Here is a 57,671-nt window from a genome sequence, read left to right as displayed (position 1 = left end):
TTGCTTTCCAAACGAACGGGCCGATTACTAATACAATAATTACCGCTAACGCGATTAACATACCGTTTTCTGATGATAATTGTGAGTCTTCATTTTTTAACCAACTTTTCATTTTTGTTAACATTGTATTTTTCCCCTTTATATATAAATTTTAAGAATCTACTAAAATAAGAACTTACCTAATTAAATCTTTTATTACTTATTCCAAGAATTCACGTCTGCATTACTTGATGCTTTTGTGAATCGTGCCAAGATCGTATCATAACCACCTTGAATCGCTTTCCATACAAACGGGCCAATTACTAATACGATAATTACCGCCAAAGCAATCAACATACCGTTTTCTGATGATAACTGTGAATCTTCGTTTTTTAACCAATTCTTCACTTTTCCTAACATGATTGAATCTCCCTTATCCATTTATTTGAGCTATACGTAATAAACATCCTTGATTTAAAACTTCTATTATTTGTTCCAAGAATTCACATCTGCATTGCTTGATGCTTTTGTGAATCGTGCCAGGATCGTATCATAACCACCTTGAATTGCTTTCCATACAAACGGGCCAATTACTAATACGATAATTACCGCCAAAGCGATTAACATACCGTTTTCTGACGATAATTGTGAATCCTCATTTTTCAACCAATTCTTCATTTTTGTTAACATGTGTATTGCTCCTCTGCTTATTCAATTTGGGATATTAACTTCTTATATACTTGCAAATCCTTGCATTAAGGATTGAATAACAATAACCATTGGATAAATTACAATACATCCAATTACAGCAACGTTAAATTTATTCATTTCCATTGGCTTATTTTGAATGAGACGGTTATAGTTCTCATGTTTTAGCTCACGCATCATTTTAATCTGTGCATCCATAATACGAAGACTCTGTACCTTGTCCGTTTTCTGTGCTTGTTGCAATGCAATAGTAAAGGTATTTACTTCTGGACTATTTAAGGCTGCTGCAAAGTTTCTAAATGGTTGATCCGAACCCGCATACATTTCTAATTCCGCTGTAAGTGTAGATACATACGGTCGAAGATGTCTCCCAGCATATATCTGTGCCTTTTTTACTGCTTCTAATGTTGTATGTGTTTTTAACAACTGCAGCATAGGAATTAAATACTCCGGTAATTCGAACCTCCTTGCTTCTATCGCCTGCTTGATTCTTCTCTTTAATAGATAATCAGGATAGAAATAAAGCAGCGGTGAAATCAATACGCCCACTTTAAATAAGTAGTAATCATGAAACACCGTACATATCAAGAAAACAGAGGTGAAAATTATGGGATAGGCAACCTTCATTTTCAAATATTCTTCTGGTTTCGTATCCAAACCAGCTTCTTCTAATTTTTTTTGGATCTGCTCTTTCTTTTCTTCTGTCAGATACTTATGTGATAACGACTGGAAGGGAGCAAGCATCATTTGATTTAAATTCTTTTTTTCAATTCGTTTTGCATTTTCTACATAGTTTGTAAGTAGGCTACCGCTGTCTTTTTTACTTTGTAGAAAGGTAGAGAATACCCAGTACATGACAACGAATACCACTAAAGCTAAAATCGTAGCCACTTTATTCCCCTCTTTCTGTTGGATTATAATTTGCAATCTTTTCTACACGGGTTGCTAAGAAAAATACAATGAACATATTTACCGCTAATGCAATTTTCCCCATCATAGAACCTGCTAAAAATCCATATGCTTCTTTTGACATCAACATAATCACAATCGGCATGGCAATCACGATTAAGCAGTTCTGTACAAACGCACGTTGCGCTTGCGACAAACTAGAACGTAATCTTGCTAGATATAGCTTTTGTTTTTCGAAATCTTCTGCAATATCTAATAAGACTTGTACTGAATTCGCCCCGCCTTCTCGGCTACACACTTCCAACATTTCATGGAAGAAAACCAATTCTCTAAAATTAAAAGTTTCATTGAATCCTTTAAATGCACGGTGCATTGTAGTTCCACCTTCTAATAAAAGAGAAACTTTTTCTATTTCTTCTTGAATACTCTCATGCATCATTGGCTTTACTTGTACTAACACGCGTTTAGCGTTATTACTAATTTGAAGTGCATTCGCTACTGCCTTCATATAAATAGAAAGACGGTCAATGACAACCAAGTAGTAACGTTTTTTTCTTCGATAGAGAAGAAATCTCGGAACTAAAAATCCACATAAAGCAGAAATCAGTGTAAAAGGATCTCTTCCAAAGGAGAAGTAGAATATTGCTGCTATACTCATTCCCGAAAGAATCGTATATACCCAGTACATGCTTTTCGTCAATTTCCACTCGTACTTTTGGGCTTCTTGGATAACAGATTGTGGCAGATACATTCGTATGCCTTTAATATTCCTTAATTCCAAGCGTCTTTCTTCTTTCTCATTTTCTTGTACAAATTGGGAAAGTGCAGAACCTTTAGATTTTGCAAAAAGTAAAACAAGTAATACTACACTAATAAAGATTAATAATATACATCCATAGGCGAACAAACTATGCATACTGCACCTCCTGTTGTGAAAGGAATGGTGCATAAAGAGCTGGGTTTACAGAAGAAGAACGGAATTTCCTCTCCATTTCGGCTGACATTCTTGCTGTAATTTTATGCTGGCCATGAATCTTTCCTACTCTTTCATTCATTTCATCATGTTCCTCGTATGTCGGAATAAACTGAGAAAGTTGATTAAATTGTATATCACCTTGATAATCCAATAATTCAATCATCTCTGTAATATAACGATTCCCATCATCTTTCTTTTCGAAAAAGACAATCACATCAAATGTCTGTGAAATTAATTCATATAAATACTGAGCACCAATGTTCGCACCACTTTGTAGACACATAAGCATTAAACGTCTTACTGCTTCTTTTGCACTTCTTGCATGGACAGAGGTAGAACCCGAGTGTCCCGTTTGGAAGAAGTTAATCATTTTCAGGGCTTCTCCCCCCCTCGACTCCCCTACAAGTAATCTCTTTAGTCCTTGGCGTAAAGCATTCGTTAACAATCTATCAAAATCAATTGCATTTTCTTCAACTTCGGATGCTCTACATTGCATCGGAACAAAATGATGCTCTGGAAATATGCGATGTAAATAGAGTTCGGGATTATCTTCCACTACAAGAGTACGTTCATTCTTTGGTATATGAGAAGCGAGGTACTTCATAAACTCCGTTTTCCCTGTTCCTGTTGCTCCAGCAATTAAAATATTCATTTTGGCTTTCACAGCTGCCGCCAAAAAGTCCAACATCTCTTTCGATGCTTGATTTGTGGATAACATACGTTCTTCTGAGGCACGAAGATGATCTGCATTCTTACGAATAGTAATTGTTGTACCAAGTCCAGCAATCTCATCTAAGGCGATATTGATACGAATATAAGGGAACACGCAGTCGACAGATGGCTTTGCTGTATTAAGTGATTCTGACGTACTGTTTACCATCTTATAAGCTAAGGCTTTTACATCTTCTTCAGCTTCATATCGATACTTGTATTTGCATTCTCCCTCACCAATTTTTTCGTATATAATCTCTTTTATGCCATTGATATAAATATCTGTTACATCTTTATCATCAATCAGAGGTTGAATAATTCCAAATCCCACAATATCGTCACACACCATGTTCAGTAACTGTTCAGAAGGTACCTCTGAAATGACGACTTGATTACTTAATAAGAAACTTTTGATGATTTGCTCTACAGCTGCTTTTTTTTCCTTATTCATAAAAGATTCACTTAAGATATCACGATGTTCTTTAACTAAAAACGCACGAATTTCATCTGTTATATCTTTAATTTGTTGAGCTGTAGTTGTTCCTAACTTTCGAGCTGATTTAGAACGAATCATATAACCAAAATGATATAAATCAACTCGATTTCGCTTTAAGGCGACTTGTTTTCCCTGTAAATAGCCCCACATACTACTGCCTCCCTTTTAATTTCGTAAACCAAAGAGACCCTTTTTCATAGAGGATGTATGCTGGGTTGGAATATCAAGACCAGCTGCTTCCATAATGTGATGGACCTTTGTATTAATTTGCGGGGAACCAAACTGCATCCCCCATTCATAACTCGTACGATCCCTGTCATACGGAATTGTCACCGCAATTTTTTGGGAAGAAAGCTTTTCAATATCTTCTACATAATCCTCATCTCCCATATTTAAAACATGAATCATACGAGGCAATGTTAGCTTTGCTTCTTCTAGTAGTTGTAATTCTCTTTTAATTGCTATTGCACCACGAGGGTTGCCGTTTAACACATGAACAACAAGGTCTGATTGGTATAGGATTGGATAACTCAGAACCTCAGATAATTCAGTTGGTACTGATAGAATGATAAAATCGTATTCTGTATCTACAAGTGATTCTATAAATGTCGTTACAAACAGTTCTTTGTTTTGAATCTCTGGGAATTGAGCTAAGTTATAACCTGATGGAAACACCAGAAAATCCATCTTATCGTGCAATTTTTGCATCAACCTTGGATTCACTTTTCTCTCTAATAAATCTTGCTTGGTACAAATATACTGCGAGAGATTGTATTCATTTTCTTTTCTTACAAGTTCTAAGATGTTTTTACTATCGTGGCTAAGACCAGTTCCAACTGCAAAGCTAGGTCTTACTTGGTCTGCTTCAACATAAAGCACCTTTTTCCCTAAATGAGCTAATTCATTTGCCATCGCAATACTTAATGTGCTTTTCCCTACATTTTCGTTTGTTGCATAAAAGGCTATGATTCTTGCTTGCCGCTCCATCTTAATAACCCCTTTCTTACTTAGATTCATTCAGATACTGTGCTACATACTCTTTTACATTTTTAGAAATTGGATTAGTCGAATGCTTCTCTACATAGTCTAAAATGTTCTTTTGATCAGATATTTGTGAGAATCCTTCAGCTGGTTCTAATTCTTTCCCTGTTTGCTCCACCTTTTGTCCAACTGCAACAGGAATGACATCTCCAAGTGTTTTTGCACGATTTAAGTATTGAAGTTGTTCATGGGAAACAGCCAGTGTGTATAATCGCGTTACTTTAGGCTTTTGTTTTCCTTCTTGTTCCTCTTTTGATTCTTTCTTTTCTAGCACAAATGCATCTTCTGTATTGCTATCTTTTGCAGCCGTCACACGTACACGTTGGAACAGACCACCAAAGACAACCTTCTCATTGTCTCCTTCTTTCACAACTTGTTTGAAATACAAGTCCACATACGTATTTGGGATAATACTATTCCCTGAACTTGTTTCCAAATCAACGAGTAACGGGAAAGCAACTTCTCCATCTTTCAAATTTAAAATAGCAGAGTCCGGTAACTCCTCTTTCTTTACTACTTTGTTTTTAAAGAGATAGCTATTTTCTGTAATGGGCTGCCCATCATTTGTCCACTTACCTACAACCTCTTTTTTATTTACACGTAATGCATTTGGGGGAATCGCATCACCAGGTAAAGTTCGTTCCACTAGCATGTCTTCTTTAATTTCTGTATGCGCAGGTATATCCTTTGCGGCTACAACAATCTTTGTTGGTTTTACAGCATTTTCTACTGCGAAATGATTGTATCCATAGATACCCGCTACTGTTGCAGCGGCTAGACCTACCGCAACAATCTGCTTCTTTTGAAACTTAGATGGCTTCAATGTTTGTATTCCTCCTTATGTAGCCTTTAAACGCAAAAAAAGGACACACCTATGGCATAATGCGCCTTAGGTGTGTCCTTTTAGCTAATCTAAAGTCTATATGAAAATGTTGGATTTAGTTTCTTTAATATTACAATTTCAATATTATGATATATAGAGTTATATGTCAATCATTTCTAAAAAAAATATTATTTTTACCATTTCAAACCTCTGATTTCAAAACTCAAAAACCCTTAAAAACATTGTCATATCAAGGTTTTTAAGCTATTAACCCACCCGTAAATATGGTATAATTAATATAACGTAACTGAATATTTCAGGGTGGTTGGTTGCTATCCTTTCTCTTTCATTTTATGGAGAAAGGAGGTGATCGCATGGAAATACTTTTCATAATAGCAATTGAAATTGTAAAAGTAATTGCTAGAGAAGTCGCTGTATTTTTTGCAAAACGAGTAGGTAAATACCTATCAACGTCTTGGAAGAAATCACAAAAAAAGCGACGAAAAACGAAAAGAACCACCCACAATGCCTGCAAGCGTGTGAAGGGCGGTTCTAAGAAAAAATAAACTTTTTTAGCAACTAGCCACCTTGCGGTAACAGTTACATAAGGCGAGATGTTGGAGCATCTCGTCTTCTTTAGTTTATGCAAAAACTATTGTTATAATACTTCTACACTTATTATAACATCAACTATTGTACATGTCATGTATTCTATTCTCCATTATTCATTCCATTTTAATATACATTGTAAATCGAATTTTATATAGTTATAATACTAATAACCATATATAAAGAAAGTAGGATATTAATTTGCGGAAAAATGTTTTTATTGTTCTAATATCAATGATTTTAATGTTAATTTCTGGGTGTTCAAATAATAATGAAACAACTCAAAAGAAGGAAACTCAAAGTGGACCGGAAAGTAAAGAAAGCAATCAAAATAATGAGTCTTATAAAATGATAAAATACAATAAATCCATAACTATGGAAGATATCGAATTTCAAATTTCAGATGTTGAAAAGTCACTGGAATATAAATACAATCCCTCTCCTGATTTTAATATGACACTTAGACCTGCTAAAGATTATCTTGTTATTATTAGTTTTACAGCTACAAATAAAGGGAATATAGAGAAAGAAGCTCCATTTACTGATTTTAGATTGAATGATAAAAACTTATCAGGATTTCCGGTGAGAGAGGCATTTGAAACTGGAGATGTTAAATTAAAGCCTGGAGAATCTAAAACGCGTGCTTATATTTATAATTTTGATAAAACAGAAGATGCCGATAGATTCTACTATAAAGGAATTTTGGGTTCAACAGGTACTGAAAAGAAAGAGTTTGCATGGGATTTAAAACCCATCTTCAAAAAGAAAGGGATAGGTAATTTCTCCTGATCCCATTCCCTTAAAAAGAGACAGCATTAAATAACTGCTGTCTCTTTTTTGTTTTTATTATTTATTAGACTTTTAGAATGAAACAAGCTTTGTTCCCGTCTCAAAATATCTTGCAGGAGCATAACTTGTCCCATTTCGATCTTGAAATTCATTTCCAATATATAACGATACAATCATTGCGATTACTCCAAGAAAAATCACTCGTCTCACACGCTGCTTTTTCTTTTTATCCACTCAAATTTCCCCTTTCTATGAAAAAAGGCACACCCCATTAAGGGATGTGCCTTTGGTTTATCCATTCAGCTACTAGTTTAAGAAGGATTATATACTTTTATCGATTCCACTAATTATATAATACTTTTAAACTAATTTTTATTCTTCATGTAGTACCAGTTTGATAAGTCTGTAATTATGTGTTCTTTTCCAACCCAGTTCCATCCAGGTGTTTGTACAGGGAATGGAAGGTCTGCAAGCACCCTTCTCTTCTTAAAGTCATCATACGCGACACCTTGAATTTCCACGTCATTTGTCAGGCACAAGCTCATTTCATTCACACCTGCTGGATTTGTCTCAACATTGAATGAATACTTTCCATCTTTCGTCTTTAATGGTGCATACCATTTTTGTCCACCATCAATAATTTTCTCTTGTCCATCCCAATATAAAGACTTAGTTGGTCTTTTACTATCAAAGACATGTCCCGTTATTTCAGACAAATACATATTTTTAGGTAAGAATTTTGATGTTAAACCAGTATTAGAAACAATGTCTAATTCTTGTGTAGATTTTAATCCTTCATCAGCAAAAGGATATTGTGCCGTTGCTTTTGTAAATACACCTGGATAATTAGCATTCCAATCATTTTTGTATTTTCCGTTTACTTCATAAGAAAAACCATACCCAGCATGAAGCTTAGATGGTGCTAAATTATCAATATTTCCACTTAATGTTTCATAGAACATCTCTCCAACTGTATCATCTTTAGATACACGTTCACTTACTGTTTCTACCACACCTTTTACACTAGTTACTCCGCACATCCCTTTTTCATGAGATGGTGCATAGATAGCTGTTTTAATAGGATTATTTTTGTATGTGGTTTCTTCTATATCTAGACGATTACCAGCAGGGTTAATTTCTGCCTGAATTGTTCCTTTCCCCTTATGTTGCCAGCCAAGGTTCAAAGTTTTCTTTTCTCCCTCAGTTAACCTTACCTTTTGTGATGCTACTTGTTGTCCGTTATGCTTGAGCACGACTACTGTTTCAGGATTTGCATATTTTGCTTCTAGCGCATCTAACTTTTTAATTTTGTTTTTCTCTTTTTCTAACTTCTGCCTTGCTGTATCTAACCTACTTGCTGCACTATCCAGTCTATTTTCTTCCCAAGAGCAGTCTCTATCGTAATAGTGATGGTTCCCTTCTGCATCTACCTCATGAATTGGATTACGACGGCAATAACTAAGACTAGACTGCGCACTATCTCTATCGGATTCAGAACTATTTACCGCTTGCTCGGACATATTAATATTGTTATTTACCTTTTCTCTATATTGGTCACGTTCTGGTTTAAAATTATCACGTGATACATCTATTCTTGTTTTTATATTCTTTCCTTCTCTTGCTGTTTCTCCTTCAATTCGGTCAGCAGAGAAATCAATTTTATATTTAAAATCATCTTCATCACCTGGATCTGGATTAGGTGTTACTTCTGTACCACAGTTACCATTTATGGTGAAATCAACAGTTTTCTCATTTGATTCCCTTTGAACAGCATCAAGAACTTTAATTTTCGCAGTATACCGGCCACACATTTGTGGCTGCCACTTTAGTTCTTCTGACTTAAATTGCCCTGCATCACCTTCATTTGGTTTTTGATTATCTTTTTGCGGTGTTGAACGCAGATAATTTTCTTGATGATACACGGTTTCGTCATCTTTTGTAATATCTAACAGCCATTTAACTCGATTCCGTTCACCAGCAGCTGATTGATATGGATTTACTGTTGTCCCATTCGGATCTCTATCGTTATACCCTTTTCCCTTGCTGACATATTCAAAACCGTTAAAAGTGAATTTCACAGGTACATCTTTTTTTCCACTCGTAGCTTTAAAATTATCTATCTTAGGATTACTTGTACGTACATACCACAAGCTATACCTATTCACACTATCTACACCACCAGCTCCTGCATAACCACCAGAAAGGTAGGCTATATCCCTAATCCAATAAAATTTTCCTAATGTAACATTAGGACCATTAAATTTTTTAATATCATGTTTCTTCAAATTCCCCAAAACAAAATTGGGTTCTCCCCAATACTTATCTTTAATAACAGTTTTCGTAACTTGTTGAACTTCTGTTACCATTCTATCACCAACAACAACTTCACTGTTAATGTACCCATCATTTGAAATTCGAACATAAGGATCCGATGTATCTTCATTTTGGACTAGATTTTCCCATGGATTTCCCCAATTGAAAGAGCCATTATAAACAGCAGGAAAATGTAAGTCAGCTTTATAATTGAACTCTTTTGATCTATAGCCACTACCCGGTCTAAGCAAATTACCGCTTAGTTGCAATTCATCAGATTTTAAAATCGAATTTTTACTGCCATCAAAAAATGGTATGTCATTATTTGCCGCACTTGCAACTGATGGTAATGCCAACATTAATGATGCGCAAGTCAATAATAATCCTTTTCTCATTCTCATAAAATCCTCCTTAAACGCAAAAAAAGACAAACCTGTACCTTGGTAAGGTACGTAAGGTTTGTCCTTTACGTATTTATCATTATATTAAACTTATATAATTATACAATATTTAACTCAACCTGTAAATACTAAATGATTATTTAGGCTCTACTTCTACATACATCATGTGATCTGCTGTAGAATGGCCTACACGAATTTTATATTTACCTTTTTCATAGTTATTAATTGATTGAGCATCTACAGTTTCCTGAATTTCTTTATTTAAAACTAAATCAGAATTTAACATAGTAACCCATTTTTTAGTTAACTCAATAGTTGCTTCATTATTATCTAAGAAAATAATTTTAAAATCGTTTTCATTATTTGCATCAATATAAACTTGCGCACCAATTGTACCTGCTGGCAAGTACATATTTTTATCAAGTATTCTAATAGTTCCATTTAAATCTGCATATTTAAGGTTAGTACCAAATTTACTATTCACACTCTTAATAATGTTTTGCGCTTCTGTAGAAATGGATTTTTGAGAAATTGGATTATCCATAGCAATCGGATTATAAATAACATCCTCTGTAGTTAAAACTTTGTCTAAACTCGTTGGTAAATTAGTTTCTGGTTTTTCCTCTGGTTTTGTTTCAGGTTTTGGGTCTGGCTTCACTTCTGGTTTTTCTTCTGGCTTTGTTTCAGGTTTTGAGTCTGGCTTTACTTCTGGTTTTTCCTCTGGTTTTGTTTCAGGTTTTGGATCTGGCTTCACTTCTGGTTTTTCCTCTGGTTTTGTTTCAGGTTTTGGATCTGGCTTCACTTCTGGTTTTTCCTCTGGTTTTGTTTCAGGTTTTGGATCTGGCTTCACTTCTGGCTTAGTCTCTTTTTCTACTGCATTAATAGAGTTATATAAGAACTGGCTATATTGTTCACGAGTTACATGTGCATACGGTGAATACATTTTACCTCCTGTACCAATAGTAACGCCATTTTCTTCTAATGCACTAATTGCCTTTAATGCCCATGAGTTTTTATCAATGTCAGTAAAGGAAGTTGTCTTAGTAGATTTGAACTTGAAAGCATTTGTAAGTACTTGCGCCATTTGTTCACGAGTTAAGACATCATCTGGACCATATTTCGCATCACCATAACCACTTACCAGACCTGCTTTAGCAAGTGCTCTAATTTCTTTTTCAAACATATGTCCTTTAATATCAGTAAATGGATTTTTGAAGCTAGCATCTGCATCTACTGGTTTTACGTACATATAAATCATACGAGCAACTTGCCCACGAGTTACATTGTCACCAAAACCAAAGATATTATTTCCGTACCCTTGTACTATTTTACGATTTGTTAAATCATAAATTGCTTTTGTAGACCAGTGATTTGCTGGAACATCATTGAATTTTAATGAGTCTGTGTTATCAGCCTTTGCAGTAAATGCTCCTGCTCCTAGTAATGATGTACCCATAATTGTTAATGCTGTTGCTGTTTTTAAAAATTTGTTTGCCATTGTTTGTTCCTCCAAATATATTAGTTTTTTTCATAGATTCCTTTATTGTACCGAATTTAAATATAAAATCCAGATATTTTAACATATAAATTATTGAACTACCCCCATTTTCACTTCGTTTAGAAGTGAGGGATTCCTAAGTAAAGGGTTCTATCGAACTCTAATTGATTAGGCTATCTCCGCAGTCCTTGCGGTTAGAAGCCTTATCGCTTCATTTTTTAAATTGATACTTGCGTTAATATCCCTATCATGGTGTGTACGACAAGAAGGACAGTCCCATTTACGTAGATTCAGATTTTTAACGTCTTTGTTTTGATATCCACAACGAGAACATAATTGGCTGGAAGCAAATGTTTTCGATACGACAATGACTTGTTTCCCATACCATTTTGCTTTGTATTCTAACATGGATCGAAATTGCGACCATGATACTTCACTAATTGCTTTTGCTAACTTATGATTCTTTAACATATTCAATACTTGCAAATCCTCTATACCAATAACATCGTGGTTTTTGATGATTTCAGTTGAGACTTTGTCCAAGTAATCTTTTCTAGCATTCGTCATGTGTTCATGAATTCTAGCCACTTTTACTCGCTGTTTATTCCAGCGAGAAGACCCTTTTATTCTTCTAGAAAGAACGCGCTGCGCTTTCGCCAACTTCTCTTCTAATGACCGAAAAAACTTCGGATTTTTATAGGTTGTTCCATCTGACAAAATGGCAAAATCTTTTAGTCCCACATCCATTCCGATGTAAGATTGTGTTTTCGGAATTTCTTGCACTTCTGTTTCAACTAATAATGACACAAAGTATTTGCCAGAAGGGTTCCACCTAACAGTCGCATTTACAATACGTCCCTCTACTTCACGACTTTTGACAAATCGAACAAGACCTAGTTTTGGCAATTTTATTTTGTTTCCTACAATGGCAATGTTTTCATTTGTTTGTTTTGTGGTATAAGATTGTACGTTATTCTTCTTAGATTTGAAGCGTGGGGCACTATTTTGTTTCTTAAAAAAACGTGTATACGCATCCGCAAGGTTACGAACAGAAGATTGAATCGCAATACTATCTACTTCTTTTAGCCAAATAAACTCTTTTTTCATGGCAGGAAGTTTGGCAGAGCATGTACCATATGTTAAACCTTTTCCAGTTTCTTTATATGCGTGATCCCATAGAGATAAGAAATGATTGAATACAAAGCGAGAACAACCTATTGTTTTATTAATTAGAATTGCTTGTGCTTGATTTGGATAGATACGAAACTTAAAGGCCTTATTAATTATCATTTGATTCACCTCCATTTTGGTATATGACTATCATAAACCAAACGTATATTTGATGGATAAAGAAGTAACTCTTTATGTATATCGAACAATTAAGATGGCTTCCTGCCATTCCTTGTTCGAAGCCAATTCATCCCCCACCTACTCACTGGGCTGTGACCCTTCACGCTCCTTGAATAAGGAGTCTTCTTGGCTAAAACGATAAATTAGCATTTTTATAACTGTTGTTCTATATGGAAAATATTACCATATAGAAATAGGCTTGTAAAGTATTTTTATATATTTATTTATAAATATATATTTCTAGTAAAAAAACTACACTTTTCAGTATAGTTTTTAACCCTTTTTATACATATTGATATTTTCAACGGAAATAGATTTGTCCCATTCCATCTTTGTTAGCCCATATTGGTGCTTTCACACTATCAATCCCTATCATTTTAAAAATAAAGAAGTGATGTTCAGCTTTAATCTTAAAATTTAATGGCTGATTATGATCTACGCGCCCTTTAGTATATTCATATTTCCATCCATCCATATTCTGCTCTTTCATTTTCTTCTCTATATCAGGAATTAGATTTACGTTTTTTCCTTCATATGTGTACTGAAAACCACCTGTTTGTTCTGCTAACTCTACTGTACTAGAAGCAAAATCATGCGCCTTTACTAACTGCATTCCATACAGTACACCTTCTGGTATAAGAGTTATCAATAATAAAGAAAGCGTTAGAAAAAGCGCTGTTGTTACTGTATTTTGCATTTCTTACACACCTACTTTTTCTTATTTATCTCACGTTTCCTCCAGCTTTCTTGTTGTCAGAATCTGCTTCATAAATAAATATGTGTTTTGCGTTACTCTTAATGCTGCCTTTCTTTTCATCAAATTGTTTCGTATAACTAGCAGCTTCCGCCTCTCCTTCAACCGCAATCATTGCAGGTTGCTCATGTACAGCATGTACAGAAAACTCTCGTTTTGATGCCGGATCCTTAAATGTTGCATTTTGTTTATAAGACTTTTCAAATTCTTTCTTTGCGATATCGGGTTCAATAGCAATTTCTTCTTGTGCTCGTAAAACACCTACTTTTACGGCTTTATCCATCGCTGTACTTCCAGCACGTTCTGATGCAGACTTATTATCTGTGTGTGTTGTATCTCCAATAATCATATCTGTCATTAAAAATAAACAACCAACAAATAATAATAGTGAGGCGGCCCCTATTATTATTTTTTGCATCTTTCTTCACCCCTCCTTAATTTTCAGACTTCCGAAATCGAAATCCACTTAAAATAGAACTTTTCTTTTGATTCAACAATTGGTTTGGCAGCAATAACTCTGCTATTTCCTTCATTATTCCTTCAAGCTCTTTATAATAGTTCCGACTAGATAATAACGTATTACTATTTAATTGAGATTCAAATACATCTTCTATCACATATGGTGCTAAAGCAGTTAATAACTTATCTCCAAAGCATTCTTCTACTACTTCATGCTTTAAAAGTGCAGGAGAAAATTTATTCCCAATGATCCTCGTTTTCTCTAAAGCTAAGTATGAAACAAGCTTTCTCTCCTTTTGTGTAAGAGGATGTGCTATCTTTAGCAATTGATGCAGATCTGGTTCTGCTACAAAGAAGATATAATCTGCCATTTCGCATATTTCATGGTATAAATCTTTATCCCAATCGTACCCCGCATCAATAATAGATATAGGCGCTTCTTGGTTAGCCAATAATACCTTAATAAAATGGTCAAAGTCCTGCTCTGTTTCGTTTTTCAGCTCTTGGTCCACTATAGGATTCTTTACGATATAATTTACTCTTCCTTGCTTCCATTTTGGAATTGATAATATATCAGATTCCTTCTGTAACATCTCTTTATACCGTTGCAACATAAACTCACTACGATAGTTTTCTGGTGCTTCCGTATATCCCTTTAATAACGGATACGTGTAGCCATCATCATATAGATTCTCTATATAATTCACATCAATCTGTAGTTCATTTAAATAAGCAGATAAAAGATGAGAAACAAAAGTTGCACCACTTCTTCTGTTCATGCTGGCCACAACAATTGTTCTTCTCGGAATAGCAATACCTATTTGTTTTTCATATACCGGCTCAAAAGCCAATTTATATTGTTTTTTTATAATAGGTGCTTGGGGAGTCTCATCTGGAACAGACTTACGCTTTTGTTTGTTTTTAAATAGTTTATTGGAACTAGAGGAAGTTCCACTGTTGCCGCTTTTCTCTAATTTACTTGATACTTCCTCTTCTTCCTCATCAACAGGAACTTCGGGCAACTTTGTTTGTTGTGGTGCCTGACTTGCTCCTACAATTTCCGCTACATTTTTAATATCCGATTCCTGTAGCAGCTGCGGGATAACTTTATTATCAATATCAATTTTACGAGAGTTAAATATGTCATAGATACCTAGATAAATCAGTTTCGCCAAAAACTCATCATCATTTTCACGCTCTGTAAATACCACAATACGAATATCTCGATTAAAGCGAATATCTCTTAGTTTCTGTAAGATAATCAATTCACGTTTCTCTTCATGCCCCGCATCAATATTTAATCGTTTGTCATTAATACATAGAATATCGGGCTGTTCTGTATCTAGAATTTCATCTAGATACTTGATATGCATCACATCACTATCAGCTACTTCAAATCCCGCACCAATAAAATCCTCACGTAAATATGCCGTATATACAGTATCACTAATAGCTAAAACGATTTTTTTCACCATAGTTAACCTCCTACAAACTCTAACGTTGGATTAAAATCATGTTTTCAATTGGAATTTGTGCCTCAAGATGAATCTTCCCAATAATCTCATTCAGAATATACTCCATTTCAACTTGTTCCATTGGACGTGGAGCTCCAAAATCAGAATTTAGTTTTACTCGTATTTCTAATCGATCTTGTATCTCATGTAAAGGTGTACCAAGATAAAGAATGCTGTAGTATAAAACACCATCTTCAATATTTTTTTGAATCATATCTTTTGTTTGATGAATAAACGTAACCTCAGCAAGCTCAACAAAAGGATCGTTAATTGTTACTTTGCTATTCCAATTTAAATTCCAAATCTCGCAATGCTCTTCCGCATGTACAACAACCCCATTAACAGAAGGCGTAATGGCAAAAAGACGATCCACAGGAACTTTGGTTAACGAGGTACTATTACCTTTCTTTAATTCAAGCCCTTTTTCCAATCGCTCATGTTCAAAAGCATATTCAGCACCAGTGAATGCGACTTCGCAAAATACTTGTTCTAACAATGGACGAATCCCCTCATATGTTCGTATAGCAAATACACTAAATTCCTGTGTTTCATCTGTACGAATGATTTCGTACAATTCATATTCAGATGCATTTGCTAAGGCAAAAGGAATATCTTTTATAAAATTCGGATCAGTATATAGATTCTCAGGAATTTGCGTTTCAGGATGATTTATAAACTCAAGGCATAATTGATATCCTTTTAAAAATGCATTTTTAACAGCTGCAGGGAATAGAGTTTCAAAACGTTTTACATTATTTTTAAACGTTTTTTCTTCAATTTCGTTATTAAATTCTCTTTCCTGTAAGATATTTGCCTTATTCCCTAGTAATAAAAAGTAGTGATTAATAATGCGACTAATATCCTCTTCAAATGCTGCATTGTCCTCACAATACTTTGTAAATCGTTCTTTACTCATGTTCACAATTTCGTTCATAGCTTCAAATTCTCCCTTTTTATTGTTATTTATACAAAAAAAGACACACCGATGGCAGGTTATGTGCCTTCGGTGTGTCCGTTTAGCTAGAAATTAAATCTATTAATTTGTATATTTCTCTTAGTTAATTGTTGTTCACGTATAAGAATACCTCTATGAATTTTAAAAGTCAATAGATTAATTACCTCCTTGTAAACTTATATTTATTCCTACTTTCTATTTTTCTATGTATTTAATCTAAATAAATACAAGTAATTAAATATAAATAATCACAAGTATTTTATATAAAACCAACAAGAAATATATATAACTAAACTCAATTATTAATTATAAAGAGATTCAGCAAATACCTCTAAAGCCTTGTATTACATACGTTCCTGGATATAAAGCTAAATTCACTATCGTAATATCCCCAATACATACAAGCTCTACATCATAGAAATCACAAATTAAGAAGTTAAATACCATATTACTAAGAATTCACAAGGTTAGAATCATATTACTAAGATAACCACAAGTATTGAATCGAATTATAAACATACTGAATCGTAACCAAACATAACGTAAATCGATTATATGCTTCCGTAAAAATGCTAATAGGTATATTTTCCTAAATAAAAAAGCATGTCTTCAAATTAAAGAACATGCCAAATAACCCTTGCTTTTAAGTGATTTTTTAACAAGGGCTGCCGTATATTTTTTTTAAAAAAAATTAAATAAATTCCGGATAAACACCATTTTTCTTATAATAATTTATCATTGCATCGTGCCTTTCCCCTGTAGACAAGTTTCTTTCCTTAAAACCTATCCAGGACTCTCTAAACTGTACACGCATAAATGCTGGTATAGAGAATATTTCTTGCTCTTTCATACAACTTTCAACTTGATCTAATGCATAAGTCATTGCGTAAATTAGTAATTCACTTTGTTTTTGTTTTGTTGGTAAATAGATCGCGATATCAACAATCTCTTGTCTAAATGCGGTCATTATATTTTCTTTATCTTTTTTTCGTAAGGCCTGTCCCATGTGTTTTAAACGAGACACCGCTTCTTTTCTGCACTTTGCTACTGGTCTATGTAATTCTTTTTTATCATTCTCAATTACGCAGTTCGAAGAAAATACCACGTTGAACTTCTCAATGATGATTTGTTTTACCTGTTTTCTTACACTTGTAATTCTTGTTTCATTAGATTTCTTCTCTTTAGAATCGATTGCAGTAAATTGCACAATGGGGTTAATAATTTCTATGTAGTGTCTTACTTTCTTTGCATTACGATTTAATCTCTTTTTCAAGGAAGACATCTTTCTTGTAATCTGAAACTCCTCAATTTTATGTTTATAATGTTCCATACCCACTTTTCTTGAAAAAGTATTGATTAAATCTAAAAGGAATATAATCCCTCTATTATCACGAGCCTTTACTAGACTACTCATTATCGTTGTTTGAATTAGGTGAAATGGTATACGGAAATACGATAGCGATATACCTGTCATGTTTGCAGTTTCTGCAGTAGTGTGATTATACAACGCATAATCTACAATTTCATATACAGTACGATTTCCAACAGGTGTTTCTTTTACGAGTATACGCTCCAAACAAACTTGAAACCCTGTATAAATTGTTGTGTAGGGAATCCCACTTTTCTTAGCAAGATCCATTATTTGAAATTCACGTGGTAGCATTCCTATATCATTGCATTCAAAGTGAAGCAAGATGTAAGTAGCTATAGCTGAAGATGGTAACTCTTTTCTTTCATTTTCTAGTTTTACGATATTTAATAGTCCATCAAAAAATTTAACCCCATGAACTTTAAAGTTCTGTTGGGAAAAAGCCATTTGCGTATGCATAATGTTGCTAACTCCTTTCGAAAGAGCAGAAAAAGGCACTGTCATACCACGGATACAAAAATACTACTCTCTTAAAAAAGTAATACTTGTATAACAACGGTAAACAATGCCTAAAAATACGCAAGAAATCCCCTTTTTAAGTTGCACAAATACATAAGATACAGTAAAATTATCTTATAATTTCATGCAAAATAAAAAGGTTTATTGGCTTTGTTTACCGCGGTCGTTGTTAAATTTCTTTTCGGGATTTTGTGCGGTGTACCACAATGAAGTAGTTGGCGCTATTTCATTGGGCTGATGAACCTTTTTTTTGCTTTATTATATTTTATTTTTTTATTATATAAACATTTTATTATTAATAAATTTGTATCTAAAAAAATACAAAAATATTAAAGTAACTACATCATATATAGTTTTTTCCATGGTTGCAAGGTGATTTTTTCAAAAGTATGACCTTTGCTAAATGACTATGTATAAATAACCACCACTCAAACGCCCCGTTGAGCGTCGCTCAACCAAAAGCCAATTTACTATAGGTGAGAATAATTTAAATATCTACTGATCAACCAACTGATTGCCGCTTAATTAACAAAAACCTCACCAATAAAGAGCGCATATAGAGTTTTTTCATTAACCAAACCTTTAATCACCCACTCAATCGCCAGTCACTTATATTGAAATGTCACTATTATTTTATATTGGTTGACTAGTGATTAATCGGGTGATTTTATTGTATTAAACCAAGTTGTAATCAGTCAATTAATCACCGGTCAACCATAACGTTATTTAGAGATGGATGACCAGTGGATGGTTGGATGATTGAGTGTGGAAGTGAGTTTTTAATAAGAATAAACTGTGGATTTCTAATAAAGTTGGATGCCTAGCAAAATGTTGTTTATGATTAATATACAAATAGTTTCATACTACTAATTAAGTAGAATGAAACTATTGATATTATATAGGAGGATATAAATGAAGAAAATTGATTTGATACCAAAACCTTTTTTCGAAACTTTAGGGGAACATGGCACAACTTATTTCGTAAATGGATACAGAGATGCGCAACCTAAGTTACATTTAGGTGAGTTTAATTCATTAAAAGAAGCTAGACGATTTATTTACAAATATGCTTATAAAAATCCTCAATGGCAAAATGCAGACGGAGACATTAACGAATATAACAATAAACCATCTAGATCTGAAAGTGATAATAAATGGTATAAGGACGTAGTTGAAAAAGAGTATAAAAAGTATGCTGATTTTAAAGATTGGAAGAAATAAAATTAGAAAACTCTTTGTATAGCAAAATAAACCTAAGTTCTATGATTATTATAAGTTTAAAACAATAGTTGTGAATGAATCATATTAATAATCAATGAACTAAGCTTTTGTAATGATATTAAGAATAAAAAAATAAAAAGACTATCAAATGATAGCCTTTTATTTTTTTCCAAAAAGCTTAGAGAAAAAGCCGCCTTTTTGTTCAGTATTCTCTTGTCGCTGAGCATTAGCACTTTTTTGTTCTTGAATTAATCGTATAGTACTCATTAACTTTTCGTCACGTTCCTCTAATCGCTTATTGATTCTATCGAAATTATCCTGACTTTGTTTAGCCACCGCAGCGAAGAATTCCATATTTTGTTTTGTTAATTCTTCAGTCACTTTAGCTGTAACTTCCTCAGTAATTTTTTCCGTCAAAGCTTCTATAAAGTCTGGATTGACCTGTTGTGCTTTAACTAATGAAGTTTCTTTTGGTTCACCATCACCGTCAACATCTTCAGCATAAACATTGCGAATAACCGTCGGATCCATATCTAAAAGCCCAACAATTTCGTGCTTTTTCTTTGACTCAGAATAATAATGTTTAATCTTTTTTACTGTATCAATACTATCCTCATGAACATATTTAAGTTGGCGTTCTTTTTTTATGTTCAAGTACTCATCGAAATCATTCAACCATCTACGAAGAGTACTTTCAGGAATATCAAGCATGGTTGCTACTTCAGATACGCGATAATAACCATCGCTTAACTGTTCATCAATCATTTGCTCACCACCTAACTATATGATGCCTGTCCTATAATACATTATATAAAAATTCTATAGAAACTAAAAGAACCCCTTTGTAGATTACATAAAATATCATGAACTTTTATACCTGATCACTCAATCATTCATTGCTCATTTATTTAGATGCATACCAATATTGCCTATGTTATCGAGCGGTGATTAGTCGGGTGAGTGTGATTAACACTTGATTACGGACAAAACCAGCTCGAAATTCTGTGAATCGAACTAAAAATTTTACATGGATTTTCATTTATTAAGATGTATCTTTTATAATCATTACGTATTCATTACAGCGTTTATTACCGTAATAAATGCGTAACAATTAAAATATTAATTACGGTAGTTATTGCGGAAGTATTTGAGGTATTGATTTAATAAGGTTCTTGATTATCATCCGTAGATGTATTATAGTTAGTACATACGATACTTCGGAAATATATACCGAAGTATCTACGGCTTTTATAACGGTATTAAATTCCGTATAATTATCTTGTCTTTTTGTACATATAGATAAAATTTATTATTTATTAAAGGTGGTGTGAAATTATTGTCTAATATATCAATGAGTAGTAGTGAAATTATTGATGTACTTTGTGAGAATTTAAATGATGGGATTTGGGCTTTACGTGTGCTATACGCCGAGGGCGCAATGAACAAAGAAAAGTTATGGGATTATATCAACCAATATCATAAAGACTATCAAATTGAGAATGAAAAAGATTATGAGGGTAAAAAAATACTTCCATCGCGATATGCATTAGATATTATGACTGCAAGACTTGAAGGAGCAGGGTTAATATCTTTCAAAGCAATAGGACGTGTTCGAATTTATGACGTAACAGATCTAGGAAACGTTTTAATTAAAGAACTGGAAAAACGAGTTGAGAAAAACAACTAAAATATATATTTGAGGAGGATATACATATGGCAGGCAATTTTTCAGAAATCGAAAGCCAAGGAAATATTAGTTTGAAATTTGGATTCTTAGGACTAGGTATGGGTGGATGTGCAATCGCAGCAGAGTGCGCAAATAAAGAAACACAAATTAAAAATAACAAATACCCATATCGTGCGATTCTTGTTAATACAAATAGTCAAGATTTTAATAAAATTGAGATTAAAAACACGGGGAACGTCCGTAAAATACAGTTAGAAGGATATGAACAGGGTGCAGCTCGTAATCCACAGGTTGGTGAGGAAGCATTTGTAAAGCATGAAGCAAAGATTTTTGAAGCGGTAAAACAAGAATTTGAAGATCGTGATTTTATTTGGATTACGTGTGGTCTTGGTGGAGGAACAGGAACTGGCGCTCTATTAAAGGCAATTGAAATGCTATATGAACATGATTACAATTTTGGATTGTTACTGACTTTACCACGTGATGCTGAGGCATTAAAAGTATTAGAAAACGCAACTTCACGTATTCGTAGTATTGCTATGAACCAAGAAGCTTTTGGCTCAATTGTATTAATAGATAATGCTAAACTATATAGAAAATTTGAAGAGGAAAATCCAAGTGCTTTAGCAAACGAATATACTAGCTATAGTAACAAATATATTGCTGATGCATTACATGAGATTAACCTAGTTACTTCATCATTTACACCGTTTTCAGATACACATTTTGATGCGAGTGAATTTGCTCAAGTAATTAATACACCAGGCGTTTTATCATTAGCAAAATTAGAACTAAAATCAAATCAATTAGACACTGAAAACCCGCTAGGTTACTTGACTCAATTAGGTAACGCACTAGAAAAAGGCGTTTTATACGATACAGAAAGAGAAGAGCTAGAAAGTGCTAAAAAAAGCGCGCTATCTATCGTTACATCACCGCTACGAGCAGGGCGATTATACAACTTCTCATTCCTTAACCAAATGGAAAACTTCTTAAAAGAAAGAACTCCATATGTAGATGAACGTCCTATAGCTCCATATGTTAATAAACATACAACAAAAAAAGAAGAGGATATAGTAAAATTCTATTCAGTTGTTGCAGGACTTCCATTACCAAAACGTGTAAGTGATATTATTGATGAGATTACGAGAATTAAAGAAGAACGTGAGCAAGCTAATTCAAAGAAATCCAATGCTGTTTTAAATAAACTTTTTGCATTTGATGATTCAGTACAAGAAGAAAAACCTAAAAAGAAAAAATTGAATTTTGGTGCTGAACCTGAAGTAGAAGTTGCTGACGATTCACAACCAGCAAAGAAGAAATTATCATTCTAAACAAAAGACCGACAAATATAATTTTGTCGGTCTTTTTCTATTGCAATAGCAAAAAGAAACTACAATACACAAGTGATTAATCTATTATATTTTCTGTATGTGTAACATGTCTTTATATAATGTAATTGTTTAAATAAATTGTTAGGCCGTCCTAACGATTTTATTCCAATACTTGAACCTTAAAAAAATTGTTCGGTTAAAACATGTCTTCTGTCCGAACAATTTTAAAAGAACCGAGAGACTATATAAATCAATGTTTCTAGCGAATTTTTAGGAAGAGAAGTAATCCAAACTTCAGCGTACAAGTTTTAGTATCTAGATTAAAGCAAATTCAGCTTAAACTTTTAATAATTTACAACTAAATTTTGCTGTAATAAGATATATAGAAATGGTTGTTATTTATTGAAAATACATTCGAGTTATGGAGTTGCATATAATGAAAAGTAAAACGTATAAATATACAAGCAAAGGTACACAGAAATCTTTTCGTTTAAAAGAGGCCGATATATTTGTATTTACATTTTTATATTACAAAAGGTATCTTACTACACGACAAATTACTCAGCTTTATAGTGCATTTGAGGGTAGAGATTTTTCTGAGGATAGTGTGTTTACGAAACTTAATCGTTTTTCAAAATACGGTGCGATCCTGACTAAAAAAATTGATAAAAGAGATGATAGTATAACCAGACGTGCGACATTCTCCTTAAAAGATAGAATGGTTGATTACCTTCAAGAATTAGGACGGATTCCTGCAGGATCTTCAAAACGTAGATATTCTTCTTCAAGCTCACTACATACACTTTGCTCACGAGAAATATTAGTACGCACACTTTTAGAAGTGTCGAAAAAGACCAATACGAATAAGATATTATCCGAGTTAGATATTCGCTCATATCATCAAAAACAAAAGAAAACAGAAATTGAAGATGCAGGTTTACTTCTAATTCCTGATGAACACATTTCATATAAAGACAAAAATATTTACATTGAAATGGATATGTGTAAAGAAACCAATGCTACCTTAGTTGAAAAGGTTGGGAAGTATATTGAATATGCACAAAAAAACACTAAGAATATAACTGTTGTTTTTGTTATGTATGACAAGTCGATGTTCCTTGCAGAAGATGCAGAACCTCCATACGTACGTATGAAAAATCTCTTATTTTCTATGCGAGAATATCATGAACATTTAATGAATCTACCAAACCTAAATATGCACATCTGCTCTTTGAAAGAAGCTGGGGATGTTATTTCAGATATTCTTCTAGGAATAGATGATAATCAAAACTTTGAACAAGATATTCTCTTACCTTTATCTAAACGTACAGTAGGAGATGCCGATTGGCGCTATGCATTTGTTGAAACAGTTCAAACATTTAAAGAGAAAATTGATGGTGGTCTTAGACGAACGTATAAGAGAGATAAAGATGTAATGCAAGATTTCTTCTTTATTTTTGGGAATGAAAATGATTACCGAATGATTGCTAGATTAGACGATGTTGTGTTTTCAAGAAGAGAAGGTGATGAAGGGGTGCCACTTGTTGTAATTTATCCAAAGCGCAAAAAGACTAGAGATATACTTTTAATGGACACGTATGACAACGTATTACTGCTATCCCTCCAAAATGAAGATGTTACTATCGACGCAGATGAACAGATCATGGCACGTACTGCAAATAACATACATCCGAAAAGACGTAAGCTTGTTGAATTATATTAATCGTTATTTTTTCATATACTTTTATACAATTTTATTGATTTTTATTATTTAAGGTGATAGAATTACGTTTGAACTAAACACAAAAAACTACAATCAAATCAGAACATATGAAATTAAGGCAAGCGACACACGCTGTTTTTACAGTGGGTGTCGCTTGCCTTTTTTTATATGGAGAAAGGTGGAAAATCAAAATGGATTTACAATATGCAACTACTACTACTGGGGGAGTGCTCTCTGCTAGAGAAGCATTTAAAAACCCGGAACTAGTCCTTAATCATATTACAGAAGAGGGGGCAACGTTTAGTGTTTCTCTACAAGATATCCAAATTCCAGGGAAACCAAATTTCTATTGGTACGATGTCATAATTGAAACGGCAACAGATAAAAAAATTGAGATAAATATTGCGGTACTTTCTCAAGAAGAATACAATCAACTCTGTGAAAGAGAGAGTATTGATTTATATTTAAAACAAACTGAAGATGCAGCAAAATTCTTTCTCGAAAAATCAAAGGAACTATTCCAACCAAAATTTAATAATCGATTCCAATTTAAACATAAAGCTCAACTGTATCTGTAAGAAGTAGGTGAGCCTATATGGAGACATTTAAACAACGATTACCGTTATTTACTACTATCGGTTTAATTAGCGGATTCATTCTTTCGTTTGGATTCGGTTTAGTAAACTACATCAAGTTACTCTACTATGCATTTGAACCACCGTCTTATCCTATAGAAATTACATATGTACCGCTTATTTTAATGTTCTTCTCTTTACTACTAGGAGAATTTAGCTTTAGGTTTTATAGTCGTATTCCAGCTTTGCATGTAGAGAATGGTAAATTAATAATTTTGATTGCTTCTCATATTGCGGTTGATATTCAATTTTTATGGTTTGCAACTGCTCCGATCCATGCAAAGGTTATTCCTTATCTTACCGATAAATCAAATCATCTTAATTTTGGTGAGTATGAAGCCTTAGGTCATGTCTTAACAGGCAATTTTCACACACTCACTATGATTTTTGTATTTTTACCAACAGTATTTATGATTTTGTTTACACTTTGGTATAGTGGGCATATTGTTCGTTACCGAGAAGAGATATTACAGTGGGTACAAAAATACGAATATAAAAATCACAAATTACAAAAATGGTTTAATAGCCAAGAAGAACAAATATATCCTGATGTAGAAATTGGACCGCATATTGAACATAAAGAAATGGTCCGAATTAAAGGGAAAGATAGAACATTAAATGGAATTATTATTGGGCCAATTGGTTCTGGTAAAACATCAAGTTTAATTATTCCTATGATAAATCAAGATTTACACTGGATGGTGCGTTTCATAAATAAGTTTGAAACTGCTTATAAAAAGAATGATTATGATACAGAAGAAGTAAAAGGAACTTTTTTAAATGGTGTCACTGTTATTGAACCCAGTAATGATTTATGTCAAAAAGTATTTAAATTGGTACAAGCACATAAGATCCCAGCAAGCTCAGTTTATTACATTGATCCAACTAATCCCGATACCAAGAATATAAACATTCTGCGGGGACCAGTTGATAAAGTTGCAGAGGTTTTCGCAATGGTTATTCAAGGTTTGTCTGAATCTAATAATGCATTCTTTGAACAAGCGCAACGTAACCACCTTAAACAACATATCTATTTATTAAAGCTTCACAATCCACAAAAAGATGTCACCTTCGATGATTTAATTGAGATGTACGACGATGTAGAACGTGTTCACCGTATGCATAAACTATTAAAGGTACAGGTCGAAAAGTTATATGATTTTGTTCAAAGTGGAGCTGCTTCACGTGACCAAAAAAATGAATATAAAATTATAAAAGGTATTGACGAGTGGTTTGATAATACCATTCGTGAAAAAATGGATTTTCAAGGTGAACCAGCCGTTTATAAATCAGGAAAATACCGCGGACAACCAATGCATTATGACAGAGAAGAAGAATATGTAAAAGGTTTACGCAACATATTAAAAGATTTGGCGTCAAACGTCTTAATACGACGTGTTTTATTTGGAAAATCCGATTTTGATTTCGATGTCCATTTAGAGCAGGGTGGCATTCTACTTGTTAACACTGCAAAAGGGGAATTAGCAGACCTTTCTAACGTATTAGGAAAATTTGTATTATTAAGTATGCAGAATGCGGTATTCCGTAGAGAACCAAACGTCTCACCTTACCATCACATAATTGTCGATGAGTTCCCGGATTATGTTGTGCGGCCGTTTAAAGAATTCCCTGCACAATCTCGTAAATATAAAGTGATTTTAACAATCGCTAGCCAAACGCTATCACAATTAGCTCTCGACTTCACAGAACAATACATGTTTACTTTATTAGGTTCATTCCGTAACAAAATGATATTTGGAGATGTAACACCATATGATGCAAAAATTTTCTCTGACATGTTTGGTGAGAAAGAGGAATTTAAAGAGGCAGAATCCGAACAGGGCATTTCCCCTATGCAAGAGAATCCAGTTAGTCGACTAGGATCAACTTATCAAAAAACGAAAGAAGTTGTTATGTCACCAGGAGATATCATGGCACAAGGTGCATTCATCTGTGCTGCTCGTATCGTACAAGATAATCATGTGCAACCTGTACAACAAATCACAAGTAACTTTGTACCAAAAGAAGAATTCGCCCAAGCGATCATTCAAGTAGATACAAAAACAGGGGAATATTGGGAAAATGAGCGTCTTCGCCTTATTAATGAATCTATAGAAAAAGCTAATCCTATGAAGCATGTGGATGCAGAAAACATGAAGAAAATACAACCATTACCATCTATCCAAGAAGGTGAGATTGAACAGAATAACTCCATGGAAACAAACAGGGAGCATCAACACATTGTATCATTGGAGGATTATAAGGGACACAAGTCTCAAAATGAAACCTTACCAAATGATCCCGCGGCAATGAGCCGGCAGGAAAATGTTGATGATGAAGTTGAAAATAAGTTGTATGAAGATATTAAAGAATTTATTATCGAATCACAACAAGTCTCGCCATCTCTTCTGCAAAGAAAATTCAAGATTAGCTATATGAAATCTATGCAATATATTGAGAAGTTAGAACAAAATCTAGTTGTAAGTTCTTACACAGGGGATGGTCCTCGTAAAGTATTAATTTCAAATAATAGTAGTACATCAGAAGAATCAAGTGTTATTACTACTCATTCATCTGACAATACTATTTTACCGGAAGTAGCTATTCCAATTGAAGGCGAAGGAATCGAACAAGAGGAAACTAGCTCCTTTAAGGATATTCTATACGACGATGTTTTAAGTTTTGTGAAGGAATCGGGAAGTATCTCTATTTCTGTACTACAAGACACGTTTAAAATTAGTTATACACGTGCATCGAGATTAATAGAAGCCCTACAACGAAATGGTGAACTGCCTGTAATAGCAGAAGAAACTCATGTAGAAAGTATAAGCTCTGAAATAAAAGAACCGGTCGTGAAAGAAGATATTAAAGAAACCATAGATATAGAATTACCTCCTATGGAAGAATGCTATGAAATAAACATGGAGGTAGCAGAACTAAACAAAGAATTATCTATTACTATGTTAGAGCAAGATTGGAATAAAGATTCCCTTATTCATTCCGCGGTTCCTGACGAAACGGAGCCACTGTTAGAAGAATTCCCACCTGTTGGAATTCCCAATACTATGATAGGAACTGCAGAAACAAGTATAGAATCTACTTCACTTCCCGTTACAAGAACAGAGCCAGAAGAAACACATGTAGAAATCAACACGGTTCCAATTGAAGAAACGCTTAATCATATCGAAGAAAACAAGCTAGATGAAGATGTAGCAAAAGTTTACGAATCTATTAGTATTACGGTACAAGAAAACTTAGAAAAAAATAGAGAAGAGCATTCGAAAAATGATGAGAAGCAACCAGAACATAAACGTATGAGCTACAAAGAACGCCAAGAGTACTTAAGATCTCAGCAAAAAAATAAGAATAATATTACGCAGTCACTGGTTAATAAAATTGAGAAACCTAAGCAAAAAACATCTAACGTAATGAGTAAGGAATTGAATAATTTCTTTGATTAATAGTTTGTAAACCTCAAATTAAATCTAGTATTGGTATAGTCAGGATTTCAGAAAAAAACACGCTAAGCCAAAAATACAATAAGCTGCCCATGTAGGCAGCTTATTTACATAATTATCGAAAACTGAAGTAATTCTGCTTGTATTTCTTGAAAGGAATTGTGTTGTGGTTTGTTATATATTATTCTTCCCACCACTCATTTTCAATTGCATTTTCAATTTTCTCTAATAAGTGTTTGTAAAAGTTGTCCGATTCTGGATAGATACCTTTTTCATGAGCACTCCAGTTTACAACAGGACATTCATTTTTCATCATTTTTTCCGTATCTAAACAATAGGAATACTCATCGCAATGCTCAATAATAATATATCCTTTCGGAATGTTGAAGGACTTAAATCTGTCATGGTAATGCAAAATATCGTTGCAGTCGTTCACATATAGACCATTACCCCCGCCTCCATATTCCTTTAGAAACCATCGGTAACTGTCTGGAAGCTTTACGTTAAGTCTCTCTTCAACTTCTTGAATAGCTTCTTCTTTCTCTTTATAGAAATACTCCCTTTGATTATTGAATTCAAGCAATTCTCTAATTTTACTGCGATACAACTCCATTTATGTTCCCCTCCTTTTCTTCATCTCAACAACAACTCCCTCTGTTTGGAGAGTCAATCTTTGTTTTGTTTTTCTAACAGTTGAATAACCCTATCTAACTTTTGCTCAACTGGATCTTGCTTTTTGTGATTGCTGGTATGCCGAATTATACGTATAATCCCGCCAAATAGTGCACCGATGATTACTAAAATAATAGCAACTCCTATGTAATAAATAGAGTTTTCTAAAGGCATTATTTAGAACCTCCTTTTCCACTATTTTACCATTTGAAAGAAGTGATATGTTGTTTGTTTTTGGCTGTATATTCTATACATATCAGATTAACATAACGTCTCATTATCGGTAGTAAAGAAAAAGGGAAACCCTACTCTCACAAGGGAACCTTCTTTTTTTGTTCTATGGAACTATACATTTTTTTATACATTCCTATTCTAGTGCGCATTTAGGGTTATTGTTTGTTACTGGATTACTCGAAAAATTGTATGAATTTCGCATGCCCTTAGAGTGGTTTTTTCAAAATACTAGCAGTACCCCTAGTAAGTCTGCATCATAGATTTTGATTTGACCTATAGCAAACTTATGATTTTAAAATTATTCTTGCATTTGAGTAGAAATACCATTATATTTATATTAACAACTATATAAATAAACCATAATTTACGTGAAGGACACACCTTACGTACCATCCCAACGGTACAGGTGTGTCCTTTTTTACGTTCTAGGAGGAAAATATAATGGCAGAAGATAAGACAAACACTCAAACTGTAGAAGAACTTGGAATGGCTTTTGAAACAGAGAATCCACAAGGTGACACGGTGTTAGAAACAAGCTTTAATCAATTTGAGCGAGTACGTGATCATGAACTAGAGGAATTAGCCCGTATGAAACGTGAGCGTACTGTAGGAAAAGGCTTAATTACAGTCGTATCCGAAAAGCTATTCCCAACTAAAAACGGAAAGTCTGAGCGTATACAAGTACTTACAATGCAAATTGGTACTCATACAACAGCATATTGCCCTATTACAGAGGCAGGTATAAATGTTCCTAAGAATCCCCAATGGCTAGTTGGTAGAACAAAGCCTTTAATCATTGAACACTTCCAGAAAACGGAGGAAGGCAACTTTGCTGTTGTATCTATCACAGCAGGAGAATTGGCACTTCAAAAAAGATTATATGAAGAAGTGACAGCGCAAGAGGGCAACAAGGTATACACAGGAACTGTTTCAGGACATATCCCATCTGCACAAACTGTTTTAGTTGAAGTACACGGTGTAACAATAGGTGTAAGGTACTCACACTGGTCCTATACATTCGTTCGTCCGGAGGATATTGTCATTGGTGATGTTGTAGAACTTATCATCGATAAAGTAGGGGAAAAGAATGGCCGCTATGAATTTAGAGGAAATAAAAAGAAACTAGAAACAGATCCAATTGAAAAGTTGTTAGAACTAAAGAAACGCCGCGACCGCTTTGTAGGTAAAATTGTAGGGGTAGACGCTATTGCGGGTATTTTCGTAGAGGTTGCACCAGGAATTCAGTTTAAAGGACTTAAGAGCCGTAATCTTGCCAATCCAACTGTAGAAGATGCGAAAAATCAAACGATTGTTACATGTGAGCTGCTTAATATCGACGCCAAAAATAGAAAAGGTACAGTGCGTATCCTAAATTATCCGCAGGGACAAAGTAAAAAAACTAATTCGTCAATTTTCCAATTTTAATGGATGACTATGCGTACAATAGAGAAACAATTGCCTACTTATGTCCCTTCTATTCCTCATTTATCAAGTGAGGATGTACAGGGACTTCAAATATACCGAATACATGAACTGAATAAAACCTATGTATTCCATTCTTTTGACGAATTGGTTAAGTTTAAGCAGCGTTTAACAGAAGAACAGTATACCGTACTTGCCTTCATTGGTGTTCATACATCTGTTCGATTTAATCATTTATTATATTTATTTAAGGGTAAATATTCCCGTAAGAAAATAAATGATGCACTTCAAGGATTACTTTACTACCGTCTAGTTGAAAAATGGCAAGTAGAGAGTTTTGATATGGAGATCTTTGAAGAAACATATACGTTATCCGACAATGGTTACAAATTTTTAAAATACTGGCAGGGAAATATGTTCTTCTTTGCTCCAGAACGAATTGATAATCACGGTAAATATGTCCACCTACGTTATTGGCACGATATAGATTTAATCTGCCACCTGCGTTATGCTCCATCGTTTTTAGGTCATATTATGCATCCATCTATTAGTAAAGGGGTTTTTACCCCTCCTTTAAGTTTTGCAGTGCAAGGCGGAGTAAATCACATATTTAATTTCGTTGTATACTCCACTCTACTAACAGATAAAAAAGATCGTTTAAAACGAATTATTGCTCGATGGAAAGATTTCGTAGAATCAGGAAAAGATGTTATTATGCAAGATTTAGGCAACAATCCTACAGTGTTAGTTATCTATGTTTCTACTGAAAACCAAGCAAAGCAAATTAATAATGAACTATTACTCGACCTGCTCCCTGGTAAAGTATTGTTATGTATAGGAGAAACCTTGCATATACAAGGATTACAACATGCATTTTACCAGCCCCTTGCAGAAGGAGAGATTAAACAATTAAATACAAAGCTATTCGCAACAAACTAAGCCACCCTTACAAGCTATTGATTCATTTTAAAGGGTGGCTTGTTTGTTATATAAAAAAGCGTGGAATATTTAAAAATAATTTAAGAAAACGAATTATCCTGTATCTCCCTCTATACAAATTACGGATTTTACGAAATAATATTCTTTGACACCTTTATACAGAAAAACAATATATACAAATATAAATATCCGTGTAAAGGAATATATTTGAAAGGAGTAACAAATTGCTACGTATACAAAGAGGGTACATGTATGATCCAGATGATAATGAGGTCATTGTGAACGAAATTTTCTACAACGCTGCATCCGAACAAAAGTTAGGAAGCAAAATGGGTGTGTTTTCTGCTGACAAACTACCTACTTCCATTTTTAAAAAAGTTCAAGAAAACGAAAGTATGTCTTATATGGAAAGTATGGAAGTAGAAGAACAAACCATTCCAGAAATACTATGTCATTTAGACCAAAATCAAAAACCAGAAAAACTTTATTTTGAAATGCAGTACATGGTGTAACAACAAGAACTGAAATAAGAGGGGATTTATAAACGTTGAAACAGGGGCATTATTATATGGTACATAAAACAACTATATATAAATTCCCTTCTTATTTTTGTTTCTTTAAAACAATTGAATATGATATAAAAATAGATTAATATATAACTATATTTATTGTTTAATTGATTCCGTTTATTCCCACACCTTTTTTGTGTTGTGGTTGAGTTGTAGAAGCAAGTTGCGTCTTGTTTCATTTGTGAAAGGGCTTCTTTGAGCCGATTAGTGTATATATAGCTTATTTTGCTATACACATTTTTAATCGACTTAAAGAAGCCCTTTTTGTGTTGTCTTTAAGTTAGGAAATACATGTATTAGACCATTTAGGCTAAACGAATAATAAAAGTGATTAAAGCACAATTTTAAGGTGCTTTTTTCTATTTCAAGGGGGAAGTACAAATGAAATTTTATAAGGTTAGTTATGGAGAAGAACTTGCTATAAAAATTATTGCAGCCAACAGCTCATATGAAGCAGTAGGATTTTATTTAATGGAAGCGCAAAGTGATTATGGTGAAGTGGAGTACGTTAATATTCAACTATTAGGTTTGCGCGAGCGAGTAAAGGTAGATTATGGGCATATAGCAATCTATGACACCGTAGAAGAAATTTATCATCGTCAAAAGATTGTAAATTTCCCATGTGTTATAGCAAATTTACTACCATAAATTTAATAAAGTAGGTGTATATTGTGAATGTTGAAAAAGAATTAAGAGAGATTTTATTTTGTAAACAACTTATGAGGGATATGTTCTCTTTGTCGATTGAGAGAATTGAATATTTAGGAAAAGGGACAGTCTATATGTATTTCGCAGTAGTTTCAGAGCATGAACCAAATGTTTTCTATCGTATAGATAAAGATCTTGATACATTCAGGTTTGAAAAAGGCTCCTGGGTCTATGCTATTACACTGTAAAAAAGCAAATTTAGAGAATGTCGAATATTAAAAGCGGTAAGAAATTACAACCAAATCCAGGGCTTTATCATATCCTACTTTTGTTAAGAATTTCTGAACTCTCCGTTTTTAATAACAATTCATAAAAGAGACATAGTACAGTAGTTATAGAATGGAATGCAACTATAGAAAATATGGGATTTATATATAGGTAAGGAACTTGTTGCAATGCTAAAAGCACAAGGAATAAGAAAATGTAAACCTGAGAGGAGCACTACAATATGATTACAGTTAACCGAGGATATATGTATGATCCAGATGATAATGAGGTCTTAATTACCGAAATTTATTATGAAGCTGCTACAGATACTAAATTAGGAAGTAAAATGGATAGCTTATCTTATTCAGCCATTCCTAATGAGATTAAAGAAAAAATAGAAGCAGCTGCTTCATTATCCTATATGGAAAGCATTGAGATGCCTCAGCCATTAGCTGTCGTATATCAAAATGAAATTAGCATGTATGGAAAACCAGAAAAATTATACTTTGAGTTAACTAGTATATAAGAGGGAAAAAGACATTGGACGTATTTGTTCAATGTCTTTTTTATTAATTTATAGAGGAGAATATAAAATGAATAATGTAACTGAAATAGAAACAAGTCTTTGGACAATTTGTGTAGGGGATATTTTTAGTAATGGTCGTATGCCGTACCATCTAAAAGTTGTAAAAATTGAAGTAGAAGACATGATGAAACCAGACGATGCGAAGATATATAGTATACCTGTTCACCCTAAAAATCATAGAAAACGTATGAAAATAATGGATGTATCAGAACATATTTCTTATCGAGCTTGGTATTATAATGAATTTTGGAGCAAATAATATACTATGGATGAAAGAGTGATACGGTTGTTTCACTCTTTTTTACTTGCATTAAAAATAAAGATAGTTTAATATACAGATATATTTATTGTTTAATTGATTCCGTTTATTCCCACACCTTTTTTTGTGTTGTGGTTGAGTTGTAGAAGCAAGTTGCGTCTTGTTTCATTTATGAAAGGGCTTCTTTGAGCCGATTAGTGTATATATAGCTTATTTTGCTATACACATTTTTAATCGACTTGAAGAAGCCCTTTTTGTGTTGTCTTCAAGTTTGGAGTTATTGCATAGCCAGCACTTTAGGCAATTATTTTATTAATTAGGGGGAAACATCATGAATTTAGTCATGGAAAAATCACAAAGGAAATTACAAAATGATGCTCATTTACATGACATTATTAAAGAAATTAAAGAACTAGCTAATCCTTTATGGATCAGTTCTGTATCAATGTTGCAAGCGCACAATCAAAACTTCAATACGAAAGCTACGACATTTAAGGATATTACCATTTCTGATTTAAGAGATTTAAAAGTAAGTTTAAGTCTCATTTATGCAGCAAGGAATATCAGTTGTAAAAGTATAGAGGATTTGAATAAGCGTCTATCCATTCAATCAGGGAAAGATATTACTTCCTATGAGGATTGGCTGCTTCATGAAAACAGAGGAATTATATGTGAAATGATTGATGAATTTCGAAAGAAAGAGTGGAAACACCCAGATTCGAAATAACAAGTAATACAGGAGGATTATTATGACAAATATAATGGAAAGTTTACAAGCTGAATTTCCTGTCGAACAATTAGGATGGAAAATTATAAATACATTTGAAAGCCAAGGTCGTTTTTTTGCGTTTGTAGCTCCATTTGTTGACGCACGCGCCATTCAGGACCGATTCGATGAAGTCTTTGGTATTGATAACTGGCAGGTGTCGTATGAAAAATGGGGTGAGAAAGCAACGAAATGTACCATATCAGTGTTTTTGAATGAACGTTGGATATCAAAAGAGGATGGAAGTGAAGAATCTGACTATAGTTCTGTAAAAGGTGGCTTTTCAAATAGTTTAAAAAGAGCTGCTGTGCTTTGGGGCGTAGGAAGATACCTTTATAATGTAAAACCTACTAAGGTAGAACTTTCTACATGTAGTAATGGCCCAAATAGTATCTATATTTCTTATCAAAAGAAAGGATATTATTTTATACCACCTACTATGTTACAGCAAAAACATAAACAAGGAAGTTCAAAGAAGGAACCATCGAATGGCCAAGTAAGTCTAGGTGTACTAATTCAAAACATACAAGAGCTTGCAAAACCATTAAGTATTACATCCAAGGAAATTCTACTTGCCTATAATCACAATTATAATGCGCAAGCAAGAACATTTGAGGATACGACGATTGGTGGTTTAGAAGGAATTCTAACTAGTTTACAGTTGATTCACGAAGCGAAGAATATTCGTCCTGGAAATGAGAAACAGCTTAACCGGTGGTTATCAGCTCTTATTCCTGGTGATGTTACATCTTTTAGAGAATGGTTACTTCATGATCATACAGAAGCCATTCATCAACTCATACAACAGTTGAAAAAACAACAAAGCGCGTAAAGCTTTGTTTTATAGCAGGAAAACGAATGAACAGGATATGAGGTCTGTTCTTTTTTTATTACTTTTTGGAGGGATTTATTATGCAATTTACTATTAACCGTACATTATTTATCGAAAAATTAGAGAAAGCAAGTGCTACTGTAGACGTTAAAAACCCAATGCCGGCATTACAAGGTGTTTTATTGGATTGTAATTCAAAGGGAATGATTCTAATGGGTTCAGACGGTACAGAAACAGTAACATTAGTAACTCGCTTTAATGTAAACAGTGGGGATTGTACTGAACCGGGGAAGGTGCTTTTTGCAGCTGCTCCGGTACTTAAAACGATTAAGAAATTCAAAAGTGAATTCATCGGTCTTGAACATAAAAATAATGAGCTAAAAATTGTAGAAAGTAAGAAGAAACAATTTAGCTTTTGTACCATGGATCATGAAGAATATCCTGAAATTAAAATTGAAGCAGGGGAAGATTGGATTTCACTTTCACAAGAACAATTTGTATCAATGGCCAACGGAACATTACATGCTATTCCTGCAATGGATACACGTAAGATTCTAACAGGTGTGAACTTAAAATCAGTTGATGATAAGTTCTTTAGTATAGCAACTGATGCTCACCGTTTAGCCCGTTTACATTTTGATTGTACAAAGATCACTATCGCAAAAGATGGTGAAGTCGTGTTACCAATTAAGTCTCTTAAAACAGCTCTTAAGCTCTTTAATCGTGAAACAAATTTACAATTAAAGCTCATTAGTGATACACAGCTGTTAATCCGTGGCGAGAGTATTATCTATCAGTCTAGATTACTAGCTGGTACATATCCTGATACGGCACGTATGGTACCCGACGAATTTAAAAGTGAAATACAACTATCACGTGAAGAATTTAAAAACACGTTGGAGCAGCTTTCAGCATTTTCTTCCTTAATCGTGCTTACGTCAGAAGGAAAAGAAAGCATCCATCTGAAACCACAAAATTCTCAAGTAGGTACTGCAAGTGTAGAAATTCCATGTAATCAAGTTGAAGCATTTACATTGGCTTGTAATGTGGAATATCTGCTACAAGCACTGCAAACGATAACTTCTGAAACAATCGCGATAAAAATGATTAGTAATCAGAGACCTATCGTGGTAGTAGGAGCAGAAGATACAACTCACTCTAATCTGCAGTTAATTCTACCGGTTCGCGTATAAGGGGGCATCCAAATGAGTATGAATCACAGTGACTTCTTTGACTTTTTACAGTCAAAAGAAGTCCTTCCTAATAATCAAGAACTTCGTCAATCCTTTGAATTGATTATAAATGGATTTATTGCGAACGAAATGCCTGATTTAGAAAACATACCATTAGAACATATAGATGAATTTGAAAAGCAATTTGAGCAGCTACGACATTATGTCACGTTTTATAGTGGTAATTCATTTCGTATAAATGGTCCAGATTGTGAATTAAAAGAAATGCTACATTTACATCTTTTCACTGAACAACTAGAAGATGTAGAAAAGCAGGGGCTAGAAGATGAGATATTTATTTAATCAAGGAAATGAGATGAAAGTATACATTCGGATACTACGCATACAAAAATTAATTCGTAAATATAACATCCCATTCTTAATCAATATTAATGATTTTCACAGGGACAAATTGCATATCACAAGTGAACTATTATTCGAGTCGCTTGCGCGTTTTAACGAGCAAACACGTATATTTTGTCACTTTGCCTTTGGAACTGAAGAAGACCTGTTAGATGGGACGTTATTTAGCTCAGAAGACATGTATTCGAATTTCGCTTCGGATATTAGTTCTATGGCTGCAGAAGGATGTTACTTCGATACAGCTGGTTACTATTTATGTATAGGCTCGGAACATATAACACAATCTGATTTTCAATTCGTGTTACATGAATTTTCGTTTAACACCTATCAAAGTGAAGCGTATCCCAGTCATATTTTGATTGAATTTCTAGAGGATGGTTATGAACAGTACTCATTTGATGAATGGGTACTTTCTTATTATGAAATTATAATCCGTCTTGCGGCAATGATTCGAGAAAAGACGAAGGGGAACCAGGTATGAAATTATTATTTACATACAATCACCAGAAAGTAAGAAAGTATCTACTTTCGTTAAAAATGCAAAAGAATGCTCACTTACTGCATGAATTACTTGCAGATAAGAAGCATGAAGAAGAAATCTATATATTAGATTGTTTAGAGCACTCAAGAGAAATAGACTTCAGTAAGATTTCAGAACGATCCATTCAACAAGTAATGGCTACTGTTTCTTATTTAGAGGAAGACTCGAATTTCCCAATTGGTTTAATTGATTCGAAAACCTTACTTGAAATAATTATGATTGCGGAAACATCTTTAGATACTGATCTTTCCTGCTTCTATACATCGCAATTGTATCTTATGGAGATATTTATGCGTATGTATAAATTGGGGATTCCTGTAAAAGATTATTACCCAACTTATTTAGAACAAGATAATTTCGAAGAATACGATTGTGAGGATTCATTTAAAAGCTGGGGTGATGACTTACTTCAAGATATGAAATTACATCACGAAGAGGTAGATTGCGACGATAAAGATACCTTAATCCAATATTCGAATTTATTTCATATATCTATGGATGAGATAAACCGTATTGTTGAGAATGCATGGAGTCCAATTGGTGAAATGCTCTCTAATATCAAGATAGAGGATCAAAGTTTCTTTCAGTCAATCCAGAATCAGTTTGATATACGTATGCTTTACCAAGCTGATGAGGAAAAACTTTACCTTTTCTATGATGATGATACATATTTTCCAGCAATTAAACGAATTGAGATGTTACTTTGTATCTTTGAAGAGATACAGTTAACAAAAAATATAGCAAGTTAGTACAGAGGGACTAAAAATGAAAAAATTATTTAGATATTCATCTAATATAGCGATGTCAAACTATTTACTATCACTTAAGTTAAACAAAACTTATAGCATCGTTAGTTGGGAACAAATTAAACAAAGATATCAAGAGGAAATATATATATTAGAAAGCCTTTCTAAAGATATAGAAATAGATTTCAACAAAATCTCTCATGGAACAATTAGTAAAATCCAAACTTGTGTGGACTTTCTAGATGAAAACCAAACAATAAGGTGGGAGGACATAGAATCAACAGATACGATTGTCATCTTCTTACTTTCCATGAACCTATTAAACATAAATCTATCTAAATTTTATTCATGTCAATTTCATATCTTACGTTACTTTAAAAGCATGCATGAGCTTTCGATTGATGTAACACAGTATTCTCCCTCGTATTTAGACCGAGAGAATATCTATGAATTAGACCATGAAGAAGGATTTATAGAATTGGGTACGGACATGATCGAAGATATGGGCTTAGAAGCTTTTCCAATTGATGAAGAAGAGTATGAAAAGCTCTCTACACTATTCGACATACCATTAAAGGAAATAAAGGAAGCAGCAGAGGACACATGGGGTGCTATAGCTGAAACAATAGACGGCATATCACCGAAGCATAAAGAAAAAATTTCTAAATTACTAGATTGTTATCCAGTGCAGCATTCTTATCAAATTGATGAAGAATCTCTGTATCTCTATTATGGCCAGGAACCATTATACGGACCATATAAATTTGAGATGTTACTAGATTTAGTGGAAACAATCTATACGCAGGGGGACATAACAAATGAAGACAGTAGCAATATTTGATGCTTTAGAGCCAAAAGGAATTGTAACCATTCAGCAATTTAACAACGAATTATCACGTGGAGAAACTGCCGTTACTTTTAAGGACTTTTATTTAGCTTTAAAAGAAGTTATGGAGCAGGGTACACAAGATAATACTCATTACTCTAGTGGCGTACTCCCAAAAGGTTGTATAAAACACGAGGTGTTATCTAAGAGTGGAGATAAACAAGCTGTTTGGATTGAAGTACCAAAGGCTCAGTGGGATATTCATTTCTTTGAACGACCGTTTCAACAAGTAGGCTTTCCACGTCTATTATTTCGTTATACGGTGTACCAAAAACGAGTTACGAATATCTCTGTCTTTGCTGTAAAAGAAGATATGGAGTTAGAAGAAGGAATGAAATTATATCAATTTCCATATTCTAATGTTCATCCTAGTGGATCTGTATGTACGGGTAGAGTTGTGATACCTGAATTCCGGACTTTAAAAGATTTAGAAACATTTCATGTTTTATTCTTTGCAAGTTCTTTTAATCACGACCTAACACATACTCATACGGGACCAGTTGGAGAGCTATTTAAACGATTTGAAAACCAAAGTTTTGATGATTCTATTTTAATGGAATCGGAAATGACTTTTTAATACACGCTCTTTAAAGTGATTGGTTATTAGAAGTAGGGGAGTATTTATTAAGAATAATAATTTTGTTGGAGTTTAGATTATAAACATTGGATCCAACATGCTTAGGAGGAAATACGGTGTATTTAGATTATGAAACACGAATGAGAATTGAGAGAGAAAGACAACGAATTATTAAGTTTTTAAACGAGAAGGGTATTACACAAAATTCAGATGGCAAAAGAGTCAATGATTTACCACTTTGGCCATTAACTTTAATGGAAAATAAGTTACTGGCAGACAGTAATTAGGTACATCGAATTTCTGAAAATAGCAGGACTATATATAAGCAAAGATACTAGGAGGATTTTTTATTATGACAAACTTATTCGATTTTTTTGATATGGAAACACAAGTAGAGGAAACAACAGTACCAGTGAAAAAAGCTGCTTCAGAGCAAGCAACTGCTAAAAAGGAAGAAAAAAAGGAAAAGGCAAAAGGTAAGACAAAGAGTAGTAAGAAAGCTAAAGCTACAAAATCTACAGATTGTCTAGATAAAATCAATACAACAACGGTTGTTCGTCACGTAGTATTTGGTGATATACCATTAGTAGATTGGTTTACAGAAGAAGAAATTACACATGGAATCGCTGTTCAAAATGGAGATTCAACAGATGTAAGAAAAATAGAAGCAGAGGATATTCGCGTAAAATTAGAGCATCGTTATCCCTCATTTGTTAAAGGCTTAACTGTCATTAAATATGATGAGGATACAAATGCACTACTTCCGATTTTAACTGTCGGCGCAAAAGGAGCAAGTATTGTAGAGGGACAATCCATTTCAGATTGTCCTTTTTCTTTTCTTAGTACTTGGCTGAATCACTTTTTACCTGGGGATTTTATTCCGAGAACACTATTAATGGACTTTATTATTATTGCACAAGCCATTTCTCGTAAATGTGATTGCGAATTGCATGCTGATATCTATTTCAACAAAGAGCGTGGTTATTTTATGGACTTTCCACCTCAGCAGGTAGCAACTGAAATTGTAATCCCAGAAACAAATATAGAGATGCAGTCTATTGCTATGAAAGTTATGGAGATACACAGTCATCATCGTTTCTCTGCTGAACCAAGTGATTTAGATGATCAAAGTGAACGGGCTCCTATTCTTTATGCAATTGTTGGCAGAATAGAGGATGTTTTCCCTGAACTACGAGTACGTACTTGTATAGATGGAAAATTTCATTCTATTAATCCTAACTTTATATTTGCAGGAGAATATGCAACAAAAGGGATAAGCCAAGATTACGATTTAAGTAGGATCACACTTTTAAAATAAACACACAAGGGGGCGTAAAAGAGACATATTTTTATGTCTCTTTCTTTATTATGACAACATTAAAAACAATTCACGTTTCAATGTTTACAAAGATAAAGCACTACATGTTAGTTCTTACAAAGAATAAACAAGCAATAGAGGAATCGCATGGTGACTATAAGCTATTTCAATTTATGTGCAAGTTAGAGATGAATCACATATATGAAGCATTAGAAGGACAGAGGAAGAATACTCATATTGATTTAGACACACATCAAGAATATGTAGACACGCTTGTTGTGCAGTTGAATTTACTTCAATATGTTGTAGGCATTGTGCAAGAAGAAGGAGTTATTTATGCTGCATCGATACTAGTGATGCATTCATTTGACTTGTATACCGTGCATAGGCTTACAAATTTATCGATTCCATTTCTACGAAATTTAGAGAATACACTATCAAAAGAAAAATAGGGGGCTATAAAAATGAGTATTGTTATTGATATTGCAGAAGGAAAGAAGATTGTACCACATATTGTATTAGTAGGCGCTGGAGGAAACGGAGGATTAATTTTACAACATATTGCTCAAATGATGAGTATTTTTCAATTGGATGGCGAAATTGTAGTTGCAGATCCAGACACGGTTGAAGAAAAAAACCTTGGAAATCAACTCTTTATTCGACCTGATGTTGGTAAATACAAAGCAGAAGTACTGGCTCGTCGATATAAAGCTGGCTATAACGTTCCTATCTCTTCCTTTACGTCACAGTATATAGAAGACATAGAAACAATGCAGCAGTTGTTTGGTAACAAATATGATTTATTAAAAAAACAACATAAAGACGACTACTTGTATCTGCCAATTGTAATTGGGGCAGTAGATAATATGTTTTCTCGCGAGGTCTTTCATCAATTCTTCCATCAATCAGATAATCTTCTTTACATCGATGTAGGGAATACAGCTGTAACCGTTCCTGATAATTGGAGAGAAGTAAATAAAAGACATTGGACACCTCAACAAATAGCTGATTATAAAAATAGTGGTTATAACGGACAAGCAGTATGTGGAGTTAAATTGAATGGCGAGGTCATTCTTTCACCGCTTGGTGATTTATTTCCAGATGCTTTTACGAAGAAAGAAACGGCTCCAAGTCAATTAAGTTGTTCCGAATTAGCTGCTTCAGAACCACAGCGCGTTATTACCAATAAGTTCGCTGCCATGACTGTTGCTCAATTCGTCAACGAACTCTTTGATGAAGGTACCGTATCGAATCACTATATCATTTTCCAAGCTCAAAAGGCTTTTATGAAAGCTGCACCAATTGAGGGGTAATGATATAGGAGGGAACAAGATGAGAGTGTATCAATTAGATTCCACTCAATTACAACACAGTTTAACACCAACAAACATGTGTAATGGTGTTCTACAATACTACCAATATAAACAGTATACCGTTGTATCTGTACTTGATTTATCAAAACAAGATTCCGAAACGATACCATTGCTTCTGGCTTGTTTAGTAGAGGCTTTGATTCATTTCAATCCGGATTCTTTTTTAGCGAAGGATGAATCTAGCATCTTATATTGGTGTAGAAAGAACTTTAAAGGATTTCATAGTATCTCTGACGATGGATTTTTACAAGATTTCAAGCAGATATACGAATGTTATCAAGCATTGCAGAACGTTGGGAAACAAGAGAAAAATATAAAAATAAATATGTAATAGCAAGGAGAAGGGAAACGTATGTATAATATACTTAAACGTCAATATAATTACTTTATCCGAGGAGTGATTCGGATTAACGAAGAAGTACAAAGGGAATTGGACCTATTGGTGCAAAAGATTCGTGAAACTGTATCTTCTGTCCAAAAAATCATCCTTTTTGGCTCTCATGCATATGGCACACCAAATGAAGACAGTGATTTTGATCTCTGTATTGTTGTGGAAGGTGTCGGAGAAAGAAAAAGGGAAGTCATTAATCGTATCAATTGGGGTATTTATGATGTTATGGAAACACCAGTTGATATTTTAGTGTATGGACCAGAAGAGTTTCAAGAACGTGCTAGCCGTACCGTTACTATGGAACATAAGATTGCACTAGAAGGGAAGGTCCTATATGAGAAATGTTAAGGATCTAAAAGAGTGGGTATTTATTGCAAAATCTGATTTAGATTCTGCTAGTTACTTAACTCACATGAAGCCTTTCCCTACTGCAATTATTTGTTATCATAGTCAACAATGCGTGGAAAAACTTCTAAAAGGATTTCTTGCACTAAACGGTAAGACAGTTCCAAAAACTCATAACCTTTTAATGCTGCACAAATCGTGTCGGAAATTAGATGAGGAATTCTCATTGATTTTAGAACAGTGCGTGCAGCTAAATGGTTATGCTACAGACATTCGTTATCCGTATTTTGAAGCACTTACTGTTCAAGATGGATTAATCGCTATACAACATGCTCAAAAAGTAATGAGCTTTTATATGGAAAAGTTAAACAAGTTGAATATACATGAAATCACAGTTGATTAAAAATAGAGGATATACACAAAAGAGAGTGCCTATTAAATAGGGGCTCTCTTTTTCTATCTAAAAACAGAGGAGGCATGCTCCATAGTAGTATGAAATGATACTTTGCTATGGGGATAACAATATAATGATGGATATATATAAAGAAATTAAAGAGGAAATGAAAAAGGTCTATTTATCTCGCGATTGTTGTTTTGTAGGTTACAGTGGGGGGAAAGATAGTTCTGCCATGTTGACGTTACTATGGGATGCAATTGCTGAGCTACCACTAGAGGAACGTACAAATCCAATTCATATCTTAACTTCCGAAGTTGGAGTAGAAACACCTGCTATGACGGCTTATATCTCAAGGACATTACAAAAGATCCAGGAGAAAGCAAATGAGCAAAACCTACCATTTGTCGTTCATGGTGTGAAACCACTTATGAAAGAATCATATTGGTATAAAGTAATAGGCAGAGGCGTTTTACCACCGAGCGGAAACAGTAGATTGAGATGGTGTACTGACTCTCTCAAGGTCAAACCGATGCAGCGAAAGATGAAAGAAATCTTAATAGCTTCTCAAACTACTACTGCAGTAGAATGCTTTGATGAATATGATGGTGTGCTTATGCTGGCCGTTCGTAATGAAGAGAGCGCTCGAAGAAGACATAGTATTCAAAAGCATGAGATAAGTAATGATTCCTTATTTTCACGTCATAATGATATGAAGAATATCCTCTGCTTTAATCCAGTTAAATTTTTAACCGGTGATGAAGTATGGATGTTACTTTTAGATAGAGGGATACTGCCCTTTGGTGTGGATGTGGAAGAAATGAGCATACAGTATGGACAAGCTATGTTTGAATGTGGCATAAAAACAGGTGGGAAGCAGCAGGGAAATGCTTGTGGAGCTGCAAACTCACGTAGTGGATGTTGGACTTGCCTAATGATGAATGGTGAGGATAAAATGTTGACCCAGCTAATTAGTGAGGGGTATACGGACTATGCTTATCTACAATCCTGGAAAAGCTTCTTACGTTCGATTAGAAACGATATTCGGTATCGGAATGTAATGAATAGACGAAGCCTGCAAACGCTCCTTAGAAACGAAAATAAAAGGGATTCAGACTTGTTTTCCATATGTAATCATGTTGAATATGATTATATTATGTTTGATCGTACAGAAAAGGGAGACTATGCACCAGGAGGACTAACAGTAGAAGGTAGAAGAATGCTTTTAGAATATCTACTTTATATTCAACAAGAAATGAATACGAGTCTTATATCTGAAGAAGAAATTGAGGCAGTACTACAAGGCTGGTATGACACAGATGGTATTCGTGTATATCGAGATGAATTGGAGCCAATACATCACGCATGTCTTGGTGAATTGGTGTTCAAACCTGATTGTACAATAAATGAAGAAAAAACGACGTCTCCATTCCCTGTGTTTTTCGTGGAAATTGATGTTCATTTAGGGAAGCAGGAGATATTTCGTTGGATGAAGGAACGACAGAAAGTTACGCAGCAGAGTTTTTTCTTTTTCCCTTCAAATTATTCTAATGATTCTGCAAAGCTTACATGGAACAAACTAACCTTTGTTGTATCTAGATTTGATATAACAGAAGCAAGAGATGCTGAACGCATTATACGTCAATGGTTAGGTATGACGATGTACCATGAAAAGGCAGAAGCACAACATGAGAAGATGCTTGTACAGCTGTTCATTCATTCTATGAAGAATGAACAATTATTTAATCCGGATGAATTAGAAAATACGAAGATCCTATATACTACAGAGTTTATAAGTAGGCTCTCTCGATTGCTAGAAACAGAGGAGTTGCTATCCGAGGAGACTAATCACCTCTTTGCAAAAATACTTAAAGAAATGGCTAACGAAACATTTCTTATAGCGTGATATATAAATAATAGGTATATTTAGAGAGTACCTATTCAATAGGTGCTTTCTATATTACAAAGGCAAGATGAGATTATAATGGAATTTAAAAAACTTATGAAGTATATAGAAGAGAATAAGGAAGAACACTTTGATGAATTAATTAAAAAAAATGAAAACGCAATTAAAGAAAGCGATAAAAAAAATGAGAAGGAAACAGATTTTAAAAAATAGTTACGATATTTACCGAAGAACTATTAGGAACTTATAAATATAGGATTCAAGGAGGATACTTATGACTGAAATTAGTTTAAAAGACAGATGTATTCAAATTCTAGCCACAATTCCAACAATAGTATTTTTTATTTGGAGCATATACTATTGCTTTCAGCTATTTGTAGGAAATGAAATACCTGGAGTAAATCCTTTTACAAAGTTTATACTTGGGTTGATTACACTGTTTATGGGAATAGGAGGACTTATTAATTTAACTAAGCCTAATGTAGATGCTGTCGAGTTCTCCGTAAAGACAATTTGCGGGTTACTTGCAATTGGCTTTATATTATGGTCAGAGAAATTTATAGATATCGCAAAATTAATTAGTGAGTCATTGTAAACAAAAGACAGCAACACAAGCGTTGCTGTCTCTTTGTTTACAAGGTTTTGCCCAGTTTTGTTTCCCGGAAGCTGGATACCTTTTAATTACTGGCGACGAGATTTACTGTATATATTACTTCGATTACGTGGCCCTGAGTAGTGCTATAGCCAACAGAGAATGTTTGGAACCCAGCGATATCGTCAAAATGTACCTTGAAGCTGTACGGGCCAAAATATGGTACCTCTTCAATTCTTCCTAATTCAACATAGCGTTGCTTCAGCTCTTCGTGAAAAACCAACATTTGATTGTACCCTAGACTCTCCTGCGGGTCGAAATGATGAACAGTAAGTCGCTTAATAATGCCGACAGTTATGCTCTGACCTGGTAGCAGAGTGTCCATTGCCCCATCGTATAAACTTCCTCCCTCAAATACTTGCTCATCGTCTACAGCGCGGACTATCAAGCCCGAAATAAAACCCTCTGGCGAGACGTGTTTAGATCCTGTGTTTCTTATAGTCGCGACTGCGACATCAATAACCTTGGTTGCCATAGGTCCCCCTTAATTATTGTGATTAAACTACATGCATTTGCCCGTGGATGAAAAGATTCACAATCGGCCTTTACTTCCATGCCAACTCCCAGCGTCTTTATTAAGTCGACAATGATATGAAAATCTACGTTCTGTATACGGACGACGCCTTCAAGTAATATGCCCTGAGGATTCAATTCGTATTCCCGGGCGTAAAAGGAAAGTATTTCGTTTTATCCAAGCGCGCCTAGCTAAGCTAGGTACAACTAGTCGATGTGAGTCCGATCAAATAGTAATCACATAAACGACACGTTACTTCTCATTCATGAACTACAAAAACAATTCCATCTTTTAAATATATTTATTGTTATAAATTAGTTCTTTTAAAGTATTATTAACCATCTAATCTTAAATATTGAAAATATCTTTTTAACGATATTTTAGTTTTAAAACCAATTATATCAATTAACTCACTTTCACTAAATCCCTGTTTTATAAGGCGAAGAATAAATGTATTCCTCATTTGTTGTGCAGAAATACGCCTATTTAACTCTGCTCGTTTCACTTCAAGTCGTATCATCTTTTGCATAGCAACCTCAGACAAAGCCTTTGGTGCATCATTTTCATAAACCCATCGATAAGTACCTCGATTAAAATCAAATGCCACAAATAAGGGATTATCTGAGTGCTGTCGAGGTCTTACAGGTTCAGGGATAGTCGAATAATATTTGTAAAGCTGTTGTGTATCTTCAGCTGTTAAGAAGATGGATCTAGTAACTCCGTTTTCTCCTGGAACAATTATAGTGTTCCTAGCAAACTGTATATGGTTCATATTAAGCGATACAAGCTCTTGCAAAGACAAACCATAGTTTACTATTAAATTAATTATACAAGCGTTTCTATCCATGATTAGAGGACGGTATTTAGCTTGTCTCTCTGTTAATCCCTTAGTTGATAGAACGGTTTGTTTTAAAAGTGCTTCTTCCGATTCGGTAATAAAATCATTGTCATTTAGTGATTGATCCGGAATTAAAGAGAGATGAATATCATCTAATGGACTAACTATACCTAAAAACATGTGTAATTTCTTTAAAACCACCCATATCCTGTGCCTTGTTTTAAGCGAATATTCTCGTTTATTTTCTAACACTGAGAAATAAGCTTGATAATCATCTACGGATATTTCGTTCCATGATTTGATATGTAAAAGCAACTCATTTTCATTTAACCATCTATAAAAGTCTTTAATATCGTATGCATAGCGTTGGATTGTAGAATGTTTTCGGCCTTTTTTATTTAAATATGTAGAGAAATCTTCTAAAGTTTTCTCTAAGCTAATTGTCTTGTTCAATATAATCACCTAATTTCTTTGGATATATTATAACAGAAAACAAGTGAAAGACCTGCTACCGCCCTTTGCTACGCACGGTTGCTGGCATATCCAAAAAGCAAACGGACAAACAACCCTTTGCTTTTTGGACATGTTGTTTATTAGTTATAAAGCCAGATAAATAGAGTTATCATAATACTCCAAAAAGGCACTACAAAAACTAATCCCCAAACAATCCCTTTAAAAAATCCAATCTCGTTATAGGTATTCATTTCTATGTAAGTTGTCTCTTTTAGTGTAGCCATGTGTAATCCTCCAATATAAATTGTTTATTAAAATGAAAAAAGGACAAACCTAGTCCTGGTAGGGATACGTAGGTTTGTCCTTTTGTATGAGGGTAATGATCTGTTTAATTACCATTATTATAACGCAATTTACAAATATTTTCAATTAGGTCGGACATCTTATTAACAATCATACTAGCTATATTAAAAATCTATTATAAATATATACCTTATATAAAAAAGAAATAAAGATAAAACTATTATAGGTTATCAAAAACAGGGGAAATATCTACTCCCACAAGGGAAAATTTCATGTTAGAACCTAAAAAATCATAAATAGCAGAAAATGTATTCGTAAATTCAATGATTATTAGACGTTTAATTCTACAAAAAAACAGAAAGGAATTACTATATTTCTACATGAAATCAGAAAGAATTTGATACTAATCGCATTATATATATTCAACCCCGTAAATAAGAATTTTTTTACTTATTTTAGGAATCAGGTTAATTCTAACCGTCTAATTATCCACATTTTATTCAGATTAGGCTGCTATTTTTGAACATAACTCACTATTTACACATAACTCACATTTTTGTTGATGATTTTTATTAGATAAATACAACAACATTAGTAATAACAATGATTTTAGAAGGATTATATCCACATTGGATCATATTTGTCCTCATATCCACTATTTTTATAATTTTCCTTTTGATTTTTTGTAGGTATTATGGGATAGGTTTTAATACAGTAGAGGAATACACTCTAGTATTATGTGGAGAGTTATGCATTGATAGAATCAAAATTGTATAGAAGTGCATAAAAAAAGACTCCATTTTACATGAAGTTCTTTCGATTTAGTATTTATAAATAGAGTAGTAGGAAGGTGTTACTACTCAAATAAACACGAATAGCCCTCTACTTTTGTTTTTTTCAAAAATAGAGAGCTAGTTGCTATTATTTTATTTTCATTGCGGTTAGCACCTGATCAGGAGTGGTTATTGTTACACCAGCACGTACTAAACGTTCAAAGGTACGCATAAACTCTAGTAAATTAAACTGTTTTGGTAGCTCAATCACACGCAGCTGCTCTTGCGGTAGCTTATCAATTTCTTCAATAAACCATTCACGTACATCACTTGGAATTGTGCGTTTTTTATGGCCGCGTACTTTTAATTTTTCACGCATTTCAATTTCTAAAGCAATATATGCATGGAGATTCACACCTTGATCATATGCATATTTTCTAAATAACGTTTCTTCCTGGTATTTTAAATAATTACGGTGATAAGATTCTTCTGTCACAGGTACCGCAAACTTTTGCTTCAGTAGTGCATGTACATTCTTAAACATCTTCTTAATGTTGTGTAGAGAGTACATAGAATAATGTAAACCGAAATTAAAGACAGCTTGCTCACGGTCACTATTTCTCTCTTTTGGTATATGTTGCGCAATAAGAGGGTAGATACCTTCTTTCGCTGCAGCATCAAGGATTTGATATTGAGATGTTTGATGTAATAGTTTTTTCAATGTATATACAATTTTCGTTGGATATCCTTCTTTCCGATCAATCATGTCACGGAGTCCGCGAATCACACTGCGGATTTGACGATGACAAGTATGCTTTAATACATGAATGAACTTATTCATGTCTGCAGACAGTTCACCGATATTCATCTCCTGTAGAACTGCTTCTATAAACTTTGCCTTGCGAGCATAGGTGGTTTTTGGTGTAAATGGATCCCTGTGTTGCTCTTCTCCAGATTCTTTTGTACATAAAAAGTCTGAATGAATAGATAGATATAGGGTTGTATATCGTTTTGTATGCTTTACCCCTTTTTGCATTTTGCAAATTTTGAATAGGGGATTCCCCGTACATGGTAATGCCGTTGTTAATTCATCGATAACGGAACGGATTTGATGCGGATATTTTTTATGTAAGAAACGATACATCCCACCGAAGTGAGTTTTGTTGCCTCTTTCATCCTGCTTGTCCAATGAACGCTTTAATGTTGTTTCTGTATGTTGTTGCATGGCAATGTCTAAGAATAGTTTCTTAGCCGCTACAGATAGCTTAAAGAAAGCCTTAGTAAATACAACAGGACTAATATATACGTATGGATTTGCTTTTTCTGTTTCCTCATTCATAAAATGAGTCAGCTTGATTGTATATCGGCCATCTACTCCGTTTTCAATGGAGATAATGTTATGTAAGTTTAATTTCTTTAATGCAATATAGAATTGAGAATGTTGGATATAAGCAAATTCTTCTTTATATTGCTTGTAATCTTCCCACATCATATGTATTGTTACATTTGGAATGACACCATTAGTAAAGCATTTCTTATGTAGATATAAGAAAACTTCAAGATCAGCATTCGTAATGCCGTATAATTTATGTTTTCTTCCTGTTTTTTCAGCAAGTGCAGACAATGCGCGACGTGAAAAAGATGGCTTGGCTTTTTCGACAAAACCTTCTTCGTCAGCAATACGTTCTTCGTATGTCATGTGCTGCAGAATATCTTCTAAATATGTATCTTTATAGCTGTAGTACTTATCTTCAAATGCTTCTACAAGTTTTTGCCAAGACTTTAGTGTTACTAACACGGCATTGGTTGTTTTCCCATTTAAGCTACGTTGATTTCGTATTACAAATGATTTCCCCATCTTTTTCACCTCCGTTCTACAAATTCAGAAATATATGCCAAAAGACTATAAAATATACCAATTTTGATTATAGCAAAACGAATTTTGTAAAAATGTGCCCTTTAAGAGAGAATTTTAAAAAAGGCAACACCTTACGAGCCTTAGAGCCACAAGGGATAGAAAAAAAGTTTGATTTTTTTTTTGGTACGCAACTTGGGAAGGAGTGTTGCTTTTTTCTTGTATGATGCTATTTATTGAGAATAGGAGAAATCCTTTAATATCAATACTCTATAGATATTCCAATTGATTTTTGGTACGCAACTTGGGAAAGATGTTGCTTCTTTTTCGCGAAAATGGGTACGCGACTTGGGAAAGGATTTTTGTGAAATATATAGTTTGTTTTAGATTAAATGTTTTAAATCACCTGATATAACAGCATTTGTAGCTGGTTTTATTAGTAGTATAGGTACGCGACTTGGGAAAAATGTTGCTTATTTTTAATGTGAAATTAAATAATTTAAATATTAGGTGTTGCTTGTTGCGAAAAATAAGTACGCAACATGGGAAGAATGTTGCTTGTTTTAGTAAAAGAGTACGTAACATTGGAAAAGCGTTGCTCATTTTATATTAAAAGTACCCAAGATGGGAAAGATGTTGCATGTTTTACAGGAAAGGTACGCAAGATGGGAAAGGCGTTGCATGTTTTATAGGAAAGGTACGCAAGATGGGAAAGGCGTTGCATGTTTTATAGGAAAGGTACGCAAGATGGGAAAGATGTTGCATGTTTTGCAGGAAAGGTACGCAAGATGGGAAAGGTGTTGCATGTTTTGCAGGAAAAGTACACAAGTTGAGAAAGATGTCGCATGTTTAACTTATAATTAGTGTAAAACGAATTTTGTAAACTTATAAAAATTAAATGTATTGTTGCTATTACAAATACGAAAGGGAAGAAGATAGAGAATTTATTATTTTGTACTATTTATACTAATTTAATTCTATTACCTTATTGTATTAATGAAAATATAATATATAATTTTATGAATATAATAAGGTGATAGGAGAAAGATATATGCTGGAAAAATTGAATAGATTTATGTTTGATTTACCTATAATTTGGTTTGTATTACTTATGGTATTGGGATCATTTTTACTTGTGATGCCATTAGATTTATTTTTACCGGCAATAAAACAACATCCAATAAAGGAAGAACCCGCTATTATACAGATTTTAGTAGGAGTATTTGCGGCACCTGTATATGAAACAGTAATTTTTCAGGTGTTTTTATTTTGGGTATTAAGTTGTATTTCTCTTATTAAAGATCGTGATTTTCTTATCATTTTAATAGCATCGATTATATTCGGATTAATTCATTCAGATGGTATTACTTATATAGTCGCTACAGCAATAATTGGAGTATTATATAACTATGCTTATTGGGTATATCAAAAAAAGAATGAAAAAGTAGAAGTTACAATATCTGCTTTTTGGATTGTTGTTTTGATTCACTCACTACATAACTCTATTGCTGTTATAGCATCACAGTTATAAATGTTTTAAAGAATACTTTATACTATTAGTAATGGATTTTAAGTTAATAATTAATGGGAATTGAGTTGTTTATAAAAAAAGAGGCATAGAATGTTTTTCTATGCTTCTTTTTTATGTGAACTTATATTTATTTGTTTACTTTTATTCCACCTTAAATAATGAATTTATGTCAAATCTACTGAACCCTCAAAGCAAACCTTTATAAAAAGGTTTGTTAAATATTATTCCCACTACTCATAATCAATTGCATTTTAATTTTCTTTAATAAGTGTTCATAAAAGTTTCCTGCTTCTGGATAGATACCTTTTTCATGGGCACTTCAGTTTACAAAAAGATATTAATTGTTCATCATATTTTCGTTAGCTAAACAATAGGAATATTCATTGGAATGCTCAATAATAATATATCCTATCGAAACTCTAATTAGAATGGTATGAATGATAAGTAGCAATTGATATAATTGTATTAGAAGCAATTAGGAGGATTATTAGTGGAAAAGTTAAAAGTACTATTTCAAAACACCTTATATATAGCATACCCTCTACTAACTGGAGTTGAGGGAAGTGAAAGAGTGTTAAATAAATGGCAACAATTCTATCAAGATGTAGAAAGAGATCTACAGAGGATATACAACTCAACTTATTCGTCACAGACTTTCGAAAGACTAGTGAAATGGGTTTCTAAAAAGGAAGCTTTAGGATTATCGGCGATAGACATTCTTCCAAAATTAGATAATTATAAGGGAGAAATTTTTGAATGTCTAAAAGATGATTTATATATGGAATTTGGGATTAAATTGCCTGTTGTCGCAAAAGAATTACCTTTAGATACAGAGGCTAAGAGTGATTACATAGAGCGAAGTAATGCAGGGTTTATGTACCATTTATCAGACACTATTGCTAAGAATAAGTTTACAGATGACCAAGATAAGAATGTACGTATTGCTCAATTGCAGGATAAACAAAATAGTCTAGTCGTAGTATCGTCACATGACGATGGTGATATGAAGTTACAAAGGGAAGAGTTAAAAAGATGGAATACCTTGATTGACTCTACTTTTTTAACACGAGTAATGGATGATTTGACGGCAGATTGCCTTGATATTGTAACAGAACTGTGGGTAAAGAGTGCGGAAAATGATAAGACTATTGTGCCTGTACATTATGAACAAATATTAGATATGTGTAATATGAAACAAATCAAAAATGGTAAGGCTTATTATCGAAAAGAAGACAGATTAAAGATTATGGAGCGTTTAGCTGCTCTTGCTAGTATTTTTATTTATGTAAATGAAGATAATGAGATCGTGATATTAAATGAAGAGGATCCAAATGAAACCTTGGCTTATAAAAAGCAAAGAATTAGAAGGTTATTTGTAATGGATGAAATTATCATTGCAAAAGATATTGATACGGATAAAACATTGGGAATAGAGAGTATGAACGTTACACCAGGTAGTTTTTTATCGAAATATCTATATGGTTCTGAAAAACTAACAGGTTTATTATCTAAGAAAGCATTGGAGTATAACAGCAAGCAACAAAGATATCACAAACGATTAACCAGATATCTAAGTTGGCGTTGGCGTATTCAACAATCATATCAACATCTAACACATTCATATAGTATTGGTGGTCCAAAAGGGTTATTACAAGTAATGGAAATCAGTATGAATAGAAAACCAAGCCTTACAAGACAAGTTTTTGAAAAGACGTTAGATGATCTTATGAGGGACCAAGTTATTAAGGAATGGAAGTACTCTCCTGAAATTGATGAAGAGAAATGCAAGGGGAAAAACTGGTTTGAGAATTACTGGCTAAAATTAAAAGTAATTATTTCTCCGACAAATGAACTTGTTAAATTACAACAAGAGTTGATTACTAAGAAAAGTAAGCAGCAGTCACCATTAATTATCGAGATTGAAGAAAAGCCACCTGTAATTGAAGAGAAGCCAATAAGTATACCAAATCAAGAAATACCTAATAGTATTGAGTTCTATATTGAAAAAATGAACACGTATAAAGAGAAGAATAATAAAAGTATTCGTGAGCTAGCGAAAGAAATTGATATTTCGTATTCAACGCTTTCAAGGATGCTATCAGGTAAAAGAAAACGATTAAATGATGACACGAAAAATAAACTGGATAAGTGGATAGAGAGACAAGAGGTAATGAACTTATTATAAAAAGCCTATAAATGGGAAGGGATAAAAGGTGCAAAGAAAATGCTAGAAAGTATAAAGGATATAGGAGTTAGCAATTGGATTGGTTTAGTCTCAATTGTGGTAGCGATTTTTATTGGTATTAAATCAATAAAGTTTGCTAAAGGTGCACTAGAACATAGTCAAAGGTCACTTATTGTTAATGAGAGCTATAAACCGATAATTAATGATATCAATAATTATCGTAATCTAAAACCATTTTCTTCTCAACCTTTGGATTTTAGTGGGATAAAGGCAGTTAAAAATGGATATATATTTGATGCACTTGAGGAAGATTGGAAACAGAAAATAAATAAAATATTAGAAAAAGAAAATAATATAAATAAAATAAAAAAAAGTTTAGATGGAATAGCATCTAATGCTATATGTGAAGTCATTAATAAATATATAGAAAAAACTGATTACGAGGAAGAAGTAGGAAATATAGAATTTAAGATGAATGGTTCAAAACTTTACGATGTATTAATGAGCAATAATTTGTATTATCTACTAGTATGTTCTCATGTAAAACCTGAAATTTATTGTGAGATTTTGGTTGAACATATTGAATATGATCCAGAGGCTGGTGAAATACCTGTTAAACGCTCAGAGTGTTTACTGCCTATTGAAAAAGCTTTTGAAAAATATATGAATATAGGGTTAGATCCTAATAATGAACTCCCACAATTTGATATCGACAATATAGAAAAACAAATAATGCGAGTTATTAACAATAACCCTAAACATATAGTGATGGAGAATGAGCGTACAGAACTTATTAAAATCTTTAATATATTACAAGATGAAATAAATGAGCGAATTAGAGAGTTGATTATTCCAGGTCATAAAAAGAAAAGAAAGACTTCTATATAACAATTATTGAAAAGATATTAATAATTTAAGACAGAATATATAGCCCTTAGTATAAAAAGGAATCTGGTATCTATTAAGATATCAGATTCTTTTTTATGAAGGTATATACGAGTGGATATAAATTCCAATATAAAATATAATTCAAAATATGATGATATATCATCTGCAATAACGCAAGGTTTACCTCTAGAAGGGGAAATTTAAAGTAGGGAGTAATTAAAATGAATGAAAAAACAAAAGAGGCTATTTATGCAATGGCTAAGGGGGCTGCAGGTACTGTACCGGTAGCAGGACCGATGCTTTCAGAACTATTTGGAGTTGCATTTGCAGATCCTGCAAGTAAGAGAAGAACTGAAATTTTGGAAGAAATGGATCGTAGGTTACATGCTCTTGAGCAAAAAGGTTTTAATATAAGTGAACTAGCTGATAATCAAGAGTTCTTAACAGTTGCTATGCAAGCATATTCAATAGCTTTAAAAACACATCAAAAGGATAAAAGAGTAGCATTAATGAATTCAATTTCCAATACGCCTAAATTGGGGATAGAAGAAAATGAAAAGTTAATGTTTTTAAATTATATAGACCAATTTAATGAATGGCATTTGAAAATATTATCATTCCTAAATTCTCCAGAATCTTATTTTACAGCTGAAACAAGACCTAGCCTTTTCTCGGGAGGAAAATCTACAATTTTAGTTTCAGCATTCCCCGAATTAGGAGACAGACGTGACTTTTATGACCAAATCGTCAGAGATTTGAAAAATAGAGATTTAATTGCCTATGACACACTTCATAATACAATGAGTGAAACAGGATTGTGGCAATCAGGTACTACAGAGGTTGGAAAAAGATTTTTAGAGTTCATTTCAGAATAATCTAAGCAAAAGTCTATAACTTAGAAGAATCTGTTTTAATTTTTAGAGCGGATTTTTCTAAGTTTATCCGTGAAAGACTGCTTATTTCATAGATTAGCATTATGCTAGATGGTAATCAAATTATACAAAAGGAGAGATTTGATGAGTAAGTTATTTTTAACTTTGAATATAAATTATTATTTCTTTAAATTACTTATAACTTACTTAAGTTATTAAAACTTGTAAAACACCTTGCTACTATAATCCAAATTGTGTAATATATAGGTATATTGTTAGTTTATTTGATTCCGTTTATTCCCACACCTTTTTTTGTGTTGTGGTTGAGTTGTAGAAGCAAGTTGCGTCTTGTTTCATTTATGAAAGGGCTTCTTTGAGCCGATTAGTGTATATATAGCTTATTTTGCTATGCACATTTTTAATCGACTTGAAGAAGCCCTTTTTGTGTTGTTTTCAAGTTTGCAGGCGGGGTTATTTATGATTCATAAAATAACAAATTAAACAGTAGAGGAGATAATAAAATGAAAAAAGATTGTAGTCACTTACAACTAGTACCAACAGTAGAGGAACATAAAGCACGAATGGAAAAAAATCAGAAATCATATGCTGCACCAGCAATGTCATCTGAATCAAGAGCAAGAGTGAATCAAATGAGAGGATGTTTTGAAGCTGAAATTATATTACCAGATGGGAAATTTCAATACTTTAAACCAGATACTCTTAATGAAAAGGTTGCTATTCAAGAAATCGCTTTATACATTGAAGGCATACAGGAAGCAAAAGAAGGCTATGTAATCTTATGGCGCTTTGTCGGGCAACAAAGTTTTTACCATGGTACAAAGATCGTAGCTGAACCGAAGTTTTGTACAATCCTACGTAAACTAAAAGATTTCTTTTTTGATTACGAAGAAGTTGTATACGAACCTGAAAAATAAGAAAGATAGAGGGAAATAAAAATGAAAAAAGATAACACTTGGACAGAATTAGATGATCCAAAAGAGCAGGAAACGAGAAAGCCATCCCAAGAGCCGGACGATATATTTGCTGGTATGGATGAGCTACGGGAGATTACAGATGAAGAACTACCATTTTAATAAGGTCGAGGTAGTTTATAGAGGGTAAAAGGAAGAACTGAGTGATGTATTTACTTGGATCTTCCTTTTTTTAATGTAAAAAAGAACTTGGAGGGAACGATTATGCGGTGCGAGACGTTCTCGAGTAAGTAATGCGGGAGCATAGGCGACAACGAGGACTATTCTTAATTGTAGAAACATCGAAAACAATAAAGAGTAGGATAACTGTTCAGGCGA

62 protein-coding genes (1 of these 62 running past the window's edge) are annotated in these 57,671 nt (G+C 33.5%); 38 read left to right on the top strand and 24 right to left on the bottom strand.

All coding sequences use genetic code 11. The features are described from left to right. From PDQ40_RS22345 to cpaB, 8 genes are all read right to left on the bottom strand, one after another. Nucleotides 1-124, bottom strand: the 5' portion of a protein-coding gene (locus PDQ40_RS22345; RefSeq protein WP_002069495.1) for a hypothetical protein. It extends 83 nt beyond the left edge of the window; only the first 124 of its 207 coding nucleotides appear in the window; it begins with the start codon at nt 122-124; its stop codon lies off the left edge, out of view. A 71-nt stretch (nt 125-195) separates the two neighbouring features. Beyond that, entirely contained in the window at nt 196-420 is a 225-nt protein-coding gene (locus PDQ40_RS22340; RefSeq protein WP_002029145.1) for a hypothetical protein, read from the bottom strand. 45 nt (nt 421-465) lie between these two features. After that, on the bottom strand, nt 466-669 hold the full coding sequence (locus PDQ40_RS22335; RefSeq protein ID WP_000956353.1) for a hypothetical protein: 204 nt from the start codon (nt 667-669) through the stop codon (nt 466-468). 42 nt (nt 670-711) lie between these two features. Next, complete coding sequence (locus tag PDQ40_RS22330) at nt 712-1,578, bottom strand: hypothetical protein (RefSeq protein ID WP_242227937.1); 867 nt, start codon at nt 1,576-1,578, stop codon at nt 712-714. Nucleotide 1,579: 1 nt separating this feature from the next. Continuing rightward, a complete protein-coding gene (locus PDQ40_RS22325; RefSeq protein ID WP_001996222.1) occupies nt 1,580-2,512 on the bottom strand; it encodes a hypothetical protein in 933 nt (310 codons plus the stop codon). Next, nucleotides 2,505-3,929, bottom strand: a complete 1,425-nt coding sequence (locus tag PDQ40_RS22320; protein ID WP_000264623.1) for a CpaF family protein — start codon at nt 3,927-3,929, stop codon at nt 2,505-2,507. The genes PDQ40_RS22325 and PDQ40_RS22320 overlap by 8 nt, the downstream gene beginning before the upstream one ends. A gap of 15 nt (nt 3,930-3,944) precedes the next feature. Further along, a complete protein-coding gene (locus PDQ40_RS22315; RefSeq protein ID WP_131099884.1) occupies nt 3,945-4,766 on the bottom strand; it encodes an AAA family ATPase in 822 nt (273 codons plus the stop codon). Between the two features lie 16 nt (nt 4,767-4,782). Further along, on the bottom strand, nt 4,783-5,643 hold the full coding sequence (gene cpaB, locus PDQ40_RS22310; protein WP_242227938.1) for a Flp pilus assembly protein CpaB: 861 nt from the start codon (nt 5,641-5,643) through the stop codon (nt 4,783-4,785). Nucleotides 5,644-6,017: 374 nt separating this feature from the next. On the opposite strand from cpaB, the gene PDQ40_RS22305 reads away from it, so the two are divergent. After that, a complete protein-coding gene (locus tag PDQ40_RS22305; protein ID WP_242227939.1) occupies nt 6,018-6,209 on the top strand; it encodes a hypothetical protein in 192 nt (63 codons plus the stop codon). A gap of 277 nt (nt 6,210-6,486) precedes the next feature. Continuing rightward, nucleotides 6,487-7,041 (top strand): hypothetical protein, encoded by a 555-nt coding sequence (locus tag PDQ40_RS22300; RefSeq protein ID WP_270691637.1) that lies wholly within the window; start codon nt 6,487-6,489, stop codon nt 7,039-7,041. A gap of 72 nt (nt 7,042-7,113) precedes the next feature. Here PDQ40_RS22300 and PDQ40_RS22295 read toward each other — a convergent pair whose 3' ends face one another. The 9 genes from PDQ40_RS22295 to PDQ40_RS22255 form a co-directional block, all read right to left on the bottom strand. Next, entirely contained in the window at nt 7,114-7,275 is a 162-nt protein-coding gene (locus tag PDQ40_RS22295) for a hypothetical protein (RefSeq protein ID WP_046199595.1), read from the bottom strand. Nucleotides 7,276-7,406: 131 nt separating this feature from the next. Then, the gene (locus tag PDQ40_RS22290; protein ID WP_242227941.1) at nt 7,407-9,755 is read right to left on the bottom strand and encodes a hypothetical protein; all 2,349 of its coding nucleotides are present in this window, start codon (nt 9,753-9,755) and stop codon (nt 7,407-7,409) included. Nucleotides 9,756-9,891: 136 nt separating this feature from the next. Next, on the bottom strand, nt 9,892-11,253 hold the full coding sequence (locus PDQ40_RS22285) for an S-layer homology domain-containing protein (RefSeq protein ID WP_242227942.1): 1,362 nt from the start codon (nt 11,251-11,253) through the stop codon (nt 9,892-9,894). Between the two features lie 168 nt (nt 11,254-11,421). Next, entirely contained in the window at nt 11,422-12,543 is a 1,122-nt protein-coding gene (gene tnpB, locus PDQ40_RS22280) for an IS200/IS605 family element RNA-guided endonuclease TnpB (protein WP_242227943.1), read from the bottom strand. A 361-nt stretch (nt 12,544-12,904) separates the two neighbouring features. Further along, nucleotides 12,905-13,300: a DUF4320 family protein gene (locus PDQ40_RS22275; protein ID WP_001181745.1), complete on the bottom strand. Its 396-nt coding sequence runs from the start codon at nt 13,298-13,300 to the stop codon at nt 12,905-12,907. A 25-nt stretch (nt 13,301-13,325) separates the two neighbouring features. Then, on the bottom strand, nt 13,326-13,775 hold the full coding sequence (locus PDQ40_RS22270) for a hypothetical protein (RefSeq protein ID WP_048535753.1): 450 nt from the start codon (nt 13,773-13,775) through the stop codon (nt 13,326-13,328). A 16-nt stretch (nt 13,776-13,791) separates the two neighbouring features. Beyond that, nucleotides 13,792-15,291, bottom strand: coding sequence for a hypothetical protein (locus tag PDQ40_RS22265; RefSeq protein ID WP_242227944.1), 1,500 nt, complete (start codon nt 15,289-15,291; stop codon nt 13,792-13,794). A gap of 19 nt (nt 15,292-15,310) precedes the next feature. Next, on the bottom strand, nt 15,311-16,264 hold the full coding sequence (locus PDQ40_RS22260; protein WP_242227945.1) for a hypothetical protein: 954 nt from the start codon (nt 16,262-16,264) through the stop codon (nt 15,311-15,313). A gap of 712 nt (nt 16,265-16,976) precedes the next feature. Continuing rightward, nucleotides 16,977-18,113, bottom strand: a complete 1,137-nt coding sequence (locus PDQ40_RS22255) for a hypothetical protein (protein WP_242227946.1) — start codon at nt 18,111-18,113, stop codon at nt 16,977-16,979. Between the two features lie 972 nt (nt 18,114-19,085). Between PDQ40_RS22255 and PDQ40_RS22250 the strand changes: the two genes are divergently transcribed. Further along, nucleotides 19,086-19,394 (top strand): hypothetical protein, encoded by a 309-nt coding sequence (locus PDQ40_RS22250; protein WP_000717777.1) that lies wholly within the window; start codon nt 19,086-19,088, stop codon nt 19,392-19,394. A gap of 159 nt (nt 19,395-19,553) precedes the next feature. Here the strand turns inward: PDQ40_RS22250 and PDQ40_RS22245 are convergent, their stop codons facing one another. Continuing rightward, nucleotides 19,554-20,159, bottom strand: a complete 606-nt coding sequence (locus PDQ40_RS22245; protein ID WP_000564666.1) for a DUF3967 domain-containing protein — start codon at nt 20,157-20,159, stop codon at nt 19,554-19,556. Between the two features lie 586 nt (nt 20,160-20,745). Here PDQ40_RS22245 and PDQ40_RS22240 point away from each other — a divergent pair. The 5 genes from PDQ40_RS22240 (at nt 20,746) to PDQ40_RS22220 (ending at nt 28,234) form a co-directional block, all read left to right on the top strand. Next, the gene (locus tag PDQ40_RS22240; RefSeq protein WP_000098927.1) at nt 20,746-21,081 is read left to right on the top strand and encodes a hypothetical protein; all 336 of its coding nucleotides are present in this window, start codon (nt 20,746-20,748) and stop codon (nt 21,079-21,081) included. A gap of 26 nt (nt 21,082-21,107) precedes the next feature. Beyond that, nucleotides 21,108-22,415: a plasmid replication protein RepX gene (gene repX, locus PDQ40_RS22235; protein ID WP_000918311.1), complete on the top strand. Its 1,308-nt coding sequence runs from the start codon at nt 21,108-21,110 to the stop codon at nt 22,413-22,415. A 436-nt stretch (nt 22,416-22,851) separates the two neighbouring features. After that, nucleotides 22,852-24,138 (top strand): replication-relaxation family protein, encoded by a 1,287-nt coding sequence (locus PDQ40_RS22230; RefSeq protein WP_000837873.1) that lies wholly within the window; start codon nt 22,852-22,854, stop codon nt 24,136-24,138. Nucleotides 24,139-24,329: 191 nt separating this feature from the next. Beyond that, a complete protein-coding gene (locus tag PDQ40_RS22225) occupies nt 24,330-24,716 on the top strand; it encodes a hypothetical protein (protein ID WP_000365749.1) in 387 nt (128 codons plus the stop codon). A 17-nt stretch (nt 24,717-24,733) separates the two neighbouring features. Next, a complete protein-coding gene (locus tag PDQ40_RS22220) occupies nt 24,734-28,234 on the top strand; it encodes a DNA translocase FtsK (protein WP_242227947.1) in 3,501 nt (1,166 codons plus the stop codon). Between the two features lie 178 nt (nt 28,235-28,412). Here PDQ40_RS22220 and PDQ40_RS22215 read toward each other — a convergent pair whose 3' ends face one another. After that, entirely contained in the window at nt 28,413-28,844 is a 432-nt protein-coding gene (locus PDQ40_RS22215) for an SMI1/KNR4 family protein (RefSeq protein WP_242227948.1), read from the bottom strand. A 53-nt stretch (nt 28,845-28,897) separates the two neighbouring features. Then, nucleotides 28,898-29,077 carry a DUF4083 family protein gene (locus PDQ40_RS22210; RefSeq protein ID WP_002013858.1) on the bottom strand — a complete coding sequence of 60 codons (180 nt, stop codon included), beginning with the start codon at nt 29,075-29,077 and terminating at the stop codon, nt 28,898-28,900. 501 nt (nt 29,078-29,578) lie between these two features. On the opposite strand from PDQ40_RS22210, the gene PDQ40_RS22205 reads away from it, so the two are divergent. The 24 genes from PDQ40_RS22205 to PDQ40_RS22090 all read left to right on the top strand — a co-directional run bounded on the left by PDQ40_RS22205 (nt 29,579) and on the right by PDQ40_RS22090 (nt 46,092). Further along, nucleotides 29,579-30,562: an RNA-binding protein gene (locus tag PDQ40_RS22205; RefSeq protein ID WP_242227949.1), complete on the top strand. Its 984-nt coding sequence runs from the start codon at nt 29,579-29,581 to the stop codon at nt 30,560-30,562. A 9-nt stretch (nt 30,563-30,571) separates the two neighbouring features. Continuing rightward, the gene (locus PDQ40_RS22200) at nt 30,572-31,498 is read left to right on the top strand and encodes a hypothetical protein (RefSeq protein ID WP_242227950.1); all 927 of its coding nucleotides are present in this window, start codon (nt 30,572-30,574) and stop codon (nt 31,496-31,498) included. Nucleotides 31,499-31,746: 248 nt separating this feature from the next. After that, nucleotides 31,747-32,010 (top strand): hypothetical protein, encoded by a 264-nt coding sequence (locus PDQ40_RS22195; RefSeq protein ID WP_002020034.1) that lies wholly within the window; start codon nt 31,747-31,749, stop codon nt 32,008-32,010. A 438-nt stretch (nt 32,011-32,448) separates the two neighbouring features. Further along, complete coding sequence (locus PDQ40_RS22190; RefSeq protein ID WP_242227951.1) at nt 32,449-32,715, top strand: hypothetical protein; 267 nt, start codon at nt 32,449-32,451, stop codon at nt 32,713-32,715. A gap of 23 nt (nt 32,716-32,738) precedes the next feature. After that, a complete protein-coding gene (locus tag PDQ40_RS22185; protein WP_001100173.1) occupies nt 32,739-32,963 on the top strand; it encodes a hypothetical protein in 225 nt (74 codons plus the stop codon). Between the two features lie 260 nt (nt 32,964-33,223). Next, complete coding sequence (locus PDQ40_RS22180) at nt 33,224-33,508, top strand: hypothetical protein (RefSeq protein WP_000633810.1); 285 nt, start codon at nt 33,224-33,226, stop codon at nt 33,506-33,508. Between the two features lie 67 nt (nt 33,509-33,575). Further along, nucleotides 33,576-33,827: a hypothetical protein gene (locus PDQ40_RS22175; RefSeq protein WP_242227952.1), complete on the top strand. Its 252-nt coding sequence runs from the start codon at nt 33,576-33,578 to the stop codon at nt 33,825-33,827. Nucleotides 33,828-34,158: 331 nt separating this feature from the next. After that, nucleotides 34,159-34,554, top strand: a complete 396-nt coding sequence (locus PDQ40_RS22170) for a hypothetical protein (protein WP_048534068.1) — start codon at nt 34,159-34,161, stop codon at nt 34,552-34,554. Nucleotides 34,555-34,576: 22 nt separating this feature from the next. Further along, a complete protein-coding gene (locus PDQ40_RS22165) occupies nt 34,577-35,425 on the top strand; it encodes a Rad52/Rad22 family DNA repair protein (RefSeq protein WP_017562308.1) in 849 nt (282 codons plus the stop codon). 80 nt (nt 35,426-35,505) lie between these two features. Beyond that, nucleotides 35,506-36,618 (top strand): DNA polymerase III subunit beta, encoded by a 1,113-nt coding sequence (gene dnaN, locus PDQ40_RS22160; RefSeq protein WP_001160900.1) that lies wholly within the window; start codon nt 35,506-35,508, stop codon nt 36,616-36,618. A gap of 12 nt (nt 36,619-36,630) precedes the next feature. Further along, a complete protein-coding gene (locus PDQ40_RS22155; RefSeq protein WP_000062336.1) occupies nt 36,631-36,960 on the top strand; it encodes a hypothetical protein in 330 nt (109 codons plus the stop codon). Next, on the top strand, nt 36,944-37,501 hold the full coding sequence (locus PDQ40_RS22150) for a hypothetical protein (RefSeq protein WP_001996135.1): 558 nt from the start codon (nt 36,944-36,946) through the stop codon (nt 37,499-37,501). The genes PDQ40_RS22155 and PDQ40_RS22150 overlap by 17 nt, the downstream gene beginning before the upstream one ends. After that, on the top strand, nt 37,498-38,310 hold the full coding sequence (locus PDQ40_RS22145; RefSeq protein ID WP_242227953.1) for a hypothetical protein: 813 nt from the start codon (nt 37,498-37,500) through the stop codon (nt 38,308-38,310). The genes PDQ40_RS22150 and PDQ40_RS22145 overlap by 4 nt, the downstream gene beginning before the upstream one ends. A 16-nt stretch (nt 38,311-38,326) precedes the next feature. Beyond that, on the top strand, nt 38,327-39,148 hold the full coding sequence (locus PDQ40_RS22140; protein WP_242227954.1) for a hypothetical protein: 822 nt from the start codon (nt 38,327-38,329) through the stop codon (nt 39,146-39,148). Then, nucleotides 39,126-39,770: a hypothetical protein gene (locus tag PDQ40_RS22135; RefSeq protein WP_076855997.1), complete on the top strand. Its 645-nt coding sequence runs from the start codon at nt 39,126-39,128 to the stop codon at nt 39,768-39,770. Before PDQ40_RS22140 ends, PDQ40_RS22135 begins: the two co-directional genes overlap by 23 nt. Nucleotides 39,771-39,886: 116 nt before the next feature. After that, on the top strand, nt 39,887-40,057 hold the full coding sequence (locus tag PDQ40_RS22130; RefSeq protein ID WP_000280379.1) for a hypothetical protein: 171 nt from the start codon (nt 39,887-39,889) through the stop codon (nt 40,055-40,057). A gap of 65 nt (nt 40,058-40,122) precedes the next feature. Further along, nucleotides 40,123-41,088 (top strand): hypothetical protein, encoded by a 966-nt coding sequence (locus PDQ40_RS22125; RefSeq protein WP_144533749.1) that lies wholly within the window; start codon nt 40,123-40,125, stop codon nt 41,086-41,088. 50 nt (nt 41,089-41,138) lie between these two features. Next, nucleotides 41,139-41,540: a hypothetical protein gene (locus PDQ40_RS22120; protein WP_000209417.1), complete on the top strand. Its 402-nt coding sequence runs from the start codon at nt 41,139-41,141 to the stop codon at nt 41,538-41,540. A gap of 12 nt (nt 41,541-41,552) precedes the next feature. After that, nucleotides 41,553-42,401 carry a ThiF family adenylyltransferase gene (locus tag PDQ40_RS22115; protein WP_000029264.1) on the top strand — a complete coding sequence of 283 codons (849 nt, stop codon included), beginning with the start codon at nt 41,553-41,555 and terminating at the stop codon, nt 42,399-42,401. Between the two features lie 19 nt (nt 42,402-42,420). Beyond that, complete coding sequence (locus PDQ40_RS22110; protein ID WP_073536295.1) at nt 42,421-42,792, top strand: hypothetical protein; 372 nt, start codon at nt 42,421-42,423, stop codon at nt 42,790-42,792. Between the two features lie 21 nt (nt 42,793-42,813). Continuing rightward, nucleotides 42,814-43,200: a nucleotidyltransferase domain-containing protein gene (locus PDQ40_RS22105; RefSeq protein WP_242227955.1), complete on the top strand. Its 387-nt coding sequence runs from the start codon at nt 42,814-42,816 to the stop codon at nt 43,198-43,200. Next, the gene (locus PDQ40_RS22100; protein ID WP_242227956.1) at nt 43,187-43,600 is read left to right on the top strand and encodes a HEPN domain-containing protein; all 414 of its coding nucleotides are present in this window, start codon (nt 43,187-43,189) and stop codon (nt 43,598-43,600) included. Before PDQ40_RS22105 ends, PDQ40_RS22100 begins: the two co-directional genes overlap by 14 nt. A gap of 124 nt (nt 43,601-43,724) precedes the next feature. Further along, nucleotides 43,725-45,497: a phosphoadenosine phosphosulfate reductase domain-containing protein gene (locus PDQ40_RS22095; RefSeq protein WP_242227957.1), complete on the top strand. Its 1,773-nt coding sequence runs from the start codon at nt 43,725-43,727 to the stop codon at nt 45,495-45,497. 274 nt (nt 45,498-45,771) lie between these two features. Further along, nucleotides 45,772-46,092 (top strand): hypothetical protein, encoded by a 321-nt coding sequence (locus PDQ40_RS22090; protein ID WP_242227958.1) that lies wholly within the window; start codon nt 45,772-45,774, stop codon nt 46,090-46,092. Nucleotides 46,093-46,174: 82 nt separating this feature from the next. On the opposite strand, the gene PDQ40_RS22085 is transcribed toward PDQ40_RS22090, so the two are convergent. The 4 genes from PDQ40_RS22085 to PDQ40_RS22070 all read right to left on the bottom strand — a co-directional run bounded on the left by PDQ40_RS22085 (nt 46,175) and on the right by PDQ40_RS22070 (nt 50,888). Continuing rightward, entirely contained in the window at nt 46,175-46,624 is a 450-nt protein-coding gene (locus tag PDQ40_RS22085) for a hypothetical protein (protein WP_242227959.1), read from the bottom strand. A 373-nt stretch (nt 46,625-46,997) separates the two neighbouring features. Next, nucleotides 46,998-47,963 carry a tyrosine-type recombinase/integrase gene (locus PDQ40_RS22080; RefSeq protein ID WP_242227960.1) on the bottom strand — a complete coding sequence of 322 codons (966 nt, stop codon included), beginning with the start codon at nt 47,961-47,963 and terminating at the stop codon, nt 46,998-47,000. Nucleotides 47,964-48,094: 131 nt separating this feature from the next. Further along, nucleotides 48,095-48,238 (bottom strand): hypothetical protein, encoded by a 144-nt coding sequence (locus PDQ40_RS22075; protein WP_000212568.1) that lies wholly within the window; start codon nt 48,236-48,238, stop codon nt 48,095-48,097. A gap of 940 nt (nt 48,239-49,178) precedes the next feature. Then, nucleotides 49,179-50,888 (bottom strand): hypothetical protein, encoded by a 1,710-nt coding sequence (locus PDQ40_RS22070; protein ID WP_242227961.1) that lies wholly within the window; start codon nt 50,886-50,888, stop codon nt 49,179-49,181. A 1,048-nt stretch (nt 50,889-51,936) separates the two neighbouring features. Between PDQ40_RS22070 and PDQ40_RS22065 the strand changes: the two genes are divergently transcribed. The 6 genes from PDQ40_RS22065 to PDQ40_RS22040 all read left to right on the top strand — a co-directional run bounded on the left by PDQ40_RS22065 (nt 51,937) and on the right by PDQ40_RS22040 (nt 57,455). Further along, nucleotides 51,937-52,416, top strand: a complete 480-nt coding sequence (locus PDQ40_RS22065; RefSeq protein WP_073536292.1) for a CPBP family intramembrane glutamic endopeptidase — start codon at nt 51,937-51,939, stop codon at nt 52,414-52,416. A 490-nt stretch (nt 52,417-52,906) separates the two neighbouring features. Continuing rightward, complete coding sequence (locus tag PDQ40_RS22060; RefSeq protein ID WP_048568097.1) at nt 52,907-54,601, top strand: helix-turn-helix domain-containing protein; 1,695 nt, start codon at nt 52,907-52,909, stop codon at nt 54,599-54,601. A 39-nt stretch (nt 54,602-54,640) separates the two neighbouring features. Further along, nucleotides 54,641-55,489 (top strand): hypothetical protein, encoded by an 849-nt coding sequence (locus PDQ40_RS22055; protein WP_242227962.1) that lies wholly within the window; start codon nt 54,641-54,643, stop codon nt 55,487-55,489. Nucleotides 55,490-55,710: 221 nt separating this feature from the next. Beyond that, complete coding sequence (locus PDQ40_RS22050) at nt 55,711-56,364, top strand: hypothetical protein (RefSeq protein WP_242227963.1); 654 nt, start codon at nt 55,711-55,713, stop codon at nt 56,362-56,364. Nucleotides 56,365-56,882: 518 nt separating this feature from the next. Continuing rightward, the gene (locus tag PDQ40_RS22045; protein ID WP_242227964.1) at nt 56,883-57,296 is read left to right on the top strand and encodes a DUF6018 family natural product bioysynthesis protein; all 414 of its coding nucleotides are present in this window, start codon (nt 56,883-56,885) and stop codon (nt 57,294-57,296) included. A gap of 21 nt (nt 57,297-57,317) precedes the next feature. Continuing rightward, on the top strand, nt 57,318-57,455 hold the full coding sequence (locus PDQ40_RS22040; RefSeq protein ID WP_242227965.1) for a hypothetical protein: 138 nt from the start codon (nt 57,318-57,320) through the stop codon (nt 57,453-57,455). Nucleotides 57,456-57,671 lie beyond the last annotated feature (216 nt).

This window comes from Bacillus cereus group sp. Bc061 (assembly GCF_027715825.1).
Classification (GTDB): Bacteria; Bacillota; Bacilli; order Bacillales; family Bacillaceae_G; genus Bacillus_A; species Bacillus_A paranthracis.
Note: the sequence above shows the minus strand (reverse complement) of the source record. Positions and strands in the feature narration are given on the sequence as shown.

Coding starts and splice junctions, on each gene's coding strand:
- PDQ40_RS22325 (WP_001996222.1), bottom strand. CDS start 2,512: ATGCATAGTTTGTTCGCCTATGGATGTATATTATTAATCTTTATTAGT.
- PDQ40_RS22065 (WP_073536292.1), top strand. CDS start 51,937: ATGCTGGAAAAATTGAATAGATTTATGTTTGATTTACCTATAATTTGG.
- PDQ40_RS22120 (WP_000209417.1), top strand. CDS start 41,139: ATGACAACATTAAAAACAATTCACGTTTCAATGTTTACAAAGATAAAG.
- PDQ40_RS22045 (WP_242227964.1), top strand. CDS start 56,883: ATGAAAAAAGATTGTAGTCACTTACAACTAGTACCAACAGTAGAGGAA.
- repX (WP_000918311.1), top strand. CDS start 21,108: ATGGCAGGCAATTTTTCAGAAATCGAAAGCCAAGGAAATATTAGTTTG.
- PDQ40_RS22210 (WP_002013858.1), bottom strand. CDS start 29,077: ATGCCTTTAGAAAACTCTATTTATTACATAGGAGTTGCTATTATTTTA.
- PDQ40_RS22040 (WP_242227965.1), top strand. CDS start 57,318: ATGAAAAAAGATAACACTTGGACAGAATTAGATGATCCAAAAGAGCAG.
- PDQ40_RS22290 (WP_242227941.1), bottom strand. CDS start 9,755: ATGAGAATGAGAAAAGGATTATTATTGACTTGCGCATCATTAATGTTG.
- PDQ40_RS22135 (WP_076855997.1), top strand. CDS start 39,126: ATGAAGACAGTAGCAATATTTGATGCTTTAGAGCCAAAAGGAATTGTA.
- PDQ40_RS22245 (WP_000564666.1), bottom strand. CDS start 20,159: ATGATTGATGAACAGTTAAGCGATGGTTATTATCGCGTATCTGAAGTA.
- PDQ40_RS22070 (WP_242227961.1), bottom strand. CDS start 50,888: ATGGGGAAATCATTTGTAATACGAAATCAACGTAGCTTAAATGGGAAA.
- PDQ40_RS22285 (WP_242227942.1), bottom strand. CDS start 11,253: ATGGCAAACAAATTTTTAAAAACAGCAACAGCATTAACAATTATGGGT.
- PDQ40_RS22300 (WP_270691637.1), top strand. CDS start 6,487: ATGATTTTAATGTTAATTTCTGGGTGTTCAAATAATAATGAAACAACT.
- PDQ40_RS22315 (WP_131099884.1), bottom strand. CDS start 4,766: ATGGAGCGGCAAGCAAGAATCATAGCCTTTTATGCAACAAACGAAAAT.
- dnaN (WP_001160900.1), top strand. CDS start 35,506: ATGCAATTTACTATTAACCGTACATTATTTATCGAAAAATTAGAGAAA.
- PDQ40_RS22165 (WP_017562308.1), top strand. CDS start 34,577: ATGACAAATATAATGGAAAGTTTACAAGCTGAATTTCCTGTCGAACAA.
- PDQ40_RS22260 (WP_242227945.1), bottom strand. CDS start 16,264: ATGAACGAAATTGTGAACATGAGTAAAGAACGATTTACAAAGTATTGT.
- PDQ40_RS22110 (WP_073536295.1), top strand. CDS start 42,421: ATGAGAGTGTATCAATTAGATTCCACTCAATTACAACACAGTTTAACA.
- PDQ40_RS22175 (WP_242227952.1), top strand. CDS start 33,576: ATGAATAATGTAACTGAAATAGAAACAAGTCTTTGGACAATTTGTGTA.
- PDQ40_RS22240 (WP_000098927.1), top strand. CDS start 20,746: ATGAGTAGTAGTGAAATTATTGATGTACTTTGTGAGAATTTAAATGAT.
- PDQ40_RS22190 (WP_242227951.1), top strand. CDS start 32,449: ATGAAATTTTATAAGGTTAGTTATGGAGAAGAACTTGCTATAAAAATT.
- PDQ40_RS22200 (WP_242227950.1), top strand. CDS start 30,572: ATGCGTACAATAGAGAAACAATTGCCTACTTATGTCCCTTCTATTCCT.
- PDQ40_RS22275 (WP_001181745.1), bottom strand. CDS start 13,300: ATGCAAAATACAGTAACAACAGCGCTTTTTCTAACGCTTTCTTTATTA.
- PDQ40_RS22145 (WP_242227953.1), top strand. CDS start 37,498: ATGAAATTATTATTTACATACAATCACCAGAAAGTAAGAAAGTATCTA.
- PDQ40_RS22180 (WP_000633810.1), top strand. CDS start 33,224: ATGATTACAGTTAACCGAGGATATATGTATGATCCAGATGATAATGAG.
- PDQ40_RS22105 (WP_242227955.1), top strand. CDS start 42,814: ATGTATAATATACTTAAACGTCAATATAATTACTTTATCCGAGGAGTG.
- PDQ40_RS22140 (WP_242227954.1), top strand. CDS start 38,327: ATGAAAAAATTATTTAGATATTCATCTAATATAGCGATGTCAAACTAT.
- PDQ40_RS22085 (WP_242227959.1), bottom strand. CDS start 46,624: ATGGCAACCAAGGTTATTGATGTCGCAGTCGCGACTATAAGAAACACA.
- PDQ40_RS22215 (WP_242227948.1), bottom strand. CDS start 28,844: ATGGAGTTGTATCGCAGTAAAATTAGAGAATTGCTTGAATTCAATAAT.
- PDQ40_RS22265 (WP_242227944.1), bottom strand. CDS start 15,291: ATGGTGAAAAAAATCGTTTTAGCTATTAGTGATACTGTATATACGGCA.
- PDQ40_RS22150 (WP_001996135.1), top strand. CDS start 36,944: ATGAGATATTTATTTAATCAAGGAAATGAGATGAAAGTATACATTCGG.
- PDQ40_RS22100 (WP_242227956.1), top strand. CDS start 43,187: ATGAGAAATGTTAAGGATCTAAAAGAGTGGGTATTTATTGCAAAATCT.
- PDQ40_RS22270 (WP_048535753.1), bottom strand. CDS start 13,775: ATGCAAAAAATAATAATAGGGGCCGCCTCACTATTATTATTTGTTGGT.
- PDQ40_RS22155 (WP_000062336.1), top strand. CDS start 36,631: ATGAGTATGAATCACAGTGACTTCTTTGACTTTTTACAGTCAAAAGAA.
- PDQ40_RS22335 (WP_000956353.1), bottom strand. CDS start 669: ATGTTAACAAAAATGAAGAATTGGTTGAAAAATGAGGATTCACAATTA.
- PDQ40_RS22075 (WP_000212568.1), bottom strand. CDS start 48,238: ATGGCTACACTAAAAGAGACAACTTACATAGAAATGAATACCTATAAC.
- PDQ40_RS22340 (WP_002029145.1), bottom strand. CDS start 420: ATGGATAAGGGAGATTCAATCATGTTAGGAAAAGTGAAGAATTGGTTA.
- PDQ40_RS22255 (WP_242227946.1), bottom strand. CDS start 18,113: ATGCATACGCAAATGGCTTTTTCCCAACAGAACTTTAAAGTTCATGGG.
- PDQ40_RS22220 (WP_242227947.1), top strand. CDS start 24,734: ATGGAGACATTTAAACAACGATTACCGTTATTTACTACTATCGGTTTA.
- PDQ40_RS22205 (WP_242227949.1), top strand. CDS start 29,579: ATGGCAGAAGATAAGACAAACACTCAAACTGTAGAAGAACTTGGAATG.
- PDQ40_RS22225 (WP_000365749.1), top strand. CDS start 24,330: ATGGATTTACAATATGCAACTACTACTACTGGGGGAGTGCTCTCTGCT.
- PDQ40_RS22195 (WP_002020034.1), top strand. CDS start 31,747: ATGTATGATCCAGATGATAATGAGGTCATTGTGAACGAAATTTTCTAC.
- PDQ40_RS22050 (WP_242227963.1), top strand. CDS start 55,711: ATGAATGAAAAAACAAAAGAGGCTATTTATGCAATGGCTAAGGGGGCT.
- PDQ40_RS22125 (WP_144533749.1), top strand. CDS start 40,123: ATGACAAACTTATTCGATTTTTTTGATATGGAAACACAAGTAGAGGAA.
- PDQ40_RS22170 (WP_048534068.1), top strand. CDS start 34,159: ATGAATTTAGTCATGGAAAAATCACAAAGGAAATTACAAAATGATGCT.
- PDQ40_RS22305 (WP_242227939.1), top strand. CDS start 6,018: ATGGAAATACTTTTCATAATAGCAATTGAAATTGTAAAAGTAATTGCT.
- PDQ40_RS22055 (WP_242227962.1), top strand. CDS start 54,641: ATGCTAGAAAGTATAAAGGATATAGGAGTTAGCAATTGGATTGGTTTA.
- PDQ40_RS22250 (WP_000717777.1), top strand. CDS start 19,086: ATGAAGAAAATTGATTTGATACCAAAACCTTTTTTCGAAACTTTAGGG.
- PDQ40_RS22095 (WP_242227957.1), top strand. CDS start 43,725: ATGATGGATATATATAAAGAAATTAAAGAGGAAATGAAAAAGGTCTAT.
- PDQ40_RS22090 (WP_242227958.1), top strand. CDS start 45,772: ATGACTGAAATTAGTTTAAAAGACAGATGTATTCAAATTCTAGCCACA.
- PDQ40_RS22230 (WP_000837873.1), top strand. CDS start 22,852: ATGAAAAGTAAAACGTATAAATATACAAGCAAAGGTACACAGAAATCT.
- PDQ40_RS22320 (WP_000264623.1), bottom strand. CDS start 3,929: ATGTGGGGCTATTTACAGGGAAAACAAGTCGCCTTAAAGCGAAATCGA.
- tnpB (WP_242227943.1), bottom strand. CDS start 12,543: ATGATAATTAATAAGGCCTTTAAGTTTCGTATCTATCCAAATCAAGCA.
- PDQ40_RS22115 (WP_000029264.1), top strand. CDS start 41,553: ATGAGTATTGTTATTGATATTGCAGAAGGAAAGAAGATTGTACCACAT.